44 protein-coding genes and 16 pseudogenes (1 of these 60 running past the window's edge) are annotated in these 57,671 nt (G+C 68.9%); 28 read left to right on the forward strand and 32 right to left on the reverse strand.

The genetic code is table 11. The annotated features are described in order from the left end of the window. Positions 1-399 (forward strand): annotated as a pseudogene (locus ACF1A1_RS37310) (hypothetical protein); the annotation flags it as partial. 40 nt (positions 400-439) lie between these two features. Here ACF1A1_RS37310 and ACF1A1_RS37315 read toward each other — a convergent pair. Next, on the reverse strand, positions 440-664 hold the full coding sequence (locus ACF1A1_RS37315) for a hypothetical protein (RefSeq protein WP_392006373.1): 225 nt from the start codon (positions 662-664) through the stop codon (positions 440-442). Positions 665-1,377: 713 nt separating this feature from the next. Between ACF1A1_RS37315 and ACF1A1_RS37320 the strand changes: the two genes are divergently transcribed. The 4 genes and pseudogenes from ACF1A1_RS37320 to ACF1A1_RS37335 all read left to right on the forward strand — a co-directional run. Further along, the gene (locus ACF1A1_RS37320) at positions 1,378-2,649 is read left to right on the forward strand and encodes an IS110 family transposase (RefSeq protein ID WP_392006375.1); all 1,272 of its coding nucleotides are present in this window, start codon (positions 1,378-1,380) and stop codon (positions 2,647-2,649) included. Next, on the forward strand, positions 2,622-2,951 hold the full coding sequence (locus tag ACF1A1_RS37325) for a helix-turn-helix domain-containing protein (protein ID WP_392006377.1): 330 nt from the start codon (positions 2,622-2,624) through the stop codon (positions 2,949-2,951). The genes ACF1A1_RS37320 and ACF1A1_RS37325 overlap by 28 nt, the downstream gene beginning before the upstream one ends. 17 nt (positions 2,952-2,968) lie before the next feature. Beyond that, positions 2,969-3,046 (forward strand): winged helix-turn-helix domain-containing protein, encoded by a 78-nt coding sequence (locus ACF1A1_RS37330; protein ID WP_392006460.1) that lies wholly within the window; start codon positions 2,969-2,971, stop codon positions 3,044-3,046. Continuing rightward, a pseudogene (locus tag ACF1A1_RS37335) lies at positions 3,027-3,842 on the forward strand (phosphotransferase family protein); the annotation flags it as partial. The gene ACF1A1_RS37330 and the pseudogene ACF1A1_RS37335, both read left to right, overlap by 20 nt. 372 nt (positions 3,843-4,214) lie before the next feature. Here the strand turns inward: ACF1A1_RS37335 and ACF1A1_RS37340 are convergent. The 4 genes from ACF1A1_RS37340 to ACF1A1_RS37355 form a co-directional block, all read right to left on the reverse strand. Next, positions 4,215-4,916 carry a tyrosine-type recombinase/integrase gene (locus tag ACF1A1_RS37340; protein ID WP_392006379.1) on the reverse strand — a complete coding sequence of 234 codons (702 nt, stop codon included), beginning with the start codon at positions 4,914-4,916 and terminating at the stop codon, positions 4,215-4,217. Between the two features lie 660 nt (positions 4,917-5,576). Then, positions 5,577-6,254, reverse strand: coding sequence for a DUF6308 family protein (locus ACF1A1_RS37345; RefSeq protein ID WP_392006381.1), 678 nt, complete (start codon positions 6,252-6,254; stop codon positions 5,577-5,579). Between the two features lie 97 nt (positions 6,255-6,351). Further along, complete coding sequence (locus tag ACF1A1_RS37350; protein WP_392006383.1) at positions 6,352-7,503, reverse strand: GDSL-type esterase/lipase family protein; 1,152 nt, start codon at positions 7,501-7,503, stop codon at positions 6,352-6,354. Positions 7,504-7,561: 58 nt separating this feature from the next. After that, the gene (locus tag ACF1A1_RS37355; RefSeq protein ID WP_392006385.1) at positions 7,562-8,110 is read right to left on the reverse strand and encodes a YciI family protein; all 549 of its coding nucleotides are present in this window, start codon (positions 8,108-8,110) and stop codon (positions 7,562-7,564) included. 428 nt (positions 8,111-8,538) lie between these two features. Between ACF1A1_RS37355 and ACF1A1_RS37360 the strand changes: the two genes are divergently transcribed. From ACF1A1_RS37360 to ACF1A1_RS37400, 9 genes and pseudogenes are all read left to right on the forward strand, one after another. After that, complete coding sequence (locus ACF1A1_RS37360) at positions 8,539-8,952, forward strand: hypothetical protein (RefSeq protein WP_190050716.1); 414 nt, start codon at positions 8,539-8,541, stop codon at positions 8,950-8,952. Between the two features lie 100 nt (positions 8,953-9,052). Continuing rightward, positions 9,053-9,136: pseudogene (locus tag ACF1A1_RS37365) on the forward strand (transposase); the annotation flags it as partial. Positions 9,137-9,434: 298 nt separating this feature from the next. Then, the gene (locus tag ACF1A1_RS37370; RefSeq protein ID WP_392006387.1) at positions 9,435-10,262 is read left to right on the forward strand and encodes a hypothetical protein; all 828 of its coding nucleotides are present in this window, start codon (positions 9,435-9,437) and stop codon (positions 10,260-10,262) included. Between the two features lie 719 nt (positions 10,263-10,981). Continuing rightward, positions 10,982-11,569, forward strand: coding sequence for a TetR/AcrR family transcriptional regulator (locus ACF1A1_RS37375; RefSeq protein WP_392006389.1), 588 nt, complete (start codon positions 10,982-10,984; stop codon positions 11,567-11,569). Next, complete coding sequence (locus ACF1A1_RS37380) at positions 11,566-11,943, forward strand: hypothetical protein (protein ID WP_392006391.1); 378 nt, start codon at positions 11,566-11,568, stop codon at positions 11,941-11,943. The genes ACF1A1_RS37375 and ACF1A1_RS37380 overlap by 4 nt, the downstream gene beginning before the upstream one ends. Positions 11,944-12,282: 339 nt before the next feature. After that, positions 12,283-13,001 (forward strand): annotated as a pseudogene (locus ACF1A1_RS37385) (IS6 family transposase). Between the two features lie 58 nt (positions 13,002-13,059). After that, positions 13,060-13,326, forward strand: a complete 267-nt coding sequence (locus ACF1A1_RS37390; protein WP_392006393.1) for a transposase — start codon at positions 13,060-13,062, stop codon at positions 13,324-13,326. Next, positions 13,323-13,622: pseudogene (locus tag ACF1A1_RS37395) on the forward strand (IS3 family transposase); the annotation flags it as partial. The gene ACF1A1_RS37390 and the pseudogene ACF1A1_RS37395, both read left to right, overlap by 4 nt. Positions 13,623-13,800: 178 nt before the next feature. Then, the gene (locus ACF1A1_RS37400; RefSeq protein ID WP_392006462.1) at positions 13,801-14,064 is read left to right on the forward strand and encodes a DDE-type integrase/transposase/recombinase; all 264 of its coding nucleotides are present in this window, start codon (positions 13,801-13,803) and stop codon (positions 14,062-14,064) included. Positions 14,065-14,540: 476 nt separating this feature from the next. On the opposite strand, the gene ACF1A1_RS37405 is transcribed toward ACF1A1_RS37400, so the two are convergent. The 11 genes and pseudogenes from ACF1A1_RS37405 to ACF1A1_RS37455 form a co-directional block, all read right to left on the reverse strand. Beyond that, a complete protein-coding gene (locus ACF1A1_RS37405; protein WP_392006395.1) occupies positions 14,541-15,491 on the reverse strand; it encodes an SCO1860 family LAETG-anchored protein in 951 nt (316 codons plus the stop codon). A 780-nt stretch (positions 15,492-16,271) separates the two neighbouring features. Then, a pseudogene (locus ACF1A1_RS37410) lies at positions 16,272-16,437 on the reverse strand (ISL3 family transposase); the annotation flags it as partial. Between the two features lie 213 nt (positions 16,438-16,650). Continuing rightward, positions 16,651-17,625, reverse strand: coding sequence for a ribose-phosphate diphosphokinase (locus tag ACF1A1_RS37415; protein WP_392006397.1), 975 nt, complete (start codon positions 17,623-17,625; stop codon positions 16,651-16,653). After that, positions 17,622-18,692: an alkene reductase gene (locus ACF1A1_RS37420; protein WP_392006399.1), complete on the reverse strand. Its 1,071-nt coding sequence runs from the start codon at positions 18,690-18,692 to the stop codon at positions 17,622-17,624. The genes ACF1A1_RS37415 and ACF1A1_RS37420 overlap by 4 nt, the downstream gene beginning before the upstream one ends. Positions 18,693-18,729: 37 nt before the next feature. Beyond that, positions 18,730-19,659: a pseudouridine-5'-phosphate glycosidase gene (locus ACF1A1_RS37425; protein WP_392006401.1), complete on the reverse strand. Its 930-nt coding sequence runs from the start codon at positions 19,657-19,659 to the stop codon at positions 18,730-18,732. Continuing rightward, positions 19,656-19,910: a tautomerase family protein gene (locus ACF1A1_RS37430; protein ID WP_392006403.1), complete on the reverse strand. Its 255-nt coding sequence runs from the start codon at positions 19,908-19,910 to the stop codon at positions 19,656-19,658. The genes ACF1A1_RS37425 and ACF1A1_RS37430 overlap by 4 nt, the downstream gene beginning before the upstream one ends. Before the next feature lie 63 nt (positions 19,911-19,973). Continuing rightward, the gene (locus ACF1A1_RS37435) at positions 19,974-23,804 is read right to left on the reverse strand and encodes an amino acid adenylation domain-containing protein (RefSeq protein ID WP_392006405.1); all 3,831 of its coding nucleotides are present in this window, start codon (positions 23,802-23,804) and stop codon (positions 19,974-19,976) included. A gap of 35 nt (positions 23,805-23,839) precedes the next feature. Further along, complete coding sequence (locus ACF1A1_RS37440) at positions 23,840-24,748, reverse strand: EamA family transporter (protein ID WP_392006464.1); 909 nt, start codon at positions 24,746-24,748, stop codon at positions 23,840-23,842. A 32-nt stretch (positions 24,749-24,780) separates the two neighbouring features. Continuing rightward, the gene (gene upp, locus ACF1A1_RS37445; RefSeq protein ID WP_392006407.1) at positions 24,781-25,446 is read right to left on the reverse strand and encodes a uracil phosphoribosyltransferase; all 666 of its coding nucleotides are present in this window, start codon (positions 25,444-25,446) and stop codon (positions 24,781-24,783) included. 115 nt (positions 25,447-25,561) lie between these two features. Next, complete coding sequence (locus tag ACF1A1_RS37450) at positions 25,562-26,245, reverse strand: phosphoribosylanthranilate isomerase (RefSeq protein WP_392006409.1); 684 nt, start codon at positions 26,243-26,245, stop codon at positions 25,562-25,564. Positions 26,246-26,296: 51 nt separating this feature from the next. Next, the gene (locus ACF1A1_RS37455; protein ID WP_392006411.1) at positions 26,297-26,953 is read right to left on the reverse strand and encodes a nitroreductase family protein; all 657 of its coding nucleotides are present in this window, start codon (positions 26,951-26,953) and stop codon (positions 26,297-26,299) included. A gap of 122 nt (positions 26,954-27,075) precedes the next feature. On the opposite strand from ACF1A1_RS37455, the gene ACF1A1_RS37460 reads away from it, so the two are divergent. The 5 genes and pseudogenes from ACF1A1_RS37460 (at position 27,076) to ACF1A1_RS37480 (ending at position 33,302) form a co-directional block, all read left to right on the forward strand. Further along, a complete protein-coding gene (locus ACF1A1_RS37460; RefSeq protein ID WP_392006413.1) occupies positions 27,076-27,564 on the forward strand; it encodes a MarR family winged helix-turn-helix transcriptional regulator in 489 nt (162 codons plus the stop codon). 306 nt (positions 27,565-27,870) lie between these two features. Then, entirely contained in the window at positions 27,871-28,404 is a 534-nt protein-coding gene (locus ACF1A1_RS37465; RefSeq protein ID WP_392006415.1) for a hypothetical protein, read from the forward strand. A 1,558-nt stretch (positions 28,405-29,962) separates the two neighbouring features. Continuing rightward, complete coding sequence (locus ACF1A1_RS37470; RefSeq protein ID WP_392006417.1) at positions 29,963-30,676, forward strand: pentapeptide repeat-containing protein; 714 nt, start codon at positions 29,963-29,965, stop codon at positions 30,674-30,676. Positions 30,677-30,879: 203 nt separating this feature from the next. Then, positions 30,880-32,256, forward strand: a pseudogene (locus tag ACF1A1_RS37475) (NF041680 family putative transposase); the annotation flags it as partial. Positions 32,257-32,660: 404 nt separating this feature from the next. Beyond that, positions 32,661-33,302, forward strand: coding sequence for a carbonic anhydrase (locus ACF1A1_RS37480; protein ID WP_392006419.1), 642 nt, complete (start codon positions 32,661-32,663; stop codon positions 33,300-33,302). Positions 33,303-33,414: 112 nt separating this feature from the next. Here the strand turns inward: ACF1A1_RS37480 and ACF1A1_RS37485 are convergent, their stop codons facing one another. From ACF1A1_RS37485 to ACF1A1_RS37520, 8 genes are all read right to left on the reverse strand, one after another. Further along, positions 33,415-34,386 carry an L-threonylcarbamoyladenylate synthase gene (locus ACF1A1_RS37485; RefSeq protein ID WP_392006466.1) on the reverse strand — a complete coding sequence of 324 codons (972 nt, stop codon included), beginning with the start codon at positions 34,384-34,386 and terminating at the stop codon, positions 33,415-33,417. A gap of 639 nt (positions 34,387-35,025) precedes the next feature. Further along, positions 35,026-35,358 carry a putative quinol monooxygenase gene (locus ACF1A1_RS37490; RefSeq protein WP_392006421.1) on the reverse strand — a complete coding sequence of 111 codons (333 nt, stop codon included), beginning with the start codon at positions 35,356-35,358 and terminating at the stop codon, positions 35,026-35,028. Between the two features lie 201 nt (positions 35,359-35,559). Further along, the gene (locus tag ACF1A1_RS37495; RefSeq protein WP_392006423.1) at positions 35,560-36,639 is read right to left on the reverse strand and encodes an ABC transporter ATP-binding protein; all 1,080 of its coding nucleotides are present in this window, start codon (positions 36,637-36,639) and stop codon (positions 35,560-35,562) included. Position 36,640: 1 nt separating this feature from the next. Beyond that, a complete protein-coding gene (locus ACF1A1_RS37500; protein WP_392006425.1) occupies positions 36,641-37,729 on the reverse strand; it encodes an ABC transporter ATP-binding protein in 1,089 nt (362 codons plus the stop codon). Beyond that, on the reverse strand, positions 37,726-38,535 hold the full coding sequence (locus tag ACF1A1_RS37505; RefSeq protein WP_392006427.1) for a carbohydrate ABC transporter permease: 810 nt from the start codon (positions 38,533-38,535) through the stop codon (positions 37,726-37,728). Before ACF1A1_RS37505 ends, ACF1A1_RS37500 begins: the two co-directional genes overlap by 4 nt. A 32-nt stretch (positions 38,536-38,567) precedes the next feature. Beyond that, entirely contained in the window at positions 38,568-39,446 is an 879-nt protein-coding gene (locus ACF1A1_RS37510) for a carbohydrate ABC transporter permease (RefSeq protein ID WP_392006429.1), read from the reverse strand. Positions 39,447-39,527: 81 nt separating this feature from the next. After that, positions 39,528-41,129: an extracellular solute-binding protein gene (locus tag ACF1A1_RS37515; RefSeq protein WP_392006431.1), complete on the reverse strand. Its 1,602-nt coding sequence runs from the start codon at positions 41,127-41,129 to the stop codon at positions 39,528-39,530. An 18-nt stretch (positions 41,130-41,147) separates the two neighbouring features. Beyond that, positions 41,148-42,173: an NAD(P)-dependent alcohol dehydrogenase gene (locus tag ACF1A1_RS37520; protein ID WP_392006433.1), complete on the reverse strand. Its 1,026-nt coding sequence runs from the start codon at positions 42,171-42,173 to the stop codon at positions 41,148-41,150. A gap of 182 nt (positions 42,174-42,355) precedes the next feature. Here ACF1A1_RS37520 and ACF1A1_RS37525 point away from each other — a divergent pair, with 182 nt between their 5' ends. Then, on the forward strand, positions 42,356-44,143 hold the full coding sequence (locus ACF1A1_RS37525) for a sigma-54-dependent Fis family transcriptional regulator (RefSeq protein WP_392006435.1): 1,788 nt from the start codon (positions 42,356-42,358) through the stop codon (positions 44,141-44,143). A gap of 9 nt (positions 44,144-44,152) precedes the next feature. On the opposite strand, the pseudogene ACF1A1_RS37530 reads toward ACF1A1_RS37525, so the two are convergent. Next, positions 44,153-44,366 (reverse strand): annotated as a pseudogene (locus ACF1A1_RS37530) (IS630 family transposase); the annotation flags it as partial. A gap of 1,102 nt (positions 44,367-45,468) precedes the next feature. Here ACF1A1_RS37530 and ACF1A1_RS37535 point away from each other — a divergent pair. Continuing rightward, positions 45,469-45,823 (forward strand): annotated as a pseudogene (locus ACF1A1_RS37535) (transposase); the annotation flags it as partial. Further along, a pseudogene (locus ACF1A1_RS37540) lies at positions 45,808-45,927 on the forward strand (aminoglycoside phosphotransferase family protein); the annotation flags it as partial. The pseudogenes ACF1A1_RS37535 and ACF1A1_RS37540, both read left to right, overlap by 16 nt. 234 nt (positions 45,928-46,161) lie before the next feature. On the opposite strand, the gene ACF1A1_RS37545 reads toward ACF1A1_RS37540, so the two are convergent. The 4 genes from ACF1A1_RS37545 to ACF1A1_RS37560 are packed head-to-tail and all read right to left on the reverse strand — an operon-like array spanning position 46,162 to position 52,596. Beyond that, positions 46,162-46,785, reverse strand: a complete 624-nt coding sequence (locus tag ACF1A1_RS37545; RefSeq protein ID WP_392006437.1) for a hypothetical protein — start codon at positions 46,783-46,785, stop codon at positions 46,162-46,164. Further along, the gene (locus tag ACF1A1_RS37550; RefSeq protein ID WP_392006439.1) at positions 46,782-47,105 is read right to left on the reverse strand and encodes a hypothetical protein; all 324 of its coding nucleotides are present in this window, start codon (positions 47,103-47,105) and stop codon (positions 46,782-46,784) included. Before ACF1A1_RS37550 ends, ACF1A1_RS37545 begins: the two co-directional genes overlap by 4 nt. Positions 47,106-47,148: 43 nt before the next feature. After that, on the reverse strand, positions 47,149-51,189 hold the full coding sequence (locus tag ACF1A1_RS37555) for a CHAT domain-containing protein (RefSeq protein ID WP_392006441.1): 4,041 nt from the start codon (positions 51,187-51,189) through the stop codon (positions 47,149-47,151). 39 nt (positions 51,190-51,228) lie between these two features. Beyond that, a complete protein-coding gene (locus ACF1A1_RS37560) occupies positions 51,229-52,596 on the reverse strand; it encodes a hypothetical protein (RefSeq protein WP_392006443.1) in 1,368 nt (455 codons plus the stop codon). Positions 52,597-52,786: 190 nt separating this feature from the next. Between ACF1A1_RS37560 and ACF1A1_RS37565 the strand changes: the two are divergent. Then, a pseudogene (locus ACF1A1_RS37565) lies at positions 52,787-53,107 on the forward strand (hypothetical protein); the annotation flags it as partial. Positions 53,108-53,166: 59 nt separating this feature from the next. On the opposite strand, the pseudogene ACF1A1_RS37570 reads toward ACF1A1_RS37565, so the two are convergent. Next, a pseudogene (locus ACF1A1_RS37570) lies at positions 53,167-53,589 on the reverse strand (transposase); the annotation flags it as partial. Positions 53,590-54,112: 523 nt separating this feature from the next. Here ACF1A1_RS37570 and ACF1A1_RS37575 point away from each other — a divergent pair. The 5 genes and pseudogenes from ACF1A1_RS37575 to ACF1A1_RS37595 form a co-directional block, all read left to right on the forward strand. Next, positions 54,113-54,827, forward strand: a pseudogene (locus ACF1A1_RS37575) (transposase family protein). A gap of 16 nt (positions 54,828-54,843) precedes the next feature. Next, positions 54,844-55,236: a hypothetical protein gene (locus ACF1A1_RS37580; protein WP_392006445.1), complete on the forward strand. Its 393-nt coding sequence runs from the start codon at positions 54,844-54,846 to the stop codon at positions 55,234-55,236. A gap of 90 nt (positions 55,237-55,326) precedes the next feature. Further along, positions 55,327-55,479, forward strand: a pseudogene (locus ACF1A1_RS37585) (IS5/IS1182 family transposase); the annotation flags it as partial. A gap of 106 nt (positions 55,480-55,585) precedes the next feature. Next, complete coding sequence (locus tag ACF1A1_RS37590) at positions 55,586-55,996, forward strand: RidA family protein (protein WP_362692590.1); 411 nt, start codon at positions 55,586-55,588, stop codon at positions 55,994-55,996. An 84-nt stretch (positions 55,997-56,080) separates the two neighbouring features. After that, positions 56,081-56,442: pseudogene (locus ACF1A1_RS37595) on the forward strand (transposase); the annotation flags it as partial. Here the strand turns inward: ACF1A1_RS37595 and ACF1A1_RS37600 are convergent. Further along, positions 56,440-56,700 (reverse strand): annotated as a pseudogene (locus ACF1A1_RS37600) (thioredoxin family protein); the annotation flags it as partial. The pseudogenes ACF1A1_RS37595 and ACF1A1_RS37600 sit on opposite strands and share 3 nt — an antisense overlap. A 518-nt stretch (positions 56,701-57,218) precedes the next feature. Next, positions 57,219-57,671, reverse strand: the 3' portion of a protein-coding gene (locus ACF1A1_RS37605; RefSeq protein WP_392006447.1) for a PucR family transcriptional regulator. Its footprint extends 687 nt past the window's final position; 453 of the gene's 1,140 nt are visible here — the last part of the coding sequence; the start codon falls outside the window, past its right edge — the gene reads right to left on this strand; the stop codon is at positions 57,219-57,221.

Here is a 57,671-nt window from a genome sequence, read left to right on the forward strand (position 1 = left end):
GACGCCACCTACCAGGGGTACCGGGTGGGCATCTGGCTGAAGAACGCACGCGCCGCCGCCCGGAAGGCCGCTGAAATCGAGCAACGGCGTGCCGACGACCTGCCCGTCCCGTCGGCGGCCGGCGCGCTGCCGGAAGACCGGCACGAGCAGCTCGAGGACATCGACCCCTCTTGGTGCCCCACATGGCCAGTCGAATGGCAACGCTGCTTCCACCTCACCCGGCAGCACCTGGAAGCCGGCGGCACGCTGCCCACCGGGCCGGGTGACGTCTGTGGCAGTACCTCCGCGAACAAGCTGACTCCACCAAGCCACAGCGGTGGAGGACGCGCGTGCCGCCGGCGCGGAATGGGCTCACTTGGCGCCAGCACTCGCCGTCACAGCGCCCAGCGCTGCCTATAACAAAGCACTGCGGCTACGCGCTGCCGCCATGGCCAATCCATCAGACCCCGGCCGCCCAGTGCGACGTACCCCTGAAGCTGTTCTCCTCGCGGAACGACAGGCAGCCGTTCAAGCTGCCGCCACACGCCGAGCCGAGGAGGAAGCCGCCCGTCGCCATGCCCTCCTGGCCCCCGTCGCGCACCGTCTCCTCGCCCACCGCGCCGAGTTGGACGACGACGATGACGTGACGTTCTGGCTGGAGCAGACGGAAGCTGTACTCCCCCACTGCAAGACCCCTACCCAATTGGTCAGCCTCGGCATCTACGTGGAGGCAACCGTCCGGGAGCTGAGGAAGGCAGAGCGCCATACAGCACGTCCGGCGGGGACGAGCGACGGCGCGCGCCTTGCGATCGCAGCCGCTGCCGAGCTCGTTTCCGGCCGCTGACGTGGGCGCTCTGCTTCTGTACGGATTGGACGCCTGCCCGGAGATCTTGGAGAGGGAGCAGGCGAATGCCGCCTCGACCAGAACTAGCTCGGCGCCCTCGATGAGCCCCGAGCGGGGTTGGGTTGCGACTCTGTCAGCGTGAGCGCAGCGTTGAGAGGCTTGCCGTGCCGACGGCGCTTTCGCAGGCGTGGCGCTTGGCTCACAGCGCCGTGTATGAGCTGACATTGAGCGGCAACACAGCTTGGGTGATTACGGCGTAATCACCCGCGGCTCTCAGCCGCACATCGGTTTGCCCCGTTATCTTCTTCGCGGTCCTGCAAGAGGGCCGCTGGCCTCCGGGCCCGGCATGGCTGTTGCCCCCTGTCGATCGGATGACCTGGGGGGTGGTGTCACCGGGCCCGAGGGGTACCGTCAGAGACGCTGATCAGAGGTCCGACCGCCGTCCGGCCCGGCGCAATGTTTGGCCACTCGCGGGCGGCAGGTCTGCATAACGTGATGCGCGCGAACGGCCCCGACCGCGAGGCCGGCACAGCATCGACGCATGTGGGGGCACGGTGATCGACATCGACCAGGTGGGCGTCTTCCTCGGCTTGGACGTCGGCAAGAGCAACCACCACGGCCATGGGCTCACCCCGGCCGGGAAGAAGGTCTTCGACAAGCCACTGCCGAACAACGAACCCCAGTTGCGGGCCGTCTTCGACAAACTCAAGACAAAGTTCGGCACCGTCCTGGTGATCGTGGACCAGCCCGCCTCCATCGGTGCCCTTCCACTGACCGTTGCCCGTGACGCGGGCTGCCAGGTCGCCTACCTTCCCGGCCTGGCGATGCGGCGGATCGCCGACCTCTACCCGGGCGAGGCCAAGACCGACGCCCGCGACGCGGCCGTCATCGCGGACGCCGCCCGCACCATGCCCCACACCCTGCGCTCCCTCGAACCGGCCGACGAGATCACCGCCGAACTGACCATGCTGGTCGGCTTCGACCAGGACCTGGCCGGCGAGGCCAACCGCACCTCCAACCGCATCCGCGGCCTGCTCACCCAGTTCCACCCCAGCCTCGAACGCGTCCTGGGACCCCGCCTGGACCACCCCGCCATCACCTGGCTCCTCGAGCGCTACGGATCCCCGGCCGCTCTGCGCAAGGCCGGCCGCCGCAGGCTCGTCGAGGTCATCCGGCCCAAGGCACCCCGCATGGCCACCCGGCTCGTCGACGACATCTTCACCGCCCTCGACGAACAGACCGTCGTCGTTCCCGGCACGGCCACACTCGATGTGATCGTGCCCTCGCTGGCGAAGTCGCTGGCCACCGTCCACGAACAACGCCGGGCCCTTGAAGCCCAGATCGAGGCCCTGCTGGAGGCCCACCCTCTTTCCCAGGTCCTGACGTCGATGCCCGGCGTCGGCGTCAGGACCGCCGCAGTCCTCCTGGTCACCATCGGCGACGGCAGCACCTTCCCCACCGCTGCCCACCTGGCCTCCTACGCCGGCCTCGCCCCGGCCACCAGACAGTCGGGGACCTCGATCAACGGCGACCACGCCCCCAGAGGCGGGAACCGACAGCTCAAACGCGCGATGTTCCTCTCCGCGTTCGCCGCCCTGCACGATCCCGCCTCCCGCACCTACTACGACCGCTGCCGAGCCCGGGGCAAAACCCACACCCAGGCCCTCCTCCGCCTCGCCCGCCACCGGGTCATGTCCCCTGTGGTGCAACGCCGTTGCATTACTGATTTCGGCTTTTCGGGGTCTGGATTGGTGACGGGGCCGGTGACGCGGTCAGTCCGGGCTGGTACGCCGGAGGCATGCGGTATCCGGACGGAGGCGGGCTGACCGCCGAGCAGCGCAGGCGCCGGGAAGAGGTACGGATGCGGGCCGTTGACCTCTTCGAGGAGGGCGTGGAAGTCCCATGCCTCGCCCGGGAGTTACGGGTGAGTGAGAAGTCGGTCTACCAGTGGCGCCGCACCTGGAGGACGGGCGGACGCGAGGCGCTGCGTTCCAGAGGCCCCTCCGGCCACGACTGCCGACTCGGCCTCCACCTGCAGGCCAAGCTCGCGATGTGGCTCGACGAGGGCCGGCCGCGCACGGCTGGGCGGACGACCAGGTATGGACCGCAGCAAGGGTACGCACGCTGATCGGACGATAGTTCCACATCTCCTACAGCGTCTCCGGGGTAACCCGGCTGCTGCACCGGATGGGATACAGCGTGCAGATGCGGAGGCACCCGTGACCTGGTGCTGCGGACCTACGTCAACCCGTTCTACGTGGAGCACGCCGAGGACTGGCTGAGCAGGGAGGCCGCCGCCCTGACCCTGCTCCCGGGGACCGGCGTGCCGGCTCCTGAACTGGTCGCGGTTGATTTGACCGCCGCGCATTGCGAGTATCCATCGCTCCTTATGACACATCTGGCAGGCCGGCCGGTCCTCGACGATGAGGGACTGGAGACGCGCGTCCCTTTGCTGGCCCGTCAACTCGTGACGATCCACGCGTTGCGACCCGCTGAGCGGCCCCGAAAGTATGTGACGTTGACGACCGCCGACACCGTCGTGACTCCGAAGGGTGCCGACGCGACGGTATGGTCCGCGGCGATCGACGTGATCCGCAAGCCCGCGCCGCCCTATGAAGGACGATTCCTGCACCGGGACTTCCAGCCCGGCAATGTGCTGTTCGACGTGCCGTCCTCAAGGCCAGCAGGTGCCCGGATCACCGGCGTCGTCGACTGGGCAGCGCCCTCCTGGGGCCCGGCGGATCTCGATGTAGCGCACTGCTCCGTCAATCTCGCACTGCTGCACGGACCGGAGTGGGGCCTGCGGTTCCCCGAGGCGTATGAGGAGGCCGGCGGGGTGCTGGCCGCGGCCGCGAGCGAGCGGCTGTACTGGCTGGTACGGGACGGGATGGCCGCCTCAGAAGAAGTGCAGTTGGTGTCGCAGCCATGGCGGGAGGCAGGGAGGACAGAGCTGACGACGCGAGCTGTGGAGGAGCGACTGGATGCCTACGTCACCGCCCTGATGGACACGCTGGGCTGAGCCAAGACGGTCCAGGGCGACCCCGCCTCATCGTTCAGCGCTCAACGGTGCGGAATAATCGGGCAGACTCTGGGGAATTCGGGCATCCCCATGCTGACGCGGTGGTCCACCTGCGTCCTGCCGCGCCTTCCAGCAGGGAGTGAGCAACTCGGCGGCGAGGTTGCACATCGCAAGCGCCTAGGCTGGTCCAGTAACCATCGCAAGGCGCACCTCGGCCAGGCCGAGGCGGATTGAACGCCGCGCCAGGGGCGTCTCCCTCGGCCCATCACCGTCACCCTGAAGTGCCGAACTCAGTAAGGGCCGTGAGCAGTTCGAGCCGGTCGCGGCCGATGCGGGTGGTGTCGGTGCGGCCGGGCAGCAGCGTCAGCGGGATCACGGGCATGTCCCCCACACCTGCTCCAGCGCCGCGGTGAAGACCGGGTCGTGGACGTCCACGTGGCCGTAGACCTGCTCGACGGTCGCGGCCGAGGCCCAGCCGCCGGCATCCCGAGCGATCACAGCGTTGCCCCGTGCAGCGTCCAGCACTGCGGTGGCGAAGCTGTGCCGGAAGGCGTGCGGTACCACCCGGCCGATCTCCCCACGGGCCGCGGCCCGGCGCAGCATGCCCCGGGCCGCGGCCGTGGTCCACGGCTCCCCGCGGGAAGGGCCGTGCAGGCTGACCAGGAGCATGCCGTGAACGCTCTGGGCGGGGTACTGGGTGGTGATGTACTCGAAGTAGGTGTGGATCACCGCCGGGCTCGCCCGGCGTACCGTCCCGCCGCTTACGGCGTTGTCCTGCCAGGTCCCCGGTGTCTTCGTCTTGACCCGGGCCCGGTTGGCGTTGTCCTCACGGTGGCAGATGTGCACATGCGGACCCCGGCACTGACCGCACGCGGCCTGCTCCCGCAGGTGCAGGTCGACCAGGCGCAGCCCGCACAGCTCACCGATCGGGAAACCGCCGTCGGCCAGCCACGTGACCACCATCCGGTCCCGCGCGCACGACACCGCCCCCAGCAGCAGATCCCGGGCGCCTTCGGGCAGCATCTTGGGATGCCGACGCACCCGCTCCCCCGGAGCCAGAGGGTTCGCGGGCATGCTGTGCAGAACGTGCCCGAGCATCGCCCGACGCCGATCCGCCCGCGTCGGCAGACGCGTCACACGCAGCGCCTCCGCCCGCGACGGGTTCACGCCCCGGATACCCAGGTGGAGGTAGAAGCCCTTCAGGCAGGCCGCCGCGGTCTTCAACGCACTGTGCCCGTACGGGCGTTTCCCCTCTCGCCACGGCAGCCCGAACGGCCCCGGATAATTCGCCCCCAAAGCCGCCATGTAGTGCCGCAGATCCTCCAGCGACACCGACCCTGCGTCCAAGCCCGCGAACCACAGCCACCGCAGATGATCCACCAGCACATACGCGTACGTCCGGTCCGTACCCGCCCGACAGGTACGCAGGAACCCGTCCGCCTACGCCACAAGCGTGCAGTCCGTGTCCACGACCGTGTAGGACACCCGCCCGTCCCCATGGACGATCTCCTGTACCCGTAACTCCCCCACCACCAACCGGCCACCCACCATGTGCCGCCCCCTCCGAACCGGGAACCGCCCCGGTGGCGGCACTCCGGGCCCCGAGTCCACACCCTCCCCCACGTCCCCGGACCACTCCACGCGAACGTCACACACACCCCAGCGACGGTTGGTAAAGTCCGTCACCCTCACACGCCAGGACGCCCCCTCGGGTCGCTTTGACGGCAGGCAGCCTCAAGGGCAGGCGTGGCCGACGGCCCGGTGGTTCATCCATACCGCCACATCGCACACCCGCAGCGCACTCACCGTCTCGGGTAGCCCCGCGGCCTGCCTCAGTTCCAGCAGTCGGCGGTGCAACGCGGCGTCGTCCTCGCGCAGGGCGGCATGGAGAGCGAGCCAGAAGGACGGCGGCCGGCCGACGGCACAGCGGACGACTCGGTCGTAGACCGGGAGCAACCGCGGACGCTTACGCGCCAGAATCTTCCCCGCGATCACCCATCCGACATCGGGCTGGTCACGAAGGAGGTGCCAGGCCTGGTCCGCCGGCGAACCGTCGGCCACGCCAGCCGCTTCGGCATCAGCCATATCGATGTCCCTGGGAATGGCCTGCAGCAGACCGGACAGCCGCGCGCCGAGGCGCCCCTCCAGGATGTCCAGCGCGACGGACGCCGGAACAGTCACCGACAAGGTCTGCACCGCGACCAGGTCCTCCGCCGTGATCCGGTCGGCAACCTCCGGCCGGTCTCCCCCACCCGCCAGATGCTCGAACCGACTGCCGGTGAACGGCACCCCGCCGGGCGGCAGACCGATCCCGAAGTAACGGCGCAGATCACCGATAACACGCTCTGCACTCAGCAGTACGCGCAATCGCTGCCCCAACGGCGACAACGACGTTCCAGTGGAAGAGATCACACGAACCCATCCTTCATAAGACAAGCAGTGGCCTGAATCCCCGGCCGGAAGAGCGTGGAAGCTCCACACCTGGTGCGGGGTGTGGAGCCCAGCTCACTCAGCGGAAGGGACCGTCGGTCGCGAAGGCGTGGGCTGCAAAGCGCTTGCCCATTCGACGGTATGCGGCGGCGGTGGGGTGAAGGCCGTCGGCCAGGTCATCTGCCTCGTCCGGGCCGAGCAGCTCCCGTCCGTCGAGATAGTGGAGGTGAGGATCGGACGCCTGTCGTGCCGCAGCGATCCGGGCCAGCTCGGCACGGACCACCGCCAGCGACAATGCCCCGCCGGCCACATCGGCCGGGTCGCCCAGGGCAGCGAGCCTCCCGTCCGGGCCGGTCGCGGTCGGGCCGGGGGCCTCCTCCAGGGCCGGACAGCTCACCGGAGAGATCAACAGCAGCGGGGTGTCCGGGTGTCCATCCCGAATCGTGTCCAGGAATCCGTGTACCGCCGGGCCGAACGTCCGCAGTCGGAAGGCGGACAGGCTCACGATGTTGATGCCCACCTTGAGGCTGATCAGGTCGGCGGGCGTATCGCGGATCGTCCGGGCGACATAGGGATCCAGCAGCGCGTTGCCCGCCTGGCTGAGGTTGATCACCTCCACCCCTCCGAGCGCAGCTGCCACCACCGGCCAGGTCCCGGTCGGGCCGTCAGCCTCGATGCAGTGGCTGATGGAACTGCCGTGGTGCACCCAGCGGCGCCGCCCGTCCGGCAGCGGTGCCAGCACGTCACCGTCAGCGCGCAGTGCCACCAGTTCCGTCGGGGTCTGCTGTGGCAGCCACAACTCGACGCCCTTCATGCCGGCCGGCAGCCCGGCGAACCGTACGGTCCCTGGCTCGCCCGGGATGAGTCGCTGTACGGCCCCGGGGCCCGCCATCCGCAGCACGTTGCCCACCGGCGCCTGCTGACGCCCGGCCAAGGCGCCGTCCACCAGTAACTCCAGCATCCCGGTCGGGCGAGGGTGGGAGTCGGAGTCGAGCTGGCCGGTGGAGGTGAGTACCTCGAACTCCAATGCGCGCGCATCGGTGCGGAACACCAGCCGCACCCCCGAAGGCATCACGGTCACCCCGTAGACCGACGGGTCCTGGTACTGCTCCTTGGTCCACGCGGGCAACCGGCGCGGCATCACCCCTGCCTGTGTGGTCTCCAGGTCCAACGCACCCCGTAACTCCACCGGCCCGCCCACCAGCGGAACCGCCCGCAGCGCCACCGTCACCGCTCCTGTCCCAGGTCAATGTGCTCCGGAGATGACATCAACCCGGCGCCTTCGTGGCTCATCGACGCCCGCCGAACTCCCAGTCGTGGACCTCGATGTCCGCGTACCGGTCCGGATTCAGGACGGCTCGTGCCGTGTCCGGATCCGGGGCCCTGAGCAGCACCGCCGTACCCAGCCAGGTGTCGCCGTCGTCGGACAGCAGCGGCCCGTACGCGACCAGCTCCTCCCGGTCGAGCGGCAGGGCAAGGTCGGCGGCCGGGCCCTCGCCGAGCCCGAGCACCAGGTACCGGTTGCCATCGGTCCGGCCACCGGGGAAATCCCACATGGTGCGCCCCAGCACGTTGCGCCACCGGCGCACCAGCACATCCCGGTACGCGCCGGCCTGGTAGTTGGGCTCGTCGAAGGCGAACGCGCGGGCGGCAGCGGCGTCGGGCAGGTCGACGATGTGCACGCTGCCGGTGGGTGTCTCACCATCATCGGCGAAGGTCGGGCCGCGAGCGATCAGCTCCTTCGCGTACCGGTCCATGTAGGCCCAGTGCTCCTCCACCAACTCCTCGCGTAACGCGAGGGAGCCGGGCCGGTCACGGTGATAGCAGAAGAACTCCATGACCACAGACCCTTCCCCATCAAAGGCACCATCTCAACTGGCTTTTGGCAACGATGACCCCGCGCTCCAAACGAGGCAGCATCCCGTGTAACGGCGTAGCCATCACGCCGCGCGCTCACAACCAAGTGGCATGCCCACACGGCTGCTCCGCAGCCGAGTGACAGAAACAGCGTCCGGCGCCGACATCCCCAGCTCAGGACGGCCCACAGCCGCCCAAAGGTCACGCACCGGACTCTGAGAGGGCGGTTTGTAACTTAATGTTCGGTTCACCGCTGGGCTCGGGTGGGAGGTGCTGTTCGGTCCTCCGTGCCGGAGAAGAGCGCGAGGCGGCCCGCCAGGGCTTCATCAGCAGCCTCAGTGTCGTCGCCGGTTCCCCGGCTGAGCTGCGCCCTTGACCTCAACTTTGGTTGAGGCGCAACACTCGGCGCATGGAGATCGCAAAGAGCAGCACCATTCTCTTCCGCAATACCATGCGCATCACGGACGGTCACCTCGACGGTTTCCGGCGCGCCATCGCGCAGGCGGTGGCATTCGCTCAAGAGCACGGCCCTCAGCTCATGGTCGAGGTCTTCATCGACGAGGAGCGGATGCTGGCGCACAGCTTCCAGCTCTACCGCGACTCCGATGCCATCCGCGCCCACTGGCGGCTCTCGGATCCGTACATCCGCGAGGTAATGGAGCACTGCACCGTGCAGCACTTCGAGATATTCGGTGCACCGGACCATGACATCGTGGCGGCCCTCAAGACCCCCGATGGCGAATCCTTCCCCTTCGTCGTCTCGCCGCGCCTCGCCGGCTTCAACCGTCTTGGGACGCCCGGCTTGGGTGAATCACACTCTTAGCGGGGTTCATGACTCTTTGAGTGGATCTGCTGTCGCCTGATGGTGTGGCTGCGGGGCAGAATCTGCCGGTCCGCGCTTGTTGATCTGGTGATGTGACCGGGTGAGTGAACGCAAGCCGTACCCGAGCGACTTATCGGACGAGCAGTGGGCGTTGATCGAGCCGGTGATCACCGCGTGGAAGGACCGGCACCGCTCGGTCAGCAGTTGACCGTGCCAAAATCCAGCCAGCAGGTCGGACGGCAGGGGGTTGGGACTGTGGCTTGGAGCGACACGTGTCGAGGCGACGATCACCGCGGCCATCACGGGCGGAGTCGTTCCCGAGTGATCGCCGGGGTCGCCGCGTGGGCAGCGGTTCCTCACAGAGCGAGTCGTAGGTGGGCATGAGGAGACTTCGGCACGCTCGTAACGGTGCTGTCGGTGGCGGTAACAACAGGCAGGCAGCGCCAGCACCTGCTGCCTCGATACCTCCGAATCCGGGGGCGGTGAGTGTCCAGGCCAGCGGCCCACGATCAGTGGCCACCGGTGGGAACGTAAACGGGCCGGTCATCGCCGGTAACCACAACGTCACGCACCTGCACCCGCCGCCCACCGCACTGACAGTGGCGGCAGTCCTTTTAGCTCTGGTGGTTCTCGGCGGCCTCATTGTCTGGTACTCGGGCGACGACGATTCCGACATGCCTCCGCTCGCCACCACAGTGGAGTACACGCCGTCCGAGGACGATTGTGATGGCTGGACGTTCCCTGGCAAGAAGCCGGAAGACATTCCCGTGCCTCCGGGGGAGCCCACGGCCGAGTGGGCTCACCGGCACGGCGGTATCGATGAAAGCATCACGCGACTTAGATTAGTCGTCCAGGGAATGAACAGTCATGACGTCGTGCTGCGCAATATGCGGGTAGTCGAGCGGCGAAAGGAGCCGATCCCGCCAGCTGGCACTGACGTCGCGCTCGCCGTCGGTTGTGGTGGCGGTCTCCCTGAGCGCAATTATCGAGTCATGTTGGGCAGCGACGACCCGGACTTCGAGCTCGTAACCCGCAAGGACGACAGGCTATCGGTGATCCAGAGACCGTTCGGGTACAAGGTTTCGGCCAGTGATCCGGAAATCTTCGCCATCGAGGCCAACGCCGCTGTCGATGACGATTTCACACAATGCGATTGCCTCATCACCTGGAAGTTGGGTCTCGATTGGACGCATAAGGGTAAACAGGGAACACTCATTGTCGATGACAAGGGTGCCCCGTTTCGGACCAAATCCACTGAACTCAAATCCCCGTATCCCAGTGTTGTCAAGAAGGATGGGGCTTGGAAATGATGAGTTCTCTGGCTGCGGGCCGGGCCTCGGTTCGGCGGACGCTCACCGGTCCTGCCGCTGGCGCAATGCGGAATGGCTGAGTCCACTTCATTTTTCGGTGATGTGGTGAACGGGTCGTAGTTGATGATGGCTGACATGACACAACAGCGGAGAGTGCAAGCCTGGGCTGGCGCGGTCGTCGGGGCTTTGCTGGCCGGGGGGCTCCTCGTGCTGGTCGTGGCGCGAGACCTCGATACCGCCGACCAAGTCGCCAGCGTGCTAGGGGCAATTGCCGGTTTGGCAGGTCTGGGGGTGTCGATTTATGCCCTCAAGCGGCCAGCCCCCCAGCCAGCGGCAGGGTCGGTCACGGCCAGTGGAGATCAAGCCGTCGCTGTTGGCGGAAGCATTACTGGCGGTGTCTCCACTGGCAGCCACAACGCAACAGCCCCCGCACCCAGCCGCCGGCGGACGATGAGGGTGCCGCCGCCTCCGCCGGCCGGACCGGGCGGAACCGTCCAAGCCACAGGTGAGCGATCGGTCGCCACGGGTGGGAGCGTCTCCGACGGTGTCTCCACCGGGGACGGCAACACTGGTCCTGATGGTTCTTGATCGACGGTAAGGCGGCGGTAACTGCCGAACCTCACAGATGCGGCCACCAGTCGCTACTGGTGGCCGCATCGACCTACCCGTCTTGCTCCCCTGACGCATTAATCCAACGGCTCGTCCCGTATGGTTATAGCGTGACGCTTCCCAACGCCCCGCGTGGGCGTCCCCGAGACAGCCGTGCCCATCAGGCGATCTTGACTGCCACGGTCGAGCTGGTGACCGAACTGGGTTACGCCGCCACCTCCATCGGGGCGGTGGCGGCCCGGGCCGGCGTCGGCAAGGACACCGTCTACCGGCGCTGGTCGGGGAAGGCTGAGTTGGTGTACGAGGCGGTCTTCACCGAGACCGAAACGGCTCCGGCACCGGACACCGGGAGCCTGGCCAGTGACCTGACCGCCCTGCTGGAGGCCCTGATCCAGGAGTTTTCTGCTCCGGCCGCCGCCGCGGCCCTGCCGGGCCTGCTGGCCGACTTCGCCGCCAACCCGGAGTCGCAGGCCCGCATCCGATCTGAGTTCCTGGCCCCGGCCAAGGCCGGCCTGGCGGCCGTGTTCGAGCGAGCCGCCCAGCGCGGGGAGACTGACCCCGGCCTGCCGGTCGATCTGGTTCTGGACACGCTGGCTGGCGCTGTCTTCTTCCACGTCGGCCTGGTGGGCGAGCAGCCCAGCGCGCAGCTGGCCGCGCAACTGGCGGCCATCGTAGGCCGCGGAATCGAGACCCGATGAACGCCTGGTTCCTCGCCGCTGGCATAACCGCCGGGGCGGTCGCCGCCATCCACGCCGTGGCGGGCGGTCAAGATGTCGTCCGGCCGCTGCTGGCCGGCAACCTCCCGGGCGAACCTCGCCGCGTCCTGCACGCGGTCTGGCACATGGTCACCACCGACCTGATGCTGGCCGCTGTTGCCCTGATCTGGCTGGCCCTGGGCGACCGCCCCGGCGGTGACACCATCGCCTGGCTTCTGGCCGCCCACTTCGTCGCCTACTCGGGCGTCTTCCTCGCTGTCTCTCTGGCGGCCAGCTGGTCGAAGCCGCTGCTGCGCCTGCCGCAGTGGATGCTGCTGTTGCCGGTGGCGGTGCTGGCGGCGGCTGGCGCAGCGTGAGTCCGCAGGGGCAGGCTGGAAGGCATGACAAGCGCGCCGATTGTCGTACACCGACCCTCTGCCAGTGGCGGCCGATGAGTAACGGCGCACCGGCACGGCCGTGACGAAATCCTGGGAACGGCCTACTCCGACCATGACCTGGTGGTGTTCCTGGAAGCGGCTGGGGTCGACCGGCCGGACGCTGTCATGGACGACCCTCAGTGGATGGAGTGGCGCGGAGGCCGCCCGCATCAGTGGGACGCCGCTTGACCCCAAGCCGAAAAACTCCGGTACGGCGCTGTCACGTTGGTTGATCGGGTGGAATGATCTTCTGGTTGATCGTGCTGGAGGGGGCTGTCCGTGGGGGCCGTGTCGCCGTCGTACAAGGGTCACCGGTACCCGGTCGAGGTCATCTCCCACTGTGTGTGGCTGTACTTCCGCTTCCCGCTGTCGTTCCGCGAGGTCGAGGAGCTGATGCTTGAGCGGCGGATCGTCGTCTCGTACGAGACGGTGCGCCGCTGGTGCGCCAAGTTCGGGCAGCGGTACGCAGGCGCTCTGCGCCGCCGGCAGCCGGCCTGGTGACAAGTGGCACCTGGACGAGGTCTTCATCAAGATCATTGGGGAGCAGAGCTCCCTGTGGCGGGCCGTCGACCAGGACGGCAACGTCCTTGACATCCTCGTGCAGGACCGCCGGGACAAGGCCGCGGCCAGGCGCTTCTTCCGCAGGCTGATGAAGAAGACCCGCACGGCGCCGCGGATGATCGTCACCGACAAGCTCCGCTCCTACGGCGCGGCCCACCGCGAGGTCATGCCCTCCCTCGAGCACCGGCAGTCGAAGTACCTGAACAACCGGGCCGAGAACAGCCACCAGAACCACCAAGCAACGCGAACGGGCGATGAAAGGCTTCCGCTCCGTGAGCGGAGCCCAGCGGTTCCTGTCCGCGTTCAGCGGCATCTCACCCCACTTCCGCCCCCGCCGCCATCTGATCCCCGCATCCGACTATCGAGCCGAGATGACCGTCCGCTTCGCGATCTGGGAGCAGATCACCGGCGTCGCCGGCCTACCCACCGCGCCGTGAGCACAGCCCGGAACCGGGTCCGCCACGCCCCGGCACACCGTCAGACACCCCCACACCCGTGACAACGCCGGATGCGGTCGCACTCGTGCACTCCTCCGGGAAGACCGTCATCGAGGTGGCCCGGGAGCTCGGGGTCAGCGCCGAGGGACTGCGGAATTGGGTCAAGCAGGACACAATCGACCGCGGGCAGGGAGCGCCGGGAGAGCTGACGACGGCGGAGCGCGAAGAGCTTCGCCGACTGCGGAGGTTGGCCGCCGAGCAGGCGGAGACGATCGAGGTGCTGCGAAAAGCGGCACTCTTCTTCGCGAACGAGCGTGATCGATGAGCGAGGTATATGCGTTCATCGAGGCGGAGAAGACCACCCACGGCGTTGCTCTCCTGTGCCGGCTGCTGAAGGTGGCCCGCTCCTCCTTCTACGCGTGGCTGGCCGGTGAGAAGACCCGGCGGGCGAAGCAGGCCGCGGACGACGCCCTGGCGCACGAGATCACCGTGCTGCACCTGGCCTCCCGCGGCGCCTATGGGGTGCCGCGGATCCATGCTGAACTGCGCCGGCTCGGGCACCGGATCCACCGCAAGCGCATCGAGCGCGTCATGCGCGAGCGCGGCATCGCCGGCGTGACCCGCCGCAGGCGCCGATCGCTGACCCGTCCGGCCAAGAGGGCTGTGCCCGCGGCGGACCTGCTCGGGCGGGACTTCACCGCTCCCGCACCCGGGATGAAGCTCGTCGGCGACATCACCTTCATCGCCACCGACGAGGGCTGGCTCTACCTGGCAACCTGGCTCGATCTGACGACCCGCGATCGTCGGCTACTCCATGGCCGACCACCACCGCGCCTGCCTGGTCGTCGGTGCGCTGGTCATGGCAGCCGGACGCAGCAGGCTCCAGCCCGGTTGCATCGCGCACTCGGACCGCGGCAGCGAGTACACCTCCGACGAACTCCGCTGGGAAATACTCCGGTTGGGGATACAGCAGAGCATGGGCCGCACCGGCTCGTGCTTCGACAACGCCGCCGCCGAGTCGTTCTTCGCACTGCTGAAAGAAGAGATCGGCACGCGCTGCTGACCGGACCGGGCGAGTGCCCGAGCGGAGATCTTCGCCTTCATCGAGACCTTCTACAACCCGACGGCGGCTGCGGAAGCATCCGGTCTGGGGCTACCTCACCCCGCCGGAGATCCGGCAACGACACGAGCAAGGACACGCCCTCCCGGCGTAAGCATCGAGTGTCCAACATCACGGGGAAACTCCACTTGGCGTCTGTTGTGGGCGCAGGTGAAGTGCGAGGTCGGAGAACCTCTGGATGGGCGGACTGTGCTGCCCGGACAGTTGCTGGGTGCGGGCATGGGGAGGCGTCGGCGTCCGGGCAGCCCGCTCCGTGAGCACAGACGGCCCGGGCCTTTGGGCGAGCAGATTGTGGTGGGGCCCCGGCACCGATGCGGTCGCGCCGGGCATCCCCAGCCTCGCTGCCCAGTTGACGCGATGGGCTCCCGCCAGGGGTGACCGTTGCGTTGCTCAGCGCGGACCGTCGTGCCGTGCTGGGGTCAGGGGTGCCTGCGGTTGCGCCTGAGGACGAGTGCCGTGGCGCCTCCGCCTACGGTGACGAGGGCCGCCCCGGCTGCCAGGAGGTACGGCGTAAGAGCGCTGCCGCCGGTTTCCGCCAGGTTGTTGCCCTGGGCGTCTGTGATCGTTTGGGGGCGGGGCGCCGACCGTCCAGGCGCTGCGGGGATGACCGACTGCGCGGCGGACGGTGCCGGGCTGTCGGGTGCGGGCTGAGGTGACCGGCAGGCGGCCTGCGCCAGGGTCACGGTGCCCTCCACCTTCTCGACGCCCAGGTCCAACGGATCAACGGATACCTGCAGTTGGAGTGCGGTGGAGGCGGCCGTGCTGCTCGTCGACTCCTTCTGGGACAGGGACAGCTGGACCGTGCCCACGCCCGGGGCCTCGACGGTGGCGGTGCCGGACGCCAGCGAGAGCCGTTTGCCAAGGGCGGTGATGGGTCCCAGGACCTCGGACTCGGCGGCCGGTTCCTGTCCGGCGACGCAGATTGCCGTCGCCGTGACCTTTTCGACCTCCACCAGGGACAGCACAGGCAGACCGGGCACATGGACCCGTGCCCGCACGAGGTGGGACGTGCCTTCCGCTCGGTCGCCTGCGACGTCGGCTTTGGCCATGGCGGCGTCGGCCTGCAGCAGACGGACCGGGCGGTCGCCGTTGACTTGGTCGAGGGTCACATCGAGGGTCCTCTTCTGCGCGGTCGCCGGAGCCTGAACGTCGTTGAGCGAGGCCCGCAGGGGCACCGTTGCAATCGGCCCGGGCCTGGAGACGTCCAGCGCTGCGCGGAAAGCCACCGCGGTGGCGCTGCCCGTGGAAGCGTCGGTGGCGGGCACGGCAGCGGCTTCAGCCATCAAGGCCGGGCCGGCCAGGAGGACGCCAGACACTGCAAGGGCAGCGAGGCGGTGCATGTAGGCAGTCGGCGGCAAGATTCCGGTCAACGTGGTTTCCTTGCGAACGATGAAGTGGGGGCCGCCTTGGCACCGGCCGGTAACCCGGCGGCGCAGGCAGCAGGGCCCCATTCTGCTCGGGCGAAAGCGGCAAGTCGGGTGCCATGCTGATACTTCACCGCAAGGAGGACGTCTGCGGGCTCCAGTTCGAACTGCGGCTCTCCGGATCAACGCCTTCGAGATGTAGAAGGCCGCGAACGACAGCAACAGCGACGGCTGCACCCGCCGTGCCCGACGGCTCTTCCGGACCGTGCACGCGCTGACCGATGCCGGCCGTTCGTACAGCTCCGCAGCCCGCGAACTCCGACTGGAACGCCGCACGGTGCCCAAGTACGCAAGGGCCCGCACCTGGCACGAGGTAGTGCGCCGGCCTCCACGTCGCCTCTCCACCCTCGACCCGTACCTCGACTACCTGCAGCAACGCTGGGACGAGGGTGAACACAGGACCAAGATCCTGCACCAAGAGCTTCTTACCGAGGAAGCGCGCGAATCGGATGAACGCACGCGCGCGTGGTCTCCGCGCGCGTCACGAACGGTGACCCGCGCCCCGACCCCGCGGTGGACATTCGGAGCCCGCCGCCGCGCCGACGAGGAACCGTCCGCATCACCGCCTGACACTCCCTCAGCACGAGAAGCTGAGGGCCTGATGGGGTCCCTCCGGCGTCAAACAACAGAGGGTCCGTGCCGACTGCGTCCGGCACGGACCCTGGCACAGCGGGACTGTAAATCGTTCGGCTCTGTCCCGTAATCGGTGGTAACGAAGGGTGACGGTCAGTGCAGGAGGATGCGGTGGAGGAGCAGGTCGAAGCCCCCGCGGCCGTGCATCTGCCTCATGATCCGTTTAGTGCGGCTGTTGACGCCTTCGGTCCGCCCGTTGTGGTGCGGGGAGGGTGAGGCCGGCGTTGACGGCTGCACGGTCGAGTTCCAGACCGTTTGCAATCCCCCGCCGGGAGAAGGTCGTCGTCGCCCGGGCCCGCGCCGCCGCCGTACACGGAGGTGGTGCGGTGTGGGGGATCCTGTACGGCCAGCAGCCGGAGGCAGAAGCCGATGAACTCGGGGAGGACGTTATCGGACGGGCCCGATAATCAAGCCCCTTGCGCGTCAAATGGCCCGCGCAGTCACAAAATGCGGTGACTGCGCGGGCCTTAGGTCACAGCTCCTCGAGGAGGCTGGTGACCGAGCCGTTCTCGAAGATCTCCCGGATCGCGTGGGCGACCACGGGGGCGATGGACAGGACCTCGACCTTGTCCAGGCCGGTCGCGGCGGCCGTCGGCAGGGTGTCGGTGAAGACGAATCGGCTGACCTGGGAGTTCTTCAGACGGTCCACGGCCGGGCCGGACAGGATGCCGTGCGTCGCCGCGACGATGACGTCCTCGGCGCCGTTCGCGTACAGCGCCTCGGCCGCGGCGCAGATGGTGCCCGCCGTGTCGACCATGTCGTCCACCAGAACGCACACCCGGCCCTCGACGTCGCCGACGACCTCATGGACGCTGACCTGGTGGGCGACGTCCTTGTCGCGCTTCTTGTGGACGATGGCGAGCGGCGCGCCGAGCCGGTCGCACCACCGGTCGGCGACCCGCACCCGTCCGGCGTCCGGCGACACCACGGTGAGCCGGTCGTGGTCCGTCCCCGCGGCGATGTGGTCCGCGAGCGTGGGCAGCGCGAAGAGGTGGTCCACGGGACCGTCGAAGAAGCCCACGATCTGGTCGGTGTGCAGATCGACGGTGATCACGCGGTCCGCGCCGACGGCGGTGAGCAGGTCCGCGACCATCCGGGCCGAGATCGGCTCGCGGCCCTTGTGCTTCTTGTCCTGGCGTGAGTAGCCGTAGAACGGGGCCACGACGGTCACACTGCGGGCCGAGGCCCGTTTCAGCGCGTCGATCATGATGAGCTGCTCCATGATCCACATGTTGATCGGTGCCGTGTGGGACTGGACGACGAAGCAGTCCGCGCCACGCACCGACTGCTCGAAGCGGACGTAGATCTCACCGTTGGCGAAGTCCCGCGCCTGTGTCGGCACCAGACCGGTGCCCAGTTCCCGGGCGATCCGCTCGGCGAGGTCGGGGTGGGCCCGCCCGGAGAACAGCAGCAACTGACGCTCGGCGCCCCTGGCCACCGCTCTCACTTGCCGAGGGCGGGGTAGTCGGTGTAGCCGCGGTGGTCGCCGCCGTAGTACGTCGACTCGTCGGGCTCGTTGAACGGGCCGCCGGCCTGGATCCGGGCGGGCAGGTCGGGGTTGGCCAGGAAGAGGGCGCCGAGGGACACGGCGTCGGCGAGGCCCGCGTCAAGGATCTGCCGGGCCGTCTCGGTCGTGGCCGGGAAGGAGTCCGCGGTGGCGTGCGGGTTGACCACCAGGTTGCCCTGCCACAGGTCCCGCACGGCGCGGGTGACGGGGCGCGTGACGATCTCGCAGACCTCGAGGAACGCGAGCTCAGGCAGGGCCGGGACCAGGGCGGCGTACAGGGCATCGGTGTCGCCCTCGGCAATGTCGTTGTAGGTGTTGCCGGGTGAGACACGCACGCTGGTGCGCTCGTTGCCGATCGCCGCGGCGACGGCCTCGGTGACCTCGACGGTGAGGCGGATGCGGTTCGCGAGGGAGCCACCGTACGCGTCGGTGCGGTGGTTGGTGTTCTCGGCGAGGAACTGGTGAAGCAGGAAGCCGTTGCCGGCGTGGATCTGGACGCCGTCGAAGCCCGCCTCGACCGCGTTGCGGGCTGCGGTCGCGAAGTCCTCGACGGTGGTGGCGATCTCGTCGGTCGTCAGCTCGTGCGGGACGGGATAGTCCTGCGGGCCGTCGGGAGTGAAGCACTGCCCGGCCGCCGCGACCGGGGACGGGGCGACGGACGTGTGGGCGCTGGCGTAGAGCGACGGGTGGCCGATCCGGCCGGAGTGCATCAGCTGGACGACGATACGGCCGCCCGCGGCGTGCACGGCGTCCGTGACGGTCCGCCAGGTCTTGACCTGCTCGGGGTGATGCAGGCCCGGCGTGTTGAGGAAGCCCTGCCCGACCTGGGAGGGCTGGGTCCCCTCAGTGATGATGAGTCCGGCCGAGGCGCGCTGCGCGTAGTACTCGGCCATCAACTCGGTCGCCCCGCCGCACGGCTTGGCCCGGTTGCGGGTCATGGGCGCCATGACGAGCCGGTTGCTCAGCGGGATCTTGCCGAAGGTGACGGAGTCGAAGAGAGAGGTCATGGATCTTCCTTTGCGGGAGTGCGGGAGTGCGACGGTGTCAGGCGCGCTCGGTCTGATGGCGGGCGTAGGCCGCGGCGAGACGGCCGCCGACCTCGGCTGTGGAGATGAGAACGGCCATGTTGGCCTGGGCGGTACGGCCGCCGGTGGCTCGGTCGACCGCGTGCATCAGGTACTTCGTCAGGCCCTGGCCGGTGACGCCGTCCCGCTCGGCCTGGGCGAGCGCGTCGTTGATCGCGGCCTCGGCCTCGGCGGAGTCGACGGCGTCCTCGGCGCGGGGCGGGGTCGTGAGGACCACGCCACCGGGGTGGCCGGTGGCCCAGTGGGTGGCGACGACCTCGGCGATCAGATCCTCGTCGTCGATGCGGTGCGGTGACCTGACACCGCTGGAGGCGCAGTAGAACGCGGGGAAGTCGTCCGAGCCGTAGGAGATCACCGGGACGCACTGGGTCTCCAGGTACTCCATGGTCAGCTTCAGGTCGAGGATCATCTTCGCGCCGGCGCACACGACCGCGACCTTGGAGCGGGTGAGCTGGATCAGGTCCGAGGAGACGTCCATGGTGGTCTGCGCGCCCCGGTGGACGCCGCCCAGCCCCGCCGAGGAGAAGAACGGGATCCCGGCGAGCTCGGCGGCGACGAGTGAGGACGCGACGGTGGTCGCGCCGCGGCCCCGGCGGGCGAGCATCACGGGCAGGTCCCGGCTGGAGACCTTGGGTATGCCTGACCCGGACGCGAACCGTTCGATGTCCTGCTCGGTCATGCCGACGCGGATGGCGCCGTCCTCGACGCAGATGGTCGCCGGGACCGAGCCGCCCTTGCGGACGGCCGCCTCGACCTTGAGCGCGGTCTCGGCGTTGTGCGGGTACTTCAGACCATGGGTGATGACGTTCGACTCCAGCGCGACCACCGGACGGCGCTCGTGCAGGGCCTCGCGGACCTCTTCGCTGTGGACGACGGGGATGCGGCTCATCGGTTTCCTTCGACGGGGATGGGCTTCGAGTAGTTCGGCTGCTTCCACAGCAGATGGGACTTGTCGTCGATCTCCGGCACGTGGACCCGCTCCACCCAGAGGGAGGGCTCGACGGGCTCCACCGCGAGGGACACCGCTCCGGGCTCGGTCCCGAACACCCGGGTGACGGTCTCGGTCAGTGAGGCGACCAGGTCGGCCTTCTCGGCCTCGGTGAAGGTGCGGGGAAAATGCTTGATGCTGATGTGCGGCACGGCCGCTTCCCTTTCTGAGTGGGGACCTCGCCCCGCGACGGGGGACCCGCGGGGCGAGGAGCTTCAGTGACGGTTCGTCACGCTTCGTATCCGGCTGATCAGTTCGGCGACGCCATGCTTCTTCAGCACCCCGTAGTGGTCCCCGTCGAGATCGACGACGGTCGGTGGTGTCGCGGAGTAGCCGGAGCTGGACTCGAGGAACGAGTAGTCGTCGCCCCGGGCCTTGAAGATCGTGACCGGCGCGTCGATCCGGCGTTCCCGCAGCTCACGGAAGCTGTACTCGAACTCGTACGTCTCCGCGACGATCCGGGTGATCCGGCGAATCGTTCCTTCGTCCAGCGCGGGCAGACGGCCGTGGACGAAGGTCACGAAGGAGTCCTCGTCCGTGGCCTCGCGCAGGCAGGCCTGCACGGCCGGGCCGCGAGCGGTGCCCGCGAAGACGGAGAACAGGATGGTGACGTAGGCGGGGTTGGCGAAGGAGGCCTCGCGGCCCCAGCGCCGCCCGTCCTCGGTGCGCACCTCGGGGTTGCCCGGGCAGATCAGCAGCAGGTTCTCGACCTTCTCGCCGAACTGCTCCAGCTGCCAGGCCGCCTCGAAGGCGACCCGGGCGCCGAAGGAGTAACCCCACAGCGTGTACGGCCCGGACGGCTGGACGCGGCGGATCTCCGCCACGTCGGCCATGGCCATCTCCCGGATCGTGCCGTACGGCACCTCGCCGGCGTTGATGCCGTGCGCCTGGATGCCGGTGACGGGTCGGTCGAGGTCCATGCCCCCGGCGAGCAGCCGCAGGTTCATCGGGTAGCCGCCGAGACCCGGCCAGCAGAACACCGGACTGCCGGCCCCGCCCGTGTGCAGCGGGACGAGGCGGGAGGCGCGCTCGGGAGTGCCGCCGTCGACGCGTGCGGCAAGGTCCGCCAGCTTCGGCGACTCGAAGATCACCTGCAGGGGCAGGGAGGTCTCGTACTCCCGGTTGATCCTGTTGACCAGCGCGACGGCATGCAGGGAGTTGCCGCCCGAGGCGAAGAACTCGTCCTCGGTGGAGACGTCGTCGTATTTCAGCATCCGGCCCCACTCGGCGGCCAACCACCGCTCCGTCGCCGTCGCGGGAGCAATGTACTGCGTCGCGGTCCGGACCTGGGCGACCTCCGGCAGAAGCGCCGTGGCCTTGCAGTCGATCTTCCCGTTCGCGGTGAGCGGCAGTTCGTTCACCACCGCCACGCGGGCCGGGATCATGTAGTCCGGGAGGAACTGCGCCAGGTCGTCGCGGATCATCTCCGCGGGTCCCTTGGTGTGGACGGCGTCCTCGTTCATGCCCTCGTGCGCGGCCTGCTCGGCGCTGATCCGGCTGCCGACGAAGAAGTACGAGGCGGGCGCTGCGGGCTCACCGGCAGCCGCGAGCAGGTCGTCCAGCCGCCGGGAGGCCGGCAGGGGGTTGCCCGTCTTCGACGAGTAGCCGGAGGACATGAAGCCCATCCCGGGGACGCGCTGGAGTCGGTGCAGCAGGGTGCCGAGCACGATGTACGTCCGCCAGTCGTCCGTGGCGCGGGAGACGGCGCTGATCCCGAATGAGGCCGCGTCGTACACGCCCTGGTTGATGGCGATGACGTGCCGTCGCTCCACGACGTCCGAGCCGATCCGGTCGAGTCGCCCTTCCCGGTACCGGTACAGGCCCGCCGCCAGCCCCGCCACCCGGTCGCCGTGGGCCTGCAGGTACAGCTCCACCTCTTCCGGGCGGGCTCTGTCGTGGTCCTCGGTGATCGCGAACGTGCCCAGGTAGTGGTCGTCCTCGGCGACGTCGAGCCGCGTCCTGACGGCGGGCTCGAAAGCGACGGGGCCGATGGTGAAGCCGTGTCCGGGCAGGACCTCCTCGAACACGCCGAGCATGTGGCCGGCCTCGAACTCCAGCACCTCGACGATGTTGTTCTTGTAGACGGGCTCGATCGCCCGCCTCCGGCCGAGGAAGTGCACCCGCAGGCTCGGCGCCGACGCCTCTTCGGGCAGATCTCCGACGCGTACGAGGGTGTGGTCGGCGGGGTGGTGGTAGTAGACGCCGGACAGACCCGACAGGCCGCTGATCTCCAGGTACAGCTGGGTGGCGTACAGGGCGCCCGGTGAGGCGTAGGCGTACTTGGGCAGGAGCCGTTCCTCGCTGCGGAACGGGCCGAACCAGCGCAGGATCCGCCCGAGTTCCCCCAGGGTGAGGTCGGTGAGCGCGCGCGGCGCGTACGGCGTGCGGTGGCGTGGGGAGAGCAGGGCCAGGAGGTCATCGGCCGTGACGGGGCCGCCGTCGTAGCAGCGGTAGGTCTTGCGGGCGAACGCCTCCCGGCGCTGCTCCTGCGTGGCCTCCTTGCCCGGCAGCGCGACGACCTGACGGCCCGCCAGCTCCTCGGGTGTGCGCAGGCCGGGGTTGGCGAGCTGGGCCCGTACCTGGAGCTTGGACGCCTTCGACTGGTGGTGCGCGGCGTCGTCGCGGCCCTGGTCCATCACCGCGGCGGTGCGCTCGTTCAACTCCACGGCGGCGACGAGGGACTTGCTGCCGGTGCGCGGATCGTCGCTGACGATCGCGGCCGCGCGCCGCACCCAGGTGTGTTCCTCGATCCGGGACGCGACCTCCTCCAGCTCGACCCGGTAGCCGCGCAGTTTGACCTGGTTGTCGGTGCGCCCGGTGAACTGGATCGTGCCGTCCGGGTTCCACTGGCACAGGTCGCCGGTGCGGTACAGGCGTTCGGTCGGGTTGAACGGGGAGATGAGGAAGCGCTCGGCGGTCACCTCGGGCAGGCCGATGTAGCCGCGGGCGACCTGGACGCCGCCGATGAACAGCTCGCCGCTCTCACCGATGTCGACCGGCTGCATGTTCTCGTCGACGATGTAGCAGGTCACGTTGTCGGCCGGCACGCCGACGGGGAGGATCCCGGCCGGGGCGTCACCGAGGACGTCGGGGTCGACCCAGTGCGAGGTGGCGTTGATCGTCGTCTCGGTGGGCCCGTACAGGTTGACCAGGGACACCCCGGGCAGGGCCGTGAACAGGTCCTGGGCGAGTGTGCGGGTGAGGGCCTCACCGCCGGAGAAGAGCCGCGTCAGGGAGGTGCACGCGCCCAACTCCTCGGTGTCGACGAGGGCCTGGAGCAGGGTCGGCACGGCCTGCAGCGCGGTCACCCGGTGCTCGCAGATCATGGTGATGACGGCCTCGGGGTCCCGGAAGAGCCCGGGGACGCCCATGACCACGCGGGCCCCGACGGCGTTGGCCAGGATTTCCCACTGTGCGGCGTCGAAGCTCATCGGCGTCTTCTGCAGGATCGACACACCTGGGCCGAGGTGTCCGCAGTTGGCCAGCCACTGCAACTGGGAGACGATGCTGCGCTGCTCGATCATCACGCCCTTGGGCTTGCCGGTGCTGCCCGAGGTGTGGATGACGTAGGCGAGGTGCTCGCCGTGCGACTGCGGCAGCGGGGCCGCCGGGACTTCGCAGGCGTCGGCCGTGGTGACGACCCGGGTGCCCTCGGGTGCGAGGCGCAGTGCCTGCTCGCGCAGGTGCGGTTGGGTGACGATGACTCGGGTCCCCGAGTTCTCGACCATGAACCGGAGGCGGGCTTCGGGATAGTCGGGCGAGAGCGGCAGGTAGGCGGCGCCGACGGTGAGGATGCCCCAGACGCCGGTCATCAGGTCGGCCGATGGCTCGGTGTAGAGGCCGACGCAGGTGTCCGGCGCGACGCCCAGCGCGATCAGGTGGGAGCCCAAGAGGTCAGCTCCGGCCTTGAGTTCGCGGAAGGTGAGGTCGTCGCCAGTCGTCGTGACGGCGATGTCGTCGGGGCGCAGCCGGGCCTGGTAGGTCAGCAGGCTGCGCAGCGACGCGTGCTTGAAGAACACGCCGGATATCGGAGTCTGGGTGTTCATGTGATTGTCCCCCCCGGGATTTTTCGGTGTGGTACTCAGACGCGGCTGGCGGCGCGCGTCGGCGGTACCGGTGTGGTCGGCTTGGGTCTGTTGCGTGGCTGGGCGAGGACCACGGCGGCAACGACGGCCGCCGCGCCGAGCAGTTGGAGCGCGCCCAGGGTCTGGTCGAGGAAGAGGTAGCCGAGGATCGTCGCGCACAGCGGTGAGGCGAACGACAGGAACGAGGCGGCGAGAGCGGGCAGCCTCGACAGTCCGCGGAACCACAGGACGTAAGCGATCAGGGCGCCGATGATGCTGAGGTAGAGGAATCCGCCGACGTTGCCCCAGGTGAGGTGGTCGGGCAGCTCCTCGGTGGCCAGGGTGATCGGCAGCAGGACCAGGCCGCCGACGGTCAGCTGCCAGCCGGTGAAGGTGAGCAGGCTGACGTCGTCGGGGCGGCCCCACTGCTTGGTGAGAACGATGCCGGACGCCATCGACACCGCGCCGAGGAGTCCGGCCACGACGCCGACGCCATCCAGGTCCGCGTGCGGCTGCAGCACGAGCAGTGCCACGCCCGCGGCGCCGATCAGACAGGAGACGAGGTGGACCGGCTGGATCCGGTCCTTCAGCAGCAGCGCGCCGAGCAGCAGCACGATCATCGGCTGGACGGACATCACCAGGGCGGCCACTCCGCCGGGCAGGTGGTAGGCGGCGAGGAAGAGCAGGTAGAAGAAGGCGCCGATGTTCAGCACGCCGAGGACGACGGCCCGCCACCACCAGATCCCCTTGGGCAGGGTCCGCGTCACCAGCAGCAGGATCAGTCCGGCGGGCAGGGCACGCAGGGTGGAGGCCAGCAAGGGCCGGTCCGGTGGCAGGAACTCGGTGGTGATCAGATAGGTGGAACCCCAGACGGCGGGGGCCAGGGCGGTGAGTGCGGACGTCGCCGCGAGGCGCTGGCCGCTCACCGAGCCGCCCGCTGGGCTGCCGGCCTGACTGCTCATGTGTTGGCTCCGGAGTCGGTTGTTCCGAAGAAGCGGTCGCCGAAGTCACCTATGCCGGGGATCATGAACGCGTGCTCGTTGAGCCGGTCCTCGATGGCGCTGGTGACGATCTTCACGTGCGGCCGCTCTTGGGCGACACGGCGCAGGCCTTCGGGGGAGGACAGAAAGTTGATCATGATGATGTGGTTCTCGCGCACGCCGGAGTCGAGCAGCGCGTCGACGGCGGCCAGCGCGGAACCGGCGGTGGCCAGCATCGGCTCCAGCAGCAGTACGTGCCGGTCGGCAATGTCGGCGGGCAGGTGCTTGTAGTAGAGGTGCGGCAGCTTGGTCCGCTTGTCGCGCTGGATGAGGATCTTGCCGATGCGGATGCCAGGGTGGACGTCGCGCAGCTCACCCTCCATGGCCTCACCGGCCCGAATGACGGGCACCGCGCAGATCTTCGTGGCGAACTCGAAGCCCTGGTAAGTGGCGCCGACGGGCGTGGTGATGTCCTTCTTGGTGAACGGCAGCAGGTCCATGCCGGCTTCGAGCAGGAGTCGGATGACGCGACGCGAGTAGAAGACGAAGTCCTCCCGGGTGCAGTCCTTGTCCCTGATGATCGTGTGGATGGCGCGCAACTGGTCGGTCTGCGGTAACAGATGCACGTTGTGGCCCGTGGCCATGGCTGAGCTCCTCGCTGGTGGCTGGAACGCGGATCGCTGGAACGCGGAGGAAAGGTCGGGGCGACCGGTATGTTTTTTCGTCACGAGCGCCCCCTGATTCGGTGGCGCGGACGAGTCAGCCGATCTCGTCGAAGGCGCGGCGGGCCTCGGCGATGAACTTGGCGACCTTGGCGCGGTCCTTGCGTCCGTCGGGGCCCTCAAGGCCGGTGTGCGCGTCGACGGCGGCGGGCTTGACGGCCCGGATCGCGTCGCCGACGTTCTCCGGGTTCAGGCCGCCGGCCATCATCAGCGGTTTGGGCGAGCGGCGGACCAGCTCGGCGGAGACGTTCCAGTCGTGGGTGAGGCCGGTGGCGCCCTTGGCGCCCGTCCTCGGGTCGAACGTGTCGGTGATGTACATGTCGACGAAAGGGTGGGTGTCGTCGACGAGTTCCAGCAGCTCCTCGGCGTTGTCCTGCCTGACGACGAGGGACTTCAGCACGAACAGGTCGGGGCGGATCTCCTTCAGCCGCCGCAGCTGCTCCGTCTCCACATCACCGTGCAGTTGTACGGCGACGACACCGAGCTCGTGGCAGAAGTCGCTGATCTCCTCCGCGTCGGTGAGGTAGCTGATGAGGACGCCCGCGTGCGGGGCCTGGAGTCCCTTGATGATGACGGCGGCGTCCTGCTCGGCGATGTCGTCCTTCCCGGACGGCAGCCGCAGCGCGAACCCGATCCAGTCGGCCCCCTCGCCGATGATCATGTCGGCTTCGTCGGCGTCGATGATGCCGGCGACCTGGACGAGCTTGTTGACAGTGGTCACGTGGACCAACCCCCCTGTTGGATTGCGATTGTTGTGAGATGGACGGCGGCCCTACCGTCCGTACGTCTCGCTGAACACCGTCAGCGAGCGGTCCCTGCGCCCGGGATGGAGCCGTGTCTCCGCCGGGTAGCCGAGCGGCATGAGCAGGGCGATGTGCAGGTCGTCGCGGCCCTCAGCCCCGATCGCCTTCTTCACCTCGTCCTCGTCCCAGCCGTTCATGGGACTGGTCGCGAGGCCCGCCGCGTGGGCGGCGATCATCAGGAAGGACGCGGCGATCATGGCGTCCTTCACGGCGTACTCGCGCTCCAGCCCGCGCCGCCACAGGTTCTCGTGGAAGAGACGCGCGTCGTCCGGCGATGCCACCGCGAACCGCTCGGACCACGCCCCGAGACGTGTCGCCGTGTCCCAGACGTCGCCCCGGTCCTCCCGCCACGCGCCAGGCTCGGCGACGAACACCAGCATCACCGGCGCCTCTTGCGGATGCGGCTGCCCGCCGGTGGCCTCGGTCAGGGCCTTGCGACCCTCCTCACCGGTGACGGTGACGACGGAGCGGGCCTGGAGATTGAAGCTCGACGGCGCTTCCAGGGCGAGATCGACCAGCTCGCGCAGCAGCGGCGCCGGTACCGGGTCCGGCCGGTAGTGGCGGATGCTGCGGCGTGAACGGATGATCCTGGACACGGTGGTGTGGTCGGCAGCGGGCGACTCCACAGGCTAACCCTTCGATATCGAACTATCTGACATCGAGAAACTACGCCATGAACTAGAGTTGAGTCAAACAGTTAGGCATCGAATTAACCTGGATGAAGCAAGAGCAAAGAAGAGGTGACCCCATGCGTGATGCCGTCGACGACTTCCTCGACCAGTGGGCCGCTCAGCGCACCGACCTGGATCTCGACGCGATGGGCGCGATCGGCCGCATCCTGCGACTGTCGCGACTGGTCAGCACCCACCTGAAGGACTACTTCGCCCAGTACGGCATGGAGACGTGGGAGTTCGACGTCCTGGCCACCCTGCGCCGCAGCGGCAGACCGCTGACGGCCAAGTCACTGGCCGCCAGCGTCATGATCGGCTCGGCCGCCCTCACCAACCGCATCGACCGGCTCGTCGCCCGCGGCCTCGTCACACGCGAGGCCGTCCCCGGCGACCGCCGCAGCCTGCACATCGCCCTTACGGACGAGGGAAGGGACCTGGTCGACCGCACGGTGGAAGGTCATGTACAGAACCAGCGGAAGATCCTTTCGGGCCTGGAGGACGCGGACCGCGAGGACCTGACCCGGATCCTGCGCGGGTTGCTCGTGTCCCTGGGAGACACCCGCTGACCACAGCCCCTACATGCCCAACTCCCCTGCGTACTTACTTCTTGACTGTCCGTCACAGTACCCGACGGAAACGCGTTGCACTCTCCCGCGACCCCATGGGACAGTGCAACGGTTTCCGATCAAGCGTGATCACATCTAAGGACCGAGGTTTGCGGCGCCCCCAGCGGCCGCCGTCGGCGCTGAATAGTTCGCGCCACATCCGCTTTCCCTCACGGCGGCCGCCCGGATCGCGGGCGGCCGCTGCGTGCTCGATGTGTGCCGGATGAATGGCTGCCGCGGTCTCCCTCCATGCGGGAGCCTGTTGCGATGGCTGTCGGGATCTTCCGCGTAGCGCCTCTGCCCGGGGAGACGACGTTCTCGCTCCTGTGCCGTGTCGCGGCCCACTATGGGACGGAGGCAAAGACGTTGCGGTCCTGCTGGCAGTGGCGCAACTACCAGCCCCGACACGAGGGCGGTGGCGCGCGGGCTGATGGCGAGGTGCTGCTGAACGCGGCGGAGCGGCATCACCTGTCCACTATGTGCGGCGTCGGACACGAGCTCCTTGCGCGGGCGTTGCCGTCCTGGGAAGAAGAAGACGCCAAGCTGCCCGCCGGGGAGGACGCGGCGCCGGCGGCGGCGTGGCGGACCGGTGGCGCGGTCGCCGGGCCGGTGGCGTTCAGCTGCCGCCTGTGCGCCACCCGGCGTACAGGGACGGCCGTGCGGGTGGTGCGGTACGCGCCGCTCTGGTCCCGGGTGTGCGGCCGACATGGGCGGTGGCTGCTCGATGCGGACGCCGACCAATCCCTGGAACACCTCGACCTGCGTGGCCTGCCCGAGGTGATCGCGGCACGGCGGCGGTAGACCGGTGTGGCGCGGCGGGCGGTGCGGACCGGGGCCTATCCGGAGCGGGTGTTCGCCCTGGCACAGGCGGTGGTGGCCCGGTGGTGGGAGCAGGCCCTGCTTGGCGGGAGACGATCTGGCCGCGCCGCCTGCACCAGGTCGCGGGCGGCAACGCCGGAGACGATCTGGAGCGGTGGCGGATCGTGGGGCGGAACGCGGTCGTCTTCCCCGAGGTGGTGGCCGTCGCCGGCGCGCTGCTGGACCCGGCCATGGCTCACCTGCTGTGGATGGACAGTGGTGCCGGTAGGCCGCGGGCGCTGCCCTGTGCAGCAGCGGCATGCTGTCCGTGCGCACCGAAGCCTCCGCAGTCCTCACCCGCGCCGGATACCGGCCGCCCTCCCCACCGGCGACCGCAGCCCATCCGACACTCGCACGCGCCATATCCGCCGCCCTTTCCAGCAGTGAGGGCAGCGCATGAACAGCCCCTGGGAGTTCGCGGCCGATCTCGTCGACCACTACCTGGGCGCCCGCCTCGACGCCGCCGGCAGTCCGGCCGGGCTTCGTGAGGCTGCCGTCGACCTCGTAACCGAGGCCCTGGCCGAGCACGTCGAGACGTTGATGAGTGCTCAGTTGGACGCGCTGGCCCACCCCAGCCGTACTCAGTACCCCGACGCCTACCTCGCCGCCGAGGTCGCCGCCGAAGACGCCCTGCAACAGGCCGCCGCCGGTTTGCGAACCGCATTCGCCCAAGCCGGGCACCTCGGCAACGCCCGCTCTTGCGAACGCGGTGCGGCCGCACGACTGCGCGACGACCCTCGCGCAGCGCTGCGTGCGAACTCGCCCGTATTCCCCGCCCCCTCACCCGCCCCGAGGAGCTGGCTTGGTCACTCGCCCTCTCCGACGCCGACCCCGCGCAGGCGGCCGAACTGCGCGGGTCCCGCACCCTGGTTCAGTGACAGCCGCCAGGAGCGACCGCCCTGGCCACCTTCCGGTTTGGCATCGGTCGCGGGCCTGCGGGCTCTCCCGGGAGGCGAGCCTCACGCGGGCTGGGTACAGATCGGCCTGATCGAACAGCACCGTACCCCCACACGTCGCCACCCGGACCAGCCCGCCCGCCAACCAGCGTCGTGGCCGCCTACCTGGCCATCATGTCACTGCCCGGGGGGCAGAAGTGGGGTTGTCCGCAGGGGCACGCAGCGCAGGGCTCACCGCGGCTTTCGGCGAGCCCCACACCGCCCCCTCGGGATCGGCCAGCCCTCGCGGCTCACGCCCTGCTACAGCTTCGCAACACTCGGCGCACCGGCCGCCGGACACCCGTATCAAGGGCTTCATGGCCGTCACACCGCCCCGCAACTCCAGCAGCGCCGCGCGTCTGCAGCGTGTCGTCCGCCGCCGCACTCGCACCGTTCCCCGCCGTCCGGCCGCTCCGATCGGCTCCCGCCCTCCAGGCCGACGCCGCCGTGCCCCCGCGCCCACAGCGGCCGCCGCTCAGCAGCCAGCCGTCGTTGTCGCACCAGCGGACCGGTGGTCCCGCATCCAGGAGGCCGCGGGCACTCTCGCCGCTCTTGGCTCTCTCGCCGTGATCATCTTCGCCTGGCTGTCGCTCCAACAGGTCGACAACGAGCAGGCCCTCATCCGCAACGAGCACGCCCTCACCCGCGAAGGGCAGGTCACCGACCGCTACAACAACGCTGTCAGCAACATCGGCGACGATTCCGAGGAGGTACGCCTGGGTGGCATCTACGCCCTGCAGCGCATCATGGAGGACTCCCCCCGTGACCAGCCCTCCATCGTCAACGCCCTGTCCACCTACGTCCGCAACCACGCCAAGAGGCCGATAAAGGGGGCACCAGCTCTCAAGTTACTTGCCAGCGACGTCCAGGCAGCCCTCACCGCACTCGGCAGACGGGACCCCATTCATGACGGGGCCGCCCCAATAGACCTGGTCAACACGAGTCTGTTCAGCGCGGACCTGCGCTGCACGCACCTGGGCGGCGCGGACCTGGGCGACGCGCACCTGGGCGGTGCGGACCTGCACAGCGCGGACCTGCGCCGCACGAAGTTGGTCAACGCGGACCTAGAGGACGCTGACCTGTCCAGCGCGGATCTGCTCCGCGCGGACCTGGGCGGCGCGGACCTGCACGGCGCGAACCTGCGCGAAGCGAACCTGCACGGCGCGAACCTGCGCGAAGCGAACCTGCACGGCGCGAACCTGCGCGAAGCGAACCTGCGCGGTGCGGACCTGCGCGAAGCGGACCTGTACGGCGCGGACCTGCGCGGGGCGAAGCGGTAGTGCGCCACCCGACTCGGCCAGCGGCCCGTCGCAGCACGCTGAGCTTGCCATTTATCCTCGCTGGTCACTCGACCTGCTGATCTTGGTGTGTTCCTGAGACAGCAGGGCAGCCGTTCTTCACGCTTCGAGGTGTCGAGCAACGTCGCGTGAAGGAACGGCCGCTGGTGAAGAGTCTTGCCGCTGAACAGTCTGCTGAGGCCGCGTTGGGCATCCTGTCCCAGTTTCGTGTCCAGTTCTACGACTGCCTTTACAGCCGTGCGGATGCGCTCTTCGAGCTCACCGACGCAGTGCTGTGTGCCGATGGTCCGGTCACCTCGCTGGTCGAGCTGACGCTCACGGCCGAGCACCGGCGCGGGCACGGGGCGATGTACGACGCGGTCAATCACGGCTGGCTGGAGCCGCGACGCCTGCGCAGGCTGCTGGCCTCCACACCGCTGCCACGTACCGCCGACGGGCGGATCGTCCTCGCCGTGGACGTGAGCAACTGGCTGCGCCCCGATGCCCCGACCAGTCCGGAGTTGCTGTTCTGCCATGTCTACGGGCGGGGCCGCAGCGCCGATCAGTTCATCCCCGGCTGGCCCTACTCCTTCGTGGCCGCTCTGGAGACGGGACGCACCTCCTGGACAGCCGTGCTGGACGCGATCCGGGTCGGGCCGGCCGACGACGCCACCGCAATCACCGCCGCCCAGCTGCGTGAGGTGGTCACCCGGCTGGTGCACGCCGGGCAGTGACGGCCGGGCGATGAGGACATCCTCGTCGTCATGGACTCCGGCTACGACGTGACCCGCCTCGCCTACGTCCTGGCCGACCTGCCCGTCGAGCTGGTCGGCCGGCTGCGCTCGGACCGGGTCATGCTCCGGGATGCCGGGCCGCGTCGCTCCACCCCGCGTGGCGGGCAGCCCCGCAAGCACGGCGGCGTCCTCACCTTCTCCAAGCCGGAGTCCTGGCACACCCCCGACCAGGCCACGACGTGCGACACCACCCGCTACGGCACGGCCGAAGTCCTCGCCTGGGACCGGATGCACCCACGATTGCAGGCCCGTGGCCCCTGGCTCGACCACTGCGGTGAACTCCCTTTGACCCACGGCACGTTGATCCGTCTGAAGGTCGAGTACCTGCCCGGTGACCGCGACCTCAAGCCGGTGTGGCTGTGGTCCTCGCGCACCGGCATGACCGGCCAGGAGGTCGATGTCCGCTGGCAGGCGTTCCTCCGCAGATTCGATCTTGAACATACCTTCCGGCTGTTCAAGCAGACCCTCGGCTGGACCGTCCCCAAGGTCCGCGATCCACACACGGCCGACCTGTGGACCTGGCTGATCATCGCCGCCCACACCCAACTCCGCCTCGCCCGGCCCCTCGCCGAGGACCTCCGCCGCCCCTGGGAACGGCCCTCCGAGCCGCACCGGCTCACCCCTGCCCGGGTCCGCCGGGGGTTCCGCCACCTCCGCGTGAAGACCGCCCGTCCCGCCGACGTGCCCAGACCCTCCAAGCCAGGGCCCGGACGCCCACTCGGCTCGAAGAACCGCAGGCCAGCCCCACGTCACGAGCCGGGGAAGACCGTGAAACGAATCGAAACCCTCCTCACCGAAGATACTGACGGCGCGAGTGCGCTCGGCAGTACAAAAGCCGTCCCGATGATCCCCGGCCTGTGGGCAGCGGACCGGACGGCCCCATCGCTGGGCGGCCGAGGCATGCCCGTTCCCTCGTCTGGTCCACGGCGTGTCCAAGTCGCTGTTCGTTGTGCGTGGTGTGATGGCGGGCGGTGAGGAGCGGGGTGACGATCGCGGTGGGGCCGAACCGGCCCACGACGTGGGCTGGCCGTATCGGGCCGACCAGCTTCGCTGCGCGCTGAGGTCCCGGGCAGAAGAGGCCATCGCCCAGCGGCTGGGGGTGCTGCCGCCCCTGTTCCTGACCTCGAGCGGCGCCTCAGTTACGGCCAGACCTGGCAGGGCCGTGCCCGGGGCCTGGTCGTAGTCTGCTTCCCATGGCCGACACCCAGACCTTTACGCCCCATGAAGCCTTCGAGATGCTGCTGGACGGCAACAAGCGGTTCGTCGCCGGTGCCCCCGAACACCCGAACCAGGACGCCGCCCGCCGTGCCGAGGTCGTCCCAGCCCAGAACCCGTTCGCCGTGCTCTTTGGCTGCTCCGACTCCCGCCTGGCCGCCGAGATCATCTTCGACCGCGGACTGGGCGACCTGTTCGTGGTCCGCACCGCCGGACACGTCGCGGGACCGGAAGTGCTGGGCAGCATCGAGTACGGGGTGAGCGTGCTCGGCGCCCCGCTGATCGTGGTGCTCGGCCACGACGCGTGCGGCGCGGTCGCGGCCACCCGCTCTGCTGTCGATGAGGGCACACCGGTGGGGGGCTACGTACGGGACGTGATCGAGCGGGTGACCCCCAGCGTGCTGGCCGCCCGCGCCGCAGGTCGCACCGAGGACGCCGATTTCATCGCCGAGCACATCCGGCACACCGTTCACCTGCTGCTGGAGCGCTCCCGCGGCCTGGCGCAGGCGGTCGAAGCCGGACTGGCCGCCGTGGTGGGACTGTCGTACCGGCTGACCGACGGAACGGCCCGCCTGGTCACCGCCCGGGGCCTGGAGGTACCTGCAGACGCGCTTTCGTGACGCCGGGTGTTCAGCGTTCGTGAAGGTCCGGCACGACCGTGCGCCATTCGGGATCGGTGCGCATCCGGTGGGCGCTGTGGCAGCCCTCATCGAACGGATCGGTGCTGGTCGCTCAAGAGGGCCGGGGTCCCGCGGCGCGGCGGAGCCTGTTGGCGATCGCCAGTCCCAGCCCCTCCTCCGCCGGCAACGACGCGACGATGAGGTCGCACCCCCGCTGGTCGAGCTCGCGCAGGCACCCATACAGCCCGCGCGCGTAGGCAGCCATCGAACCGGGAACCGCCACCACGGCGTGCGCCTTCACCGGGGCGTTGGCGAGGGAGGGGGGAAGAAAAACGCCCACCTGGTGCCCCAGCTCCTGCGCGAGCTCCGCTTCGGCGACGACCTTCTCGGGCTCGACGAGGACGACCCGCGCCCGAGGCGCGTAGTGGGAAGGATGCTGGCCCGGCACTCGGACGCGGCTCGTCGAAGGGACCGCGAGCGGGCGCCCCAGCACCGCTTCAAGGTCCTCACGCGTCACCCCGCCGGGCCGAAGGACGCTCGGGGCATCGCCCGTGGCGTCGACGATGGTCGACTCGACGCCGACCGCGCAGGGGCCGCCGTCCAGCACGAAGTCGACGGCATCACCAAGCTCCGCACGGACGTGGTCCGCCGTTGTAGGGCTGACCGAGCCGAAGCGGTTGGCGGACGGGGCCGCCACACCACTGCCGAAGACCGACAGCAGCGCGAGTGCCACGGGGTGGTCGGGCATACGCACGGCCACCGTCTCCAGCCCACCCGTCGCCTCCAGGGGCACCCGGCGACCGCGCCGCAGGACCAGCGTCAGGGGCCCCGGCCAGAAGCGTTCAGCCAACAGGCGCGCCGTCGCGGGCACCTCCTCGACCCAGTCACCCAGGTCCTCCGCGCCGCCGATGTGGACGATCAGCGGGTGGGAGGGCGGACGCCCCTTGACCTGGAAGATGCGCGCGACTGCGTCGGGATCCTCCGCGTTGGCGCCCAGACCGTAGACGGTCTCGGTCGGGAAAGCCACCAGGCCTCCGGCGCGCATTACACCGGCCGCCTTCTCGATGTCACTGGTTCCTGCCATCACCCGCGCAATCCTCCCACTCCTGCGCTCCCCCACATTCCGCGATCCCACCACTTTCGCCCGTGCCAATGCCCGTGCCGCTCCGCCTGTCCTGACACGATGACACGACGCTCCGCATGCAGCCCCTGCCAGGCGGTCGATCTCCAGCAGCAGCACCGGCACCCCGGCCGCCGGCGCCCGCACCACCAGATCCGCCCGCTGCACGTACCCGTAGCCGAGCCGGTGCGGGACCTCGGTCTGGAGGCCGAGCCGGTGCCCGATCCCCGCGCGGTGCAGTTCGGCGGCCGTCGAGGTGACCGCCGCGGCGTGGTCGTCGTAGCCGCCTGCGAGCAGCTCCCCGGTGTCCGGCATCTGCAGCGTTGTCGTCGGTTGCCGATGCTCCGCATCGACGCCCACCTCCGCCTTGTGGGCTGGGGAGTTGGAGTCGGTGTTCGCACGGCTTGCGGGCCGGTTCTCGAGGGTGGATCTGCGGTGGCGGATGCGGGACTACGTGCGGGGTCTGCCGGCTCCGGTGGAACGGAAGAACGGCTGGAAACTGGCCGAGTACGCAGGTCACCGCGGACCGGCCGGCTTCCAGCATCGACCGCGTCAGCGTCCCCGGAGACGCCGTTCCCTGGCCGGCATGTTCACCTGACCGTCTCAGGCCTTGGCTGGGACCGCCATCTCTCCCAGCAGCGACCAGTCGTGCTGCGGAACGGTCATGTTGACGATGCGTGGCGTCTCGGCCAGATGGGGTGGCAGCGTCCGCTGCGCGGCCTTGAAGTGTGCGGACTGCACATGGGTGACCCCGGCATCGTCATCGCGGAAGGCCTCGACCAGGACGTACTCCGTCGGGTCCGCCACACTGCGCGACCAGTCGAACCACAGGCAGCCGGGCTCGGCACGCGTGGCCCGGGTGAAGTCAGCGGTGATCTCGGGCCAGCGGTCGGCGTGCTCGGGACGGACCCGGAACTTGGCGGTGATGAAGATCATGGGATTCCTTCGCTGATGTGTGTGGTGTCCGCCGCGAGCGGTCGGGGGGAGGGGGGAGAGGTCCGGGTCGACGCAGCGCCTCTGCCCGCGTCGCAGCACTCCCGCCACGGCCTCGGCGCCCCACGCCGCGTGGGGGGGCCACCCGGTCGGCGGCCCGCCACGGTGGGAGGGGCAGGTAGTGCGGGAGTGCCCGACGGGCCTTCAGGACCGGAGTACCAACTGACCGTCCGCGTACGGAAGGACCTTGGCGCGCGGCAGATGGACCAGGACCTCCTCGTCCGCCGGAACTCCCTCCTCCCGAGGCGTCTTGGCCCGCACGAGCTGCCCCGCCACCTCGACCTCGAGCACGCGCTGCGCGCCGTGGTCCCTGACGCCCCGCAGTGTGCCGGGGAAGGTGTTGGGACCTGGCTCCGTGACGACCTCGATGTACTCGGGCCGGACGCCCACCTGAGCCTCGGTCGTGCTGTGCGGGATGTTCCAGGCGGCGGACAGCGTCCGGCCACCCAGCGCGAGGGATCCGTCGCGCCGTTCCACGGTCAGGAAGTTCATCGCCGGTGAGCCGATGAAGTAGCCGACGTAGGTGGACGAGGGCGCTTCGAAGAGCTGTTCCGGCGTGCCCTGCTGCACGGCACGGCCGTCCTTCATCACCAGCACTTCCTGCGCGAAGCTCATCGCCTCGTACTGGTCGTGCGTCACGTAGATCACGGTGGGCCTGAACTGCTCGGTGATCTCCCGGATCTTGCGCCGCAGCAGGTGCTTCAGCTGCGGGTCGATGACGGTGAGCGGCTCGTCCATCAGGACGGCAGCGACGTCGTCCCGGACCAGGCCGCGGCCGAGTGAGATCAGCTGCTTGTCATCGGCGGTGAGCCCGCGGGCGGGCTGCCGCAGCCGGCCGTGCAGGTCCAGGGCCTCGGCGACCTGCCGGACCTTGGCGTCGATCCTCGCGCTGTCCCAGCGTCGGCACTGCAGCGGGAAGGCGAGGTTCTCATAGACCGTCATCGACCTGTAGGTGACGGGGAACTGGAAGACCTGCGCGATGTTGCGGGCCTTGGTGGGCAGGGCGGTGACGTCGGCCCCGTCGAACAGCACCCGCCCCCGGGACGGTCTGACCAGGCCCGACAGGATGTTCAGCAGCGTGGTCTTGCCGCAGCCCGAGGGGCCGACCAGTGCATAGGTCTTGCCGGACTCGAAGGTCAGGTTCAGCGGCTTGAGAGCCCACCGCTCCTCCTCGGCACCCGGCGCGTACGCATGCCCCACGTCGACGATGTCCAACTGCGCCATGTCAACGCCCTTCCACTGAAGCGAGATCGTATGAAGGTGTCCGCACGAGCGTTCCCTGCTCGTCGAAGGCGAACAGCCGGTCGGGACGGAGCCGCAGTCTCACCAGGTCGCCGAGGGCGAGATCGTGGATGCCCTCGATCTGTACGACGAAGGGGCTCTCGCCGACGAGCACGTGGACGAAGGTCTCGGAACCGGAGATCTCCACGAAGGTGACTTCGCCCTCGACCCCGCCGGCGGCCAGGGAGACGTCTGTGGCGCGCAGTCCGAACCGGTAGGCGCCGTCGGGCAGATCGGCCAGGTGAGCGGAGGTGTGCGTGGCCTGGAAGCCGGCCACCGTGACCTGGCCGCTCTCGATCCGGCCCGGGAAGATGTTCATGGGCGGGTCGTTGATGATGGACGCCACCGTGGTGGTCGCGGGGCGTTCGAAGACCTCCTGCGGGGTGCCGGTCTGGAGGATCCGCCCCTCGTGCATGACCAGTACCACATCCCCGAGCATCATCGCCTCGGCGGGTTCGGTGGTCGTGTAGATGACGATCGTGTCCCCCTGGTCCGAGAAGAGGGTCTTGAATTCGTCGCGCAGTTGCTCGCGCAACTTGTAGTCCAGGTTCGCCAGCGGCTCGTCGAGCAGGAGGACACCGGTACCGCGCGCCAGGGCCCGGGCCATGGCGACGCGCTGCTGCTGGCCGCCGGAGAGCTGGGACGGCTTGCGCTTCTCGAAGTCCGCGAGCCCGACGCGCGCCAGGCTCTGCCGGACCCGTTGCTCGATCTCCTCCCGTGCCAGCCCGGCCCGCTTCAGCGGAAAGGCCACATTGTGGAACACGTTGAGATGCGGGTAGTTGATGAACTGCTGGTAGACCATGGCGGTGTCGCGCCGCCAGACCGGAGTTTTCAGGAAGTCCGCTCCCGCCCGCGTCAGCGAGCCGGAATCCACCTTCTGCAGGCCGGCCAGGACCCGCAGCAGCGTCGTCTTTCCGGCCATCGTCCGGCCGATGACGGTGTGGAGCCGCCCCGGCTGGAAGGTCGCTGTCACGTTCTTGAGGTGGTCGACGCCGTCGACGGTCAGGCACAGATCAGTGGCGTTCAGGTTCATCGAACCGCTCCCGACAGGTTCCCCTTGGACAGATAGCGCTCCACCCAGATGGCGAGCAGGATCAGCGGTGTCACGCCGAAGAGCGCGGCGGCGGACAGCGTCCACCACGGCGGAATGGAGGAGTTGAGGGCGACGACCGCCTGAGGCAAGGTCTGCACCTCGGTGAAGGTCAGCCGGAAGGCGAAGAAGAAGTCGTTCCAGCCGAACACGGCGCAGAACATCGCCGCCACGGTCAGGCCGGGCAGGGAGTTCGGCAGGATCGCCCGTACGAAGGTCTGGAACGGGCCGCAGCCGTCCAGCATCGCCATCTCGTCGATCTCCCGCGGGATGCCGTTGAAGAAGTCCACCATCACCCACACCGCGATGGGCAGCAGCAGGGCGATCGTCACGAGGACCAGGCCGGGGATGCTGTCCAGGAGGCCGCCCCACTGCAGGAGGTAGAAGAAGGGAATCACCAAGACGACCGGCGGCATAATCCGTTGCGAGACGAAGAAGAAGACAATGTCGCCGTTCTTGATGAAGCCCAGCCTGAACCGGTAGCGGGACAGCGCGTAGGCGGCCAAAGACCCCAGGGCCAGGCTGATGGCGGACGCGGCGATGGTGACGATCGCGCTGTTGACGAAGGGATGAACCACATCGACACCGCCGGCTCCGCCGAAGATGTTCCGCCAACCGGTGAGGGTGGGCTCGTACTGCAGCCAGGGAAGGTAGGTGGGACCGCCCTGGACCGCGTTGGCGTTCTTGAAGCTGGTCGTCATCGCCCAGAAGAACGGTCCCGCCACGAAGCAGGCCCACAGTACGATCACGGTGTATTTGAATACGGGATAAAGGCGTGACCTCATGAGTCCCCCTTCAGCTTGAAGGCCCTGGTGAGCAGGGCAGCAACGACCGTGAGCGTGACGCTCATCAGCACCAGGTAGAGCAGGGACATCGCGCCGCTGTACCCGGTCTGCTGGTCCCTGAGCCCCTGGATGTAGAGGTAGTAACCCGGGGTCTCCGTGGAGGAGCCCGGCCCGCCGGAGGTCAGTACGTAGACGCTGTCGGAGAGCTTGGAAGCCTCGATCAGCCGGATGACGACCGCCGCTACCGACACCGGCGCCATCAGCGGGAAGGTCACCTTCCAGAAGGTGCGCCAGGTGCCCGCGCCGTCGATCGCGGCGGCCATGAATGGCTCCTTCGGCAGGCTCAGCAGACCGGCCAGCAGCAACAGGAACATGAACGGGGTCCACTGCCAGACCTCGACAGTCATCAGCGCGACCAGCGCCGGCCCGGACTCGGTGAGCCAGGGAATCCTGGTCAGGCCCAGCATGTCCAGTAGATCGTTCGCCGGCCCAAGCGACTCATGGAAGATTGTCTGCCAGATGGCGGCCATCACCACGGGCGTGGTCATCATGGGAACGAGGAACAGCACGCGCCAGAATCTGCGGCCGCGTACCTCGCGCCAGACCAGCAGGGCCATGCCGAACCCGATGACGTACTGGACCAGGACCGTGCCGCCCGCCAGCAGGATCAGCCGGGTGATGGACGACCAGAAGCGGCTGTCGTGCAGCACGGCGGAGTAGTTGGCCCCTCCTATGAAGTCCATGTAGGGGTTGCTGACGTTCCAGCCGGAGAAGCTGACGCGGATGGTGAACAGAAGCGGGAAAATGATGATCAGAAAGAGCGTGAGCAGTCCCGGCAGCAGGAACATGCTCTTGTGCCGGCGCAGGCCGTCCATGTTTCTCCTTGCGGAAGGGGGCGGGCGCCCCCGGGCGGCCAGCCGGTCCGGTCCGACCACCCGGGGCGTCCTGCGGTCGGATCAGGAGTAGTCCTCGAGCGCGACCACGTTGCGATAGGCGCTTTGGACCTTGTCCTTGCCGATCTGATCGGTGATCTTGGACCACTCCTCGGCCACGCCGTCCAGCGCGCGCTGCGGGGACTCCTGGCCCGCCAGCGCTGCGGCGACGCCGTTGGCCAGCGCGGACATGTACTGGTTGACACCGGGAACGCGCAGGTCGAAGACGCGGTTGGTGCTCTTCTCCATGCCGGAGAGCGTGCGCACGTAAGACTCGGCGACGTCCTTGTCCCAGCCCTGCTTCTCCCAGAACGCCGCGTCGAAGTGGGCGTAGCGGTAGGGGTTGACACCGAATCGGCCGATGGTCAGGTCGAGGGCGGTGTTGGCCTCGTTGCTGAAAAAGCACAGGTAGTCGAAGGCCATCTCCTGGTGGCTGGATGCCTTGGCCACCGCGGAGGTCCATCCCCAGGTGAAGTAGGCCGCCCGGTTCGTCTTCTTGTCCCACGACTTCGTCGTGCGGTTGTAGACCTCCGTGGAACCCGGCAGCGGCGCCGCCTGGACCTCGTTGCGGATCCTGCTGTCCGGCTGCTGGGCCTGGATGAAGGCGTCGTCCCAGGAGTAGGACATCAGCGTCTGGCCGCCTCCGAAGGAGAAGATCTCGTCTCCCAGACCGAAGTTGGCGCCACCGGGTGCCCAGGCAGACTCGGCCTTCACCATGTCGTCCAGGGCGCGGACGAAGCCCGGCGTGTTGATCAGCGGCTTCATGGTCTTGACGTCGAAGAAGACACCGCCCTTGACGTCCGGGTTCTTCACGTACGGTGCCGCACGGCTGATGAACGCGGAGAACGTCAGGTCGTCGCGCTTGGTCACCTCGGCGCTGCCGTAGTTGCGCTTGCCATCGCCGTCGAGGTCCTTGCCGGTGAAGAACCGGGCTATCTCCTGGTACTCGGCCCACGTCCGGGGGACCTGCAGGTCCTTCCCCGTGGCCTTCTTGTACTCCGCCTGCCGCTTGGGGTCCTTCAGCACGTCGGTGCGGACCTTGAGGTAGTGCCGGTCACCGTCCACCGGGTACTGCACGACCCTCCCGTTCCAGGTCGCCACGTCCATGTAGGCCGGGGTGACGTCTTTCATGCCGGGGCTGTTCAGGTGCTTCTCCGGCACCGGGGCCAGATACGGGGCCATGTCGCCGATCCACAGGGACGGGTAGAACATGACGTCGTACGCCGGCTGGCCCGCCTGAAGGGGCGTGAGGATCTTCTGGTGCAGCTCGCCGAAGGGGACGTTGACGACCTCGACCTTCCCGCCGGTGATGTCCTCGAACTGCTTGGCGTGCAGCTGGGTCGGCTCGCCGATGACGGGAACGGCGTGGCTGATGATCTTGAGTGTCTGGCCGGAGTAGTCCTTGCGGCTGATCGCGTCGTAGCTGCAGGGTCCGGGAACGTCCTTGACCTTCGTCGCCGGGTAGTCCTTGCCGTACTTCTGGTAGCTGATCTCCGAGCCGGGCTTGAAGAGCCCGGCCTTCTCCTTGGGCTTTTGCTGTGCCTGGTTCTGGGCGGTGCACGCGGTGGCGGTCAGGGCCGCCACCGCAGTGACGGCGGCCAGGGCCGTGTACGGTCTGCTGCGCATGGGGCTGCTCCTGAGGTGTCAGGGGACCAAGATCGCTCGGCCGCGTACGGCCCCCGCGTCCAGGTCGTCGAGGGCCTGCTGGAAGGAGGCGAGGGGGTAGCGCTGGGTGTGCAGCGTGACCTTGCCCTGCGCCGCCAGGACCATCAGCTCGGAGAGGTCGTTGTAGGAACCCACGAGGTTCCCGACGAAGTTGATCTCCGTGGAGATGACGTCGATCGTCGGCACATGAAGGTGGCCGCCATAGCCGATGACGTAGTAGTTGCCGTTACGGCGCAGGCAGGCAACGCCCGTCTCGACGGCGCCCCCCTCACCGACGAAGTCCAGGACGGCCTCCGCCCCGTGCCCCGCCGTGAGGTCCCGTACGCGGTCGGCTTCGGTTCCGTCCGCGACGAGCGTGTGGTCCGCGCCCAGTTCCTTGGCCAGCGCCAGAGCCTCCGGGCTGCGGTCGATGACGATCATCTCGACCGGCGAGAGTGCCCGCAGCACCTGAATGCCGATGTGACCGAGCCCGCCTGCGCCGATGACCACGGCCCTGTCGCCGGGCCGCAGTACCCGGGCCGCCTTTGCGACGGCGTGGTACGCCGTGAGCCCGGCGTCGGCCAGGGCCGCCACCGAGGCCGGCTCGAGGGACGGGGCGAGGGGCACCACGGAGCGGGCGTTGGTCTTCAGGTACTCGGCGTAGCCCCCATGGGTGTCGATGCCGGGGAAGGCCGAGTTCATGCAGTGCACGTCGTCTCCGGCCCGGCAGGCGCGGCACAGACCGCAGGTCACCAGCGGGTGCAGGATGACCGGGTCACCGACCTCGACGTGAGTGACGGACTGGCCGACCTCCGCGACCCAGCCGGCATTCTCGTGGCCGATCGTGTACGGCAGGCTGACCCCGCTCTTGTCCTTCCACTGTCCTTCGAGGATGTGCAGATCGGTCCGGCACACTCCGGCGCCCCCGATCTTCACGATCACATCCAGCGGACCGGTGATCTGCGGGTCCGGCACGTCCACGAGCACAGGCGGCTCGTCGTACTCGATGACCTGCACGGCTTTCATGGCGGCTCCCTGCGAGTCGGCGGGTGGATGGTGCGCCGATTACACAGGCCGCCGCTCGCAGGCCGATGTCTCAGAAATCGTCCGCGGATGTCTCAATGTGATACACGCCGTAGGCACCACGCCGTCGAGCTGGTCCAATCACTGCGTTGAGGGAACGTGACGCGCGCCGTACGGGAGTGTTAATGCCCCGCCACCAGCCCGGAAGCTCGCTGAGAGCAGCCACAGAGCTCTACCTGGAAGTCACCAAGGACCCGAGCGCCCGGCCGCTCGTGGTGGCCTCGTGGCAGCGCTCGATGGAGCACCAGGTGAAGTCGGGCAGCCTCGACGCTCCGTATCTGGACAATCCCAATCTCGAGAGCCCCCTCGCCAGGGCGGCGCTGCCGATCCTGGCCAGGCTGCACGAGCAACTCGCCGACGACCCGGTGTCCATGATGATCACGGACCGCAACGGCGTGGTGCTCTCCCGGAAGGTGTCCCACGAGGGGCTGACGACCAACCTCAACCGCGTGCGGCTGGCCCCGGGCCATGTGTTCTCCGAGCGCTACGTGGGCACCAACGGCATCGGGACCGCGCTGGCCAGTGGCCGCCCGGTCATGATCGCCGGTACCGAGCACTACGTCGAGGCGTTGCGGGACTTCCATTGCGCGGCCGTACCGATCCTGCATCCCACCCGGCGCACCCTGCTGGGAGCCTTCAACCTCACCACCATCCGTCAGGGCTCCGACGGCATGCTGATGGCCTTCGCCCGCTCGGTCGCGGCCCAGATCGAGGGCGAGATCGCGGCGATCACCTCGCGCCGCGAGCGGGCGCTGTTCCATGACTACATGGCGGCGTGCTCCTCGGTGCGTCCGGGTCCGGTGCTGGCCCTCAACCGCGATGTCGTCATGATGAACGAGCAGCTCAGAGCGGCTGTGACCGGGTCCGATCACTATGCGCTGCTCGACCACGCCCGCGAGATCGTCGACAGCCCCCGCACGGAGGGGACGCGCAGCATCGCCCTGCCCTCCGGGCGGGTCGCCGAACTCAAGGTCAGTCGCTGCAGGCGCGAGGACAGCGACGCGGGTGCCGTGTTCAGAGTCCGGCTGATCGGACGCCCGCAGCCCGTACCTGTGGTCTCCGCCGCGCCTGCCCGGCCCGGCCTGGGACTGGTGGGCTCGTCCCCGCACTGGCTGCGCGCGGTCGCCGACAGCCAGGCGGCGTTCGTCGCCGGGACGTGGCTGCATCTCCTGGGCGAAGCCGGTGCCGGCAAGAGGACGCTGGTCGAGGCTCTGCACCGGGCCCATGGCGCCGGACGCCGGCTGGAGATGACGCAGCCGCCGCTGTCCGACTCGGCTGCTGTCACCGAGCGCTGGCTGCACGACATCAGAGAACTGCTCGCCGTGCCGTCCAACGTGCTTGTCCTGCGCGACGTCCACCTGATGGGCGACCAGTCGCGGCAGCGGCTGAGAAAACTGCTGATGCATCTGGACGGCACCGGCACCGGGCAACTGGTCCTGACCAGCCAGCCGTCGATGGTCGGCACCGATGACCAGCTGGACCACCTGCACTGCGGCGCCTTGGTGGAGGTGCCGCCCCTGCGCCATCGCCACGGGGACATCGAGCACCTGGCGCGGTTCTTCCTGCGTAAGTACCGGCCGAGCGGCGAAAGTAGATTCTCCCCGGATGCCTTGACCATGTTGCAGCGATGCCCCTGGCCGGAGAACGTCCGGCAACTCGAGTCGGTGATGCGCTCCCTGGCGCGGCGACCCTCCGCCGCGATGATCCACGCCGAGGACCTCCCGCCGGAATGCCGGGTGTCCTCGCACAAGGTCCTCACCACCATCGAGGCGCTCGAACGCGACGCCATCCTGCGGGGGCTGATGGACCACAACTCCAACGTCCAGCGCACCGCGCAGGACCTCGGCATCTCCCGCGCGACGATGTACCGCAAGATGCGCCGTTACGGGATCGTCCCGTCGAGCCTTACCTGACGGGCTGCCTCAGAGGCATGGGCTGGTCCAGTGACCTGAGTCGGAGATTCGTCGGCAGTAGACGGCTACTGTGCCGAGGATCTCGTCGGCTGTCTTGGTCCAGGCGAAGGGCCTGGGGTGCTCGTTCCAGTCGGCGAGCCGGCCCCGGATGTCGCGTTCGAGGGCCTGGACGGAGCGGTGGACGCCTCGCTTGAGCTTCTTGCGTCAGCTCGGCGAACCACCGCAGGTGTGTCGGGCCTGTTGGTTCTTCTTCGTTCACTCCATCAGCGATGAGCGGGAAGACTGCGGCCTCGTACAGCGCGATGCCCAACAGAAGCACGTCCGCCGTCCCTTCTGCGTGCCCCCTTGCTTCGGCGGCTCACCGGGAATCCACCACACGGCGGCGGTAGAAGAACAGCCCGGCACCCGCGACAGGTCCGGCTACACCCGCCCCAGTCGCGGCCACCCACCAACCGCCCAGGAGAAGGCTCAGGCAAGCTCCGAAGCACGCCCAGCACACCGCGACGCGCTCGGCGACCGCCGACCGCCGACCGCGGCAGATCGGCGCTGCCTGGGAGGCTGTGCGCACCAGCGCGCCCACCCCCACCCTGCGGTGCCGCGGCGCCCGCCCGGCAACGTACTGAGCGGCCTCCCGCTCAGTGTCTTCGACCGGTTACGCGGCCTTGCTCCCGTCACCGCCCCTTCCGCTCGCCGCGCCGCCCCTGGGCACGGCAGGCACGGCTGCCGCAGCAGGCGGCGTCGTCTTCACGCGTCGCGCCGTCCGGCGCTGCTGAGCCCCTGGATCGTTGTAAGTTCATGCCCGCCCAGCACGGCCTGTCGCTTCCCCCATGTCCAGATGCGCGGCGCCCTGGCCGCCGGCCTCACCGCTCCGGCCCTCGCCGCGCTCACCGCCGTCCGGACCGACGTCGAGCAGACCCTCTCCCCCGACATTCCCCAGGACCTGGCCGACCTGGAGGCCGCGGCGGCTGAGAGCTACAGGTACGGCTACCACGGCCAGCAGCCCACCCGCGTTCTCGCCGACCTGGTCACCGACTTCACCACCCTGCGCCCGCTGCTCACCGTCCCGCAGCCCGCCCCGGTACGGGCCAGGTTGTGCCGGACGGCCGGGCAGATGGCCGGGATGACCGCGATCGTCTTACACGACCTGGGCAGCCGCCGCGAGTCCCGCGCATGGTTCGCCACCGCCGCCCGGGCCGCCGCAGAATCCGGCGACCCCCAGTTGCACGCGTGGGTCTTCGCCCAGGAGGCGATGGTCCCGCTCAACTACGGCGCACCGAAGGCGGCGGCCCATCTCGCCGAGCAGGCCCACCGCACCGCCGGGCGGCATGCTGCGGGCCGAGCCCGACGTGTTCGGGCCGGTAGCCTCCGACCCGGCCGTCTCCCGTATCGTCGACGCGCTCGCCGCAGGCGGCAAGCGCGCCCTGGCCGCGATCCGCACCGCCCGCGCCGAAGTACGCGAGCACCTCTGGAGGCTGGCCGGCAATTCAGCGCCGGACGCCGACGGGCAGGTGCTCGTGGACCTCGACGGGGTGCTCGTCATCGCGCATTTTTGACAAGCAGGACGCCGCCGCGACCTGGAAGAAGACCTATGGCCATCACCCGCTGATGGGGTTCGTGGACCACGGCCGCAGCGGGGCCGGGGAACCGGTCGTGGGCCTGCTGCGGCCCGCTGTGCGTGGGTGGCACAGCACGCGCCGAGCAACCCGAAGGCGCTCGCCGAGTTCGAACGCCGGGTGGTGTCACTGCGGGACGGGAACGAGACGGTGCGGTGGTATCCGTTCTGAGCTCGTCGTTCACGTTGAAGCGGCGAGAAGACACGGCCGACGGCCCTGGGGCACATCCGCTCACGCATCGCTCACCCGGGTATCCGGAGAAGAAGCAGTCACGGGCGGGCTTGCGGGACCACGGCGGCCAACGCCCCTTCCATGGCGGCGGCGAAGGCAACCGCGCCGCAGGGGGCGCGGGCCGACCTGCCCGGTCGGCACCGCCCTCTCCATCCGGTCCGGCGTCGCGCGGCCTCAGGGCTCAGCCGGGCACCTCGTGCCGGGCCGCACCGCCAGTACCTCACCCGGCTCGAGCATCACCTCGCCCTTGCCTCCGGACAGACGCAGGTCTCCGTACCGGGAGCGCAGCAGCGTTCCGCACCGGTCTCCCGACGGTGTGGTGATCCGCAGCACCGGCTCCTGACGCGAGGGCCCGTACCACGTGGCCGCCACGGCGGTGACGAGGAACAAGGTGCACAGTCCGGTCAGGGCGATGCCCTTCTTCAGGGCCCGCGCCGCGGACAGCGCCTCCGCGTGGCTGTCGGCGGTGCCGGACCGCAGGCTGCCGGCGGAGGCGACGGACGGCAGGCCGTGGGCGGAGCGCATCAAGGTGAGTGCCGCCGCCGCGCCGGCCAGGAGGGAGAGAAGGAGCAGCAGCCCCACCACGAGGGGCCAGCGCCCGGCCAGCGTGCTGATGTCGGAGCGCCCGCGTACCAGACCGAACCCGACGAGCCCCGCGAGGAGCGCGGCCAGGCCGTTGCGCCACGCGACCGCCGCTTCCCGAACCCTGGTGAGTTCGGTGCGCAGGGCCTGCTGTCGCTGCCGAGAGGTCAGAAGATCGTCGGAAGTGGCTTCCGCCGGCTCGAAGCGAAGCGTCACGGCGCATCACTCGTCAGGGACAGAGCCCAGTAGGCGCCGCAGCCCTCCTGGACTTCCGGCGGACGCTGTGGATGGTCGCACCGGCACGTGCAGACGAGCGTGAGCTTGTCCTGATGGGTACCGGGTTCCGGTGACGTGCCGCCCGAGCGTACGAGTTCGTCGGGGAAGGCTGCCTCGATAGCCACCGCGCAGCGGGGGCACCGTCCGCGCAGCACCAGCATTCCATCGGTGACGTCCCAGGTGAAGGGGCCGTCCAGGAACGCGGCGGCGTAGGTGGGATCGCTCGCCTCCCGATAGGGCAACAGCTGTTCCTGGCTCATGTCGAATCCCCTCGTCCCGGCAGCCGGCAGGCTGAATGTCGCGTCACGGCGCGTAGCAGACATACGCGGCCCACAGCGAGGGCCGTTCCCGATTCGCACGGTAGACCTCCGCACAGGCGGAGCTGAGTGCGAGATGGGCCGACCGCACTCCCTTCTCGGCGATCCGCGCGTATACGGCACGCGCCACAGCGGCGGCTCCGGCGTCGTTGACGTCCCACAACGTGCCGATGACGGTGGGGTAGCCCGCGGCCTGGAAGGCCGACGCCGGATGAATCGCCTGCTCTGCCGCCATCAGGCCCGGACTCGCCGTCGAACACGCCGAGAGGTAGGCGAGTCCCGCTTTCGGAAGGTTCAGGGTGAGCAGGTCACGGACGGTCAGGGGCTTGTTCCGGTGGTCGTGGAGCATGAGGGCGCTGCGCGTCGGGTAGAACGGGTCGTTGGTCCCGTGACAGGCGAAATGCGCGATGGTGCTCGCGGGAAGCTCGGCCATGACTGCCGCACGCGTCGCCTTCTCCCCCAGGAGAACGGGGCGCAGTCTCTCCCCGAAGGCGTTCTTGAGCACGCGGACTTCCAGGGCGGCGAAGGGCATGGCCGGGAGCCCCGGAGTCGTGGGCAGGGCCACAGCCAGCACGTCCTTGCCTCGCTGCGCGTCCGGTTCGATCCGCTGCTCGCGCGCACGTGCCTGTTGCAGCCCCTGCAGACCGGACGAGAAGACGGGTGAGAACAGAGTGAAGGCCGGAACGCGTTCTCCCCCGTCCTCGGGCGACACGAGTGCGGCCTGCACGGGAAGCATCGCCAGCCAGCCGGACAGGAGCCACCGAAGTCGCCGGTCCGGCGCTGTCCCTTGCGCCGACTGCCGCAACGCCCGTAGCACCGGCTCGACCAGGGATTCACCGAGCCAGACGAGCAGCCGGTGGAGGGCCGGCTCGTCACGGGGTCTGCTGTCGACGGCTCTCGCGAGATCGCTCAGCCGCTCCATGACCACCAAGGGTGTGAGGTCGTGGAGGGGCACATGGCTGCAGCCGCCCTTGCCGATGATGACGGCGTAAGAGCAGATGTCGCTCAAGGTGACCAATACCAGCGGCTCATCGCCGACGATCTCCAGCAGGTCGGGCAGCCGTGGGGGTCGGAGAAAGGACTCGAACCCGTCCCACTGACGCACCTCGGTCAGGATGTCTGCCGCCTCCCGCTGGGCCTGGCGACCAGCGGCACTGGAACTGCTCGCTCGGTCGAGAAGCTGCATGAGGCGCGCGGCCTTCTCCGCGTCCCTGGATTCGAGACGGTCCAGGTCCGGATGCCGGATGTCCAGTTCCCGGGCCAGCAGTCCGGCCCGCCCCTTCTCCCAGCTCTCGATCGCGCCCCGCAGGTCGTCGCGGGCGAGATGGCAGGCAGCCGCGTCCGAAGCCAGATCGTGGAACCGGTCGAGCTGGTAGACGGCGTCGCCGCCCGGCTCGTGCCGTGACGACAGTTCCCGTAGGGCGATCGCGTTCCCGTAGGCCTCGCAGGCCGGCTCCCAGTCGCCGGCGCGGGCGGCGAGTCTGCCCAGGGCCATGGCGGCGACTGTCTTGACCTCGGGAGACGTGGAGTCATGGCGCATCGCCTGCGCAAGGTGGTCCCGTGCCTCCCGCAGGTCGGCGGCGTGTGCCGTACGCCCGCCGCGCACCCGCAGCACCGAGCCGAGGTTGACGAGAGCGGCAGCCTGCTGGGGATGCGGCGGAGCGGCCGCCCGCACGGCCTGCCGGCCGTAGTCGGCCGCCTGGTCCAGCGCTTCCTGCTGGCCGGTGAGCAGGTACAGCCTGCCGTGAATGCTGCACAGACGGCTGAGGAACATGCCCCGCTCGGCGTGCTCGTGGCCCGCGCTCTCCGCAGCGGCCTTCGCCACGCGCGCTGCTTCGACCAGGTCGTCGGTCTGCTTCGTCAGCTCGTACCGGAGGTCGAGGGCCCAGGAGAGGTTGCCAGACGCGCCTGCGAGGAGATGGCGGTCGTGACGACTGCCGTCGACGCAGCGGCGGAAGAGATCGACGGCCTCGGTGGCGTCGGTCTCCGAATGGAACCGTTCCGCCCGGCGCAGCAGGGCGAGCCCCAGATTGTTGGCCGCGCTCGGCGCCAGTTCGGGTGGGAGATTCGGCGAGGCCACCGACTGGCGTGCCAGCTCGACGGCCTTCGCCAGATCCTCCAGTGTCCCGAGCGTCCCGTATCGGGTGCGCAATGCTATGGAGTACTCGGAGAGTGCCCCAGGGTCCCGTTCGCCGTCAGGGCCACGCCACGCTGCGGCCTGCTCGAGGTGGACGATCGCGTCGTCCAGATCGTCGGACGAGCCCATGACGTCGTACTTCTGGATGAGCATGGCACCGAGCTGTACGAGAGCGTGTACACGAGGCAGTCCCTCGGCGCTCAGCGGCACAGCCCTGCGGGACGCGGTCAGCGCTTCGACGAGGTCCTGCGCGCGCCCCGTCTCCAGGAACCTCGTGTGGTGGGCGGCGCTCAGACTGGTGAAGGAGGCGTACGCCCAGGGCTCGGTCTCGCGCAGGTCTTCCGTGGCGGCGCGCCCGTGGGCGATGGCCTCCTCGAGGTCGGACCGTCGGCCCGTCGCCTCGAAACGGATGCGGATGGTGTGACAGAGGTTCGACAGGAGCAGACCGCGCAGTGGATGTCCGGCCGGCGTACTGCCCAACGAACCGCGCAGTACCTCGACAGCCTGGTCCAGTGATGCGACGCTCCGGCCGGACCTGTTGTCGCTCAGCAGCGCTCCGGCAAGGAGAACCGAGGCGGCCACGTCGGCCTCGTGCCCGCCGGGCTCGGCCGTATCGGACGTGGTGTCCCACGGGTCCATGAGCGTCGGCTCAGGCGCGGGGTCCGGTTGCTCCGTTGTCTCGCCGCGCTCCTGAATACACATGAGCAACTGGCGCGCGAAGGCGCCGCGTCGGGGAGAGTCGGCGGGCACGAGGGGGATGGCCCCCTCCAGTAGTTCGATCGCGCGCTCGATATCGGCCGGATGCCGGTGCGAGCGGTATCTCCTCAGCAGAAGCCGGGAGATGCCGAACCAGGCATCGGGCCTGTCGGTCTCGGACAGTTCCGCGGCCTCGTCAAGCAGGGCCATGGACCGGGACAGGTCCCCGGGGGTGTCGGCCCTGGCGTGCCGCTCCTCCAGTAGCTCTGCCAGCGCCCGAAGTTGCCGCGAACGGTCCGCGCCGTCACCTGCTCCGCCGGTCGTCTCGGAGAGCAGGTCCTCGCGTACCTCGATGGCCCGGTCGAGATCCGCGCCGACGGAACCCGCACGGTACCTCGTCCACAGGGCTGCGGCGAGCGCGTCCCGCCTGCCGGGGCTGGCTTCTTCCCAGGATTCCTCGCCGATCGCCACGGCTTGATCGAGCGCCGTCGCGTCGTCGGTCCGCACACCCAGAGCGGCGAGGAGCTGGGTAAGCATCGCCCGGCACGCCTCTGCGTCGGCGGAGTTCCTCGGGCTCGCCTCCAGGGCTGCTCTCGCGTACCCGATGGCCGCGTGCAGGTGCCCGGCGTCGGGAAGCTGCCGCGAAAGGTCGGCCGAGACGCGGGCGAGATCCCAGAGGACGAACGCCCGGGCCGGGTGCTCGGCCGACAGTCCCGCCAGGAGTCTCTGGGCGTGGAGGGCGGCCGTCCACAGGTCACCGGTGTCCCGCAGTTCCACGAAGCGCCGACGCAGGGAATTGCAGAGGAAACGGCAGATCTCCACGGCCCCGTGCTCGGTGGAACAGTTCTCGAGTGCCTCCTCGTCCGCGGCGATGCTGAGATTCAGATCTGCCGGATCACCGCTCAACTCGAATCGCGAAGCGGTGGGAACGGCCCTCACGAAGTGCAGCTCCATGGGGCGGCCCGGGTCGTCCCGCGGCACCAGCCGCAACAATTCCTCGCCGTACCGCAAAGCGGTGTCGAAGTCGGCGAGGGAGTTCTGCAGTGACGCCCTCTGGCGCAGTGCGAAGCACAGGGTGCGCAACGAGTGGGCCTCCGTCTCCCGGTCTGCGGCCAGCACCGTGCGGTGCGTCTCTCCGGTGTGGATGACGGCGTCCAGGTCGGAGACGCTCCCGGAGACCAGGTACCGGGCCACGCGCCAGTGCTGCCCGTTGAACAGCGCCCGGGGGCGGAGTTATCCCTGAGTCTCGGCGGCTGTGTCGAGCAGACGCAGTCCTCGGTCGAAGTACTCGGTGTTCTTCTCCTGCTGCCCCCATCGGCACCACAGGACGCCCGCGTTCAGCAGGCGCAGGGGGCGGGAGGGGTGAGTGTTCTCGGTGGCTTCGACCGCTTCGGTCGCGACCTCGGCGGCGTCACCCAGAACCCGTCGGTCGCCGAAGATCTCGTACTGTGTGCCGAGAGCCGTCGCCAGAGCGGACAGAGCCGCGCCGCGTAAGGCCGGATCGCCGCCGGCCGTGGTCGCGGCCACGGCGGAGCGGCCCACCTCCACGGCCGCTTCGATGTCTTCATGGCACCGGGACTCCAGTGCGTACTTCTGCAGCATCGCGCAGAGGCCCGTCCACGCCTGGGGATCCACACCGTCGCGGCCGGACACCCTGGTGAGACGCCTCAGGACGGAGACCACCTCCGCGATGTGCCGGGCCTCTCCGGTGCGCTCCACCCGTGTGTAATGACTGTTGATCAGCTCCGCCACGCGCTCTGGGAGTCGCTCGTCCTCGGCAGGTGTGGCCAGGACCACCCGGTCGAGGATCTCGATGGCACGGCTGATGTCGTCGACGGAACCGGTCCGGTGGAACCTGTTCATGAGGATCCGGGCGATGCGGTCCTCAGCTGTGAGTCGCTCCTCGGCGTCCCGGGCCCTGTCGGCCGCCAGCTCCAGCAGTCGGACGGCCTGGTCCGCCTCGCTGAGAGGGCCGCCTTGCTGGAATCGCAGATAGTGCCCGACTGCCCGTGTCGTGAGGCTCAGGTCGTCGTCCGCCGACCGGAGCAGAGGATCGTCCAGTATGTCCCGCATGCGCTCGTCGGTCATCGCCTGCTGGGCGAAACGGGCCCTCTGCAGGCCCTCAGCACGGTGTTCGCGCTGTGGATCCGCGGGGTCGGTGTGCTGGACGGCCAGCTCCCAGCGGTGCACCGCCTCCTGGATATCGGCGATGTCACCGGTCAGGCCGAAGCGCTCTTCAAGGGCCCACGCGGTCACCGACGCGTGGAGGGCGCGAAGATCGGCCTGGGACTCGAGGGCCGAGTCGACCGCGTGACGGTGGCGCAGAACCTCTTCCAGGTGCTCTCGGTTCTCGGGGGTCCTCATGAGGACCCATCGCTGAAAGTGAAGCTGCTCCAGTTGGAGCGTGTACAGGACGGGATCGAGGTATCCGCTGCCTTGTGTGAGCTCGACGGCCGTGCGCATCTGGGTGATCGCGTCGTCGAGCAGATGCACGTCCGTCGCGTCCGCGCAGCGGCGCCAGAGGCTGAGTGCCCGATCGGCTCGCTCGCGCGCCATCCTGCGCGTGGGGCCCTGAAGCGGCGTGTTCTCCCCCGAGATCATGCGGTCTTCCCTCCCCACGCCGACCTGGCCCAACACATCTCAGAAGATGACAGACATATACGATCCGATCCGATCCGATATGTCCGTGAACAATCGGCCTGCCGCCGAGGCGTCACGGTGGAACGAGTGCCGCGGCGCCGTCAGTCGTCCTCGGTGTCCCGGCCGCTGATGGCGGCCGCGGCGTTCCGGAGTCGTGTTGCAGAGGAAGCCGGCGGGTCCGCGCCGGGCGGTGCCTCACCGCCAGGACGCGGCCGGAGTCGAGGTGTTGTCGGTGGACTACCAGGCGTTGACGGCCGCTGCCCTGGACGCGGGGTCCGATGGGCTCGGTGCCCGGCGGGCAGCGGTGGTGCTGGGCTGGGACAGCGCGTCCGCCCCCCGCGTCGAGGGAACGAGGGCCCGGCTGAAACGGCTGGTGGAGCGGGGCTGGCTGGTCGAGGAAAAGCCAGGCAGGTTCACGCTGCCCGCGCCGGAGCAGGACGCTGTCGGCGCTGGGCGGCCAGGCGGCGGCTCAGAGGGCAGCAGGATGCGGGCGGCGTCCCGGTCGGCAGTGGAGGCCGGCGTGACCAGCACGGCCAGCAGGAGCCCGAGGGTGTCGGTGAGCAAGTGGCGTTTGCGCCCATTGATCTTCTTCCCGGCGTCGTATCCCCGTGAAGCGAGGGCGACCGTGGCGTTCGCCTTGACCGACTGCGAGTCCACGACGCCTGCGCTCGGCTCCGGGCTGCGGCCCTCAGCCAGGCGGACGGCCTCGCGCAGCCGTTCATGCAGCTCGGCCACCAGCCCCGCATCTCGCCAGCGGGCGAAGAAGGCATACACCTGCGGCCATGGCGGGAAGTCGGACGGCATCGCCCGCCACTTGATGCCGTTGTCGACGAGGTAGCGCACCGCGTCGATCATCTGCCGGTGGCAGTAGCCCTCCGGACGCCCGCCCCGGCCCGCCAGCCACCCGGGAACCGGCAGCAGATCCCGCACCGACGCCCACTCGGCATCGCTCATGTCCGAGCCGTACCGGGGCCGGCGCTCTGGCCGGTCGGCCGCGTTCCCGAACCGATGGGCGAGGCAGTCACACCCAGGAGTGGACCAACTGGACCCGGCAACCACGACCACGCGACACTTCGACAACAGGGCCTCTTGCTTCTCGCTGGACTCGACAACCGCGAGCTACCAAGAGGCCCTTCCTTCATGCCCCGGCATCGGCCAACTCACCCGATCCAGGACCCCCTTCGAACCGGACCGAGCACACGAACGGATAGAGAACGGCCAGTTAGCGCGCCGCACCGGGCTCCGGATGCCTCGGCTTCGTTCGCCCATCCCGAGAGGCTTGCTTCGACACGGTCACGGCAGCAGCGACCGACAGCAGGTGCCCGACGACGATAGGTCATGCGTCGGGAGATCCACTGAGCCTTTTCCAACCTGACTGCGGCGGTGAGGTGTTGGAGGCTGCCAGCTGTACGGAACGACGAAGCTCCTGGTAGACGGGTTCTCGACCAAGATCACCCGTGTCCGCCAGGAGCTTCGCGTGCTTGTCTACCCGTCGTCGATCGATCTGTCCAGCCGCACCCTGCGCTTCCTGACCACACGGCTGCGTGCCCGGCAGCGAGAGATCGGGACCCGGTGGCGACGGCTACCTGTCGGCCGTCAGGCCCTGCTCGTCCTCGCCCACCTGCGGTGCGGGGACACCTACGCGCGGCTCGCCGCCGGGTTCGGCATCGGCGTCGCGACCGTGTACCGATACATACGTGAGGTGATCGACGTCCTGGCCGCCGCCACGCCGACCCTGACCGAGGCGATGAAGACCGTACGGGCGAAAGCCTTCGTGATCCTGGACGGCACCCTGCTGCCGATCGACCGGATCGCCGCCGACACCCCGTACTACTCCGGGAAACACAAACGCCACGGCATGAACGTCCAGGTCCTCACCGACCCGTTCAGCCGACCTAACCGCCGCCCGGCGCCACGGCATCATCGACGCGCTCGCCGAGGCCGACGTGAAGTGCTGGGCGGACAAGGCTTACCAGGGCGCCGAGCGCCCCGTCCGGGTGCCGTTCAGGGGCCGTCGGCTCGAACGCTGGAAGCGGCGACACAACAGCACCCATGCCAAGATCCGCTGTCTCGGCGAACAGGCCATAGCCACCCTGAAGGGCTGGCGCCTTCTGCGAAAACTCCGCTGCAGCACCAACCGGATCACCAACATCGTGAAGGCTGTCGTCGTCCTTCACCACGCCTCAGCCTGAGGTTAGAAAGGACTCCATGAGTTTTGACATCTTCGTGTGCCGGTTCGAGAACGGTGAGCCGGCGCCGCTGGACATGAGTGCCGCGCACGAGGTCCTCGGCCCCTATGCGGTGGTGCGGGACCCCGAGACGGACTTCCTGCTGGTGAGTACGGCGGAGGGGGACGAGGCGGGTGTGTACTTCAACAGCCCGACCGGCATCACCTTCAACCGCTTCGGAGGGGACGGGATCATGGACCTCCTGGCCGTCCTGCTGCGACGGCTGGATGCCGTGCTCGTCGTCCCGGGCGGGCCGACCATGATCCAGCGGGACGAGGACCGCGAGCTTCTGCCCTCCTCCCTCAGTGACGAGTGGCCCGTCGTCGTGGCCCGTACCGGCGCGGAGATCGACCGGGCGATCCGGGCTTCCTGAACGAACGGGCGAGGGGCCCGTCCCCGGTGCATGTCACCGGGAACGGCCTCGTCGTCTCCGCGCGGGCGCGGCCGTCGGCCAGTACGCCTCCGCCACAGCAGCCACGCCAAGATCCGATGCATCGGCGAACACGCCATGGCCACCTTCAAAGGCTGGTGCCTCCTGCGAAAGCTCCGCTGCAGCACCAACCGGATCACCGACATCGTGATGACCGTTCTCGTCCTTCATCACGCCTCAACCTGAGGTTGGAAAAGGCTCAGCTTGTTCCTTAACCTCGTGCGGCGTCGGACAGTCGCGCGGTGGGGCAAATTGCGGTGCGTGTCGGGGGCAGACCAGTCAGACTCGCGGCATGACAGCGAAGATCAGGCGTATCAACCCCGATCAGTTGCATGAAACGCCGGGCTACCACCACATCACCGTGGTGGAGACCGGCCGAACGGCTTATCTGGCGGGGCAGTGTCCCCTCGACCAGGGCGGCTCTCTCGTCGGCGCGGGCTCCCTCGACGTGCAAGTCGATCAGGTCATCGTGAACGCACTCGCTGCCCTCGCGGCGGTGGATGCTCAGCCGCAGCACGTGGTGCGTTCGGTGATCTACGTGCGGAGCGATGACAGGGAGGACCTGGGCCTCGCCTGGCACCGGCTTACCGCTTCCGCCCTCGGTCCGGCCTTCACGTCCGCCAGCACGCTCCTGGGGGTTGCGCAGCTGGGCTTCGCAGGGCAGCTGGTCGAGGTGGACCTCACCGTCGCGCTGCCCGACTGAGCGGTCCTCACGCCTCGAACAGCCTCTCGAACTGCTTCGCCCACATGGTCATGTGCCGGACGCCGAGGCGGCCTCCGTCTGATCATGTGCTCCGACCAAGGTGCACTGACCACGACGAAGGCCGTGAGGGTGAGTCTGCTGTCTGAAGCCGCTGCGGGCGAGGCGTTCGCGGAAGCGTCACGCTTTCGGGACGAGTTGTACGCGTGTCTGACCCTGCGGGGCGACGAGCTGTTCGAAATGTCGGATGCGGTGTTGTGCGCGCCAGGTGCGGTGCATTCGGCGGTGGAGTGACGCTGCTGCCCGAGCACCGGCGCGGGCACGGCGCGATGTACGACGCCCTGAACCGCGGCCGGATCGACACCGGGCGGCTGCGGTCGCTGCTGGCCGGCCTGCCGCTGCCCCGGTTCCCGGACGGCCGTCGGGTACTGGCGGTGGACGTCTCGCCGCAGCAGGACGTAGGACGGGGCTCCGGTGATCCCGTATCGCTCGGTTGCGGCCGGACAACGCGTGATGTCGGCGCGGACGGCCGTCAGGCGGCCCGTGTAGTCGTCGGCGATGCCACCCACGACGAGGTCCATCACCCGGCAGGGCTCGATTGCCTTGGGCCATGTCCCGGTGAAGTATGCGAGGACCGGAACTCCGCTCATCCCGAGGATGAAATTGAACTCCGCGTCCTCACGGGGTCGGTGAACCCGCTTCGCCATGGAAGCTCCTGACCTCACGTCCGTTATTCCATCCCCATCATCCCTCGCGCGGTGTGCCAGGCCGGCCCGGTCGGTCGTCCGGTTGACCTGTCGGAAGGGAGGCACGGGGCCGTCGCAGAACCACGGTGGTCCCCGGCGCGAGCGGCCAGGCCCCCCGCCCCTGGTGACCCGGCCTGGCCGCCCCGCCGGTCACCCAGCTGCAGCCCGCCGCGCGCCCGTGGGTCAGCTCGTGCCAGAACAGCGCCCTCCACGACGACACGAAAGCCGTTTTCCAGGGCATAGCGGCCCAGGTCGCCGATCAGATGCTCGATGAGCGCGTCGACGAGCGGGCCGGTGCGCATCGTCCACCGGATCCAGTCGAGCCGTATCCGCCACCGCGCTTCTCAGAGACAGCGCCCCCGGCGGGCTTCCCGAGGCCTTGTCTGGTCTTCACATCAACCCCGGTCTCAGCTGGCTAATACCGCTCTTCCCCGGGCCGCATGAGTCAGCTGATGGCACCGAGAACGAGGCAGTACTCGTCAGCTGACCCGAAAACCGACCGCCAGCGTCAATTCAAGGACCCGGTGTGGCGATGCGAGATCCGGAAACAGCTCCCGCAGCTGCGACATCCGGTACCGGACGGTCTGGGGATGGACGAACAACGCCGCCGCCACCTCGTCCCGCCTGCCCTGGTGCAGCAGCCACGCCCGCAACGTCTCCTCCAGCCGCCGTGCGGTCGCGACAGGCAAGGTCCGCAACGGTGCGAGGGCTCGGGCACGCAGGTCTGCGAACGCGTCCACGTCGGCGCTCAGCACCAGCTCGGGCAGGTGGTCCTCGGTGTCGCGAATTTCAGCGGAGAGGGAGCGCGCGCGTACGGCTCGTGCGTACGAGGCGGACGCACGAGTCCATGGCCGGGCCGGGCCGACCACGGCGGTGCGGTCGGTCAGCTGCCGCAAGAGACGTGATCGGTCGGCATCGGGGACGAGCAGCAC

It is taken from the genome of Streptomyces sp. NPDC014995, assembly GCF_043080745.1.
GTDB lineage: Bacteria > Actinomycetota > Actinomycetes > Streptomycetales > Streptomycetaceae > Streptomyces.

Excerpts from the sequence above, each read along its gene's own strand:
- ACF1A1_RS37525 (WP_392006435.1), top strand. The coding sequence starts at position 42,356 with ATGCCCCGCCACCAGCCCGGAAGCTCGCTGAGAGCAGCCACAGAGCTC.
- ACF1A1_RS37340 (WP_392006379.1), bottom strand. The coding sequence starts at position 4,916 with ATGCCCGCGAACCCTCTGGCTCCGGGGGAGCGGGTGCGTCGGCATCCC.
- ACF1A1_RS37485 (WP_392006466.1), bottom strand. The coding sequence starts at position 34,386 with ATGGCAGGAACCAGTGACATCGAGAAGGCGGCCGGTGTAATGCGCGCC.
- ACF1A1_RS37325 (WP_392006377.1), top strand. The coding sequence starts at position 2,622 with ATGCGGTATCCGGACGGAGGCGGGCTGACCGCCGAGCAGCGCAGGCGC.
- ACF1A1_RS37495 (WP_392006423.1), bottom strand. The coding sequence starts at position 36,639 with ATGGCGCAGTTGGACATCGTCGACGTGGGGCATGCGTACGCGCCGGGT.
- ACF1A1_RS37520 (WP_392006433.1), bottom strand. The coding sequence starts at position 42,173 with ATGAAAGCCGTGCAGGTCATCGAGTACGACGAGCCGCCTGTGCTCGTG.
- ACF1A1_RS37550 (WP_392006439.1), bottom strand. The coding sequence starts at position 47,105 with ATGAGCCAGGAACAGCTGTTGCCCTATCGGGAGGCGAGCGATCCCACC.
- ACF1A1_RS37560 (WP_392006443.1), bottom strand. The coding sequence starts at position 52,596 with ATGATCTCGGGGGAGAACACGCCGCTTCAGGGCCCCACGCGCAGGATG.
- ACF1A1_RS37380 (WP_392006391.1), top strand. The coding sequence starts at position 11,566 with ATGAACGCCTGGTTCCTCGCCGCTGGCATAACCGCCGGGGCGGTCGCC.
- ACF1A1_RS37425 (WP_392006401.1), bottom strand. The coding sequence starts at position 19,659 with ATGAGCCGCATCCCCGTCGTCCACAGCGAAGAGGTCCGCGAGGCCCTG.
- ACF1A1_RS37465 (WP_392006415.1), top strand. The coding sequence starts at position 27,871 with ATGGCTGTCGGGATCTTCCGCGTAGCGCCTCTGCCCGGGGAGACGACG.
- ACF1A1_RS37460 (WP_392006413.1), top strand. The coding sequence starts at position 27,076 with ATGCGTGATGCCGTCGACGACTTCCTCGACCAGTGGGCCGCTCAGCGC.
- ACF1A1_RS37480 (WP_392006419.1), top strand. The coding sequence starts at position 32,661 with ATGGCCGACACCCAGACCTTTACGCCCCATGAAGCCTTCGAGATGCTG.
- ACF1A1_RS37590 (WP_362692590.1), top strand. The coding sequence starts at position 55,586 with ATGACAGCGAAGATCAGGCGTATCAACCCCGATCAGTTGCATGAAACG.
- ACF1A1_RS37510 (WP_392006429.1), bottom strand. The coding sequence starts at position 39,446 with ATGGACGGCCTGCGCCGGCACAAGAGCATGTTCCTGCTGCCGGGACTG.
- ACF1A1_RS37360 (WP_190050716.1), top strand. The coding sequence starts at position 8,539 with ATGGAGATCGCAAAGAGCAGCACCATTCTCTTCCGCAATACCATGCGC.
- ACF1A1_RS37515 (WP_392006431.1), bottom strand. The coding sequence starts at position 41,129 with ATGCGCAGCAGACCGTACACGGCCCTGGCCGCCGTCACTGCGGTGGCG.
- ACF1A1_RS37580 (WP_392006445.1), top strand. The coding sequence starts at position 54,844 with ATGAGTTTTGACATCTTCGTGTGCCGGTTCGAGAACGGTGAGCCGGCG.
- ACF1A1_RS37420 (WP_392006399.1), bottom strand. The coding sequence starts at position 18,692 with ATGACCTCTCTCTTCGACTCCGTCACCTTCGGCAAGATCCCGCTGAGC.
- ACF1A1_RS37500 (WP_392006425.1), bottom strand. The coding sequence starts at position 37,729 with ATGAACCTGAACGCCACTGATCTGTGCCTGACCGTCGACGGCGTCGAC.
- ACF1A1_RS37355 (WP_392006385.1), bottom strand. The coding sequence starts at position 8,110 with ATGGAGTTCTTCTGCTATCACCGTGACCGGCCCGGCTCCCTCGCGTTA.
- ACF1A1_RS37435 (WP_392006405.1), bottom strand. The coding sequence starts at position 23,804 with ATGAACACCCAGACTCCGATATCCGGCGTGTTCTTCAAGCACGCGTCG.
- upp (WP_392006407.1), bottom strand. The coding sequence starts at position 25,446 with ATGGCCACGGGCCACAACGTGCATCTGTTACCGCAGACCGACCAGTTG.
- ACF1A1_RS37490 (WP_392006421.1), bottom strand. The coding sequence starts at position 35,358 with ATGATCTTCATCACCGCCAAGTTCCGGGTCCGTCCCGAGCACGCCGAC.